The sequence below is a fragment of the Azospirillum oleiclasticum genome (genome assembly GCF_013423485.1).
In the GTDB taxonomy this organism is placed as follows: Bacteria; Pseudomonadota; Alphaproteobacteria; order Azospirillales; family Azospirillaceae; genus Azospirillum; species Azospirillum oleiclasticum.
Genome location: NZ_JABFFR010000001.1, coordinates 787,194 through 844,864, shown reverse-complemented (window position 1 = coordinate 844,864; position 57,671 = coordinate 787,194). Strand labels below are relative to the sequence as shown.

The window sequence follows — 57,671 nt, the reverse complement described above, 5'->3', positions numbered from 1 at the left end:
GCTTTTGAAAGGTGATGCGTCCGATCCGGCCTATGGCGATCGGACGGGGCGATGACCGATGCACCGGAACGGCGCACGGAATCCCCGGCCGTTCCGGAATTCGCTTTTCTGCGCAAAGTTCTGCTGGTAATTCCCTGGCAGTCACCGATATCATCGTGCATCGATATACGTTTCCAACTCCTACACCGAACGGGATCGCGAGCATGAGCGTCGTGTAGACGACTCGTGGCGTGTGATCGAGCACAAGCAATCCGGTGATGACGCAAAATTCACTGTGGCAGCCGAGCGATATAATGAACGCTGAAACCGGCAACGAACCGGAGTCTCCAAAGAAGCGCGGACGAATCCCACAGACAGCGTGGCCGCGTATTCTTGAACGCTACCGGGCGGGCGCGACCCTATCGGCGATCGCGCGCGAGTTCGAATGCACCCCGAGCGCCATTTCCTACATCGTGCGCAAGGCCGAGGCGGCCGGCATGCTGGAGGGCGAGGGCGCACCGGTTCTGGATGCAACCGATGCGAGCGAAGAGGCTGCCGCCACGACCGAGGCACAGCCGGAGCCGGCCCCGGCTCCCGCACCGGCGCCAGCCGCCGCCGCCCCCGCCCCCGCCCAGGCGGTGACGCCGCCGCCGCGTCGCCGCGAAGGTGCGGCGCCGGCCCAGGCGACGGCACAGCCACCGCAGAATGCGCCGGGTGCCGAACCGCGACGCACCTTGCGGATCGAATCGCCGGCACCGCAGCCGCCGGCCGCCGCAGCTCCGGTTGTCCCCCCGGTGTCGGCCGCTCCCCAGCCGCCGTCGTCGGCCGCAGCCCCCGCTGCCCAGCCGGCGGACCCGGCAGCCGCTGGCCGTTCGGCCGCCCGGCCGGAGCCGACGCCGCCAGTGGACGCGGTGGAAGCACGGCTGCGGGAAACCGCGCGCGGTTGCCTGTCGGCCTATCGCACCTGGCGCCAGACTCCCGGTGAATCCTCGATCCAGTCGTTGTCCGACGCGGTGCACGAGCTGCGCAAGGCATTGGCCCGCATCGAGATCGACATGTCGGCCAGCCGCCGGGAGGAGCAGGCGATCCGCCCGATTCCGATCCCGGCCCATCGCGCGGCGCGCCGGCAGTAATCGTTTCACGCTTCGCGGCGTCATCGGATGCGGAAAACCCCGCCCCAACGGGCGGGGTTTTCCGCGGCGGCAATGTTCTTGTTATGTTCGAAACACCATGCTAGCGTCCGCGCATGGTGGACGAAGTGCCGGATCGCGCGGTGAAGGGCCGGGGCGCGATCAGCAATCGCAGCGGCCGATTCGAGCGTGAGGCGCGCGTCGTCATCGACGACGGCTGGGGCTCCGCCTTCGACGAGGACGCGCCGCCGCTGCGCACGACCCTGCTGGTGGACAAGAGCCGCAGCCTGATCACCTACAACCAGTCGCCGGACATCCCCTTCGACCGCTCCATCAACCCTTACAAGGGGTGCGAGCATGGCTGCATCTATTGCTTCGCGCGTCCCACCCACGCCTATCTCGGGTTGTCGCCGGGTATCGACTTTGAAACCATGCTGTTCCACAAGCCCGATGCTCCCGATCTGCTGGTGTCGGAGTTGCGGGCGCGCGGCTACGCGCCGGCCCCGGTGGCGATCGGCGCCAACACCGACCCCTATCAGCCGGTGGAGCGCGAACTCGGCCTGACCCGCCGCATCCTGGAGGTGCTGGACGGCGCCAACCACCCCATGGCGCTGATCACCAAATCCGCGCTGGTTCTGCGCGACCTCGACATCATCGCGCGGATGGCGGCGCGCAACCTGGCCCATGTCGCGGTGTCCATCACCACGCTCGACCGCGACCTCGCCCGCCGGCTGGAGCCGCGCGCGGCAACCCCGGCCCGGCGGCTCGACGCCGTACGGAAGTTGAGCGAGGCCGGGGTGCCGGTGGCGGTGCTCGCCTCCCCCATGATCCCGGCCTTGAACGATCATGAGCTGGACGACATCCTTGCGGCGGCCAGGGACGCCGGGGCGAGCGGAGCCAACATCATCCTGTTGCGCCTGCCGCTGGAAATCGCCGGGCTGTTCGAGGAATGGCTGCGCACCCATGTCCCCGACCGCGCCGATCGCGTGCTGAACCTGATCCGCCAGTCGCGCGGCGGAAAGCTGTACAACGCATCTTTCGGCAAACGCATGACCGGCGACGGTCCCTACGCCGCCATGCTGACGGCTCGATTCCGCCGCGCCCGCGACCGGCTGGGGCTGGGCGCGCGGTGGGTGGAGCTGGACTGCTCCCGCTTCACGCCGCCGCAGGCGCCGGGGGACCAGCTCGCGCTCTTCTGATCGCGCACGCATCTGATAGGGTGCGGCGCATGAACCGCAAACGCACCGCCGCCGTTGTCTTCACGCCCGACCTGTCCCTCGAAGCCGCCGCCGGCCCAGGTGCCCGCGTGTGCGGCATCGACGAGGCCGGGCGCGGGCCGCTCGCCGGACCGGTGGTGGCCGCCGCCGTGATCCTGCCGGCGTCCCTTCCCGACGGGTTGCGGGCCGCCATCAACGACAGCAAGAAGCTGAGCCGCCAACGCCGCGAACTGCTGGAACCGGCCATCCGCAACCTCGCGACCGTGGGTGTCGGCCGCGCCGAGGCGGAGGAGATCGACCGGCTGAACATCCACCACGCGACGCTGCTCGCCATGCGCCGCGCCTTCGACGCGCTGGGTGTGGCCGCCGATCTGGCGCTGGTGGACGGCAAGTTCGCGCCGGTGCTTCCCTGCCCCGCCCAGGTGGTGGTGAAGGGCGACAGCCGCAGCCTGTCCATCGCCGCCGCGTCGATCGTGGCGAAGGAGGAACGCGACCGGGTCATGCGGGCGCTTGCCGCGGATTTTCCGGCCTATGGCTGGGACCGTAACGCCGGCTACCCGACGCCGGAGCATCTGGAGGCGCTGGCCCGAGTCGGCGCCTGCCCTCATCACCGGCGGAGTTTTGCGCCAGTTTCGCAACAGTTGGCTCTAACGCGCTGACTCCGCAGACTCTTTGTTGAAAATACCGGTTGACGCGACTCGGGACGCGATTCATGGTCGGTCTCCGATTCGCCCACACAAAGCCGAAGGCCATGCCGATTCTCAGCCCGGACCGCGTCAACCGGATTCTTGTTGGCGACTGCATCGCCGAGATGAACGCCCTTCCGGCCGAATCGGTGGACCTCGTGTTCGCCGACCCGCCCTACAACCTCCAGCTTGGTGGCGAGCTGCTGCGCCCCAACCACACCCGCGTCGACGGGGTGGAGGAGGATTGGGACAAGTTCCACGACTTCGCCACCTACGACCGCTTCACGCGCGACTGGCTGTCGGCGGCGCGCCGCATCCTGAAGCCGACCGGCAGCCTGTGGGTGATCGGCAGCTACCACAACATCTTCCGCGTCGGCGCCGCGTTGCAGGACATCGGCTTCTGGGTGCTGAACGACATCGTCTGGCGCAAGACGAACCCGATGCCCAACTTCCGCGGCACGCGCTTCACCAACGCGCACGAGACGCTGATCTGGTGCTCGCGCGAGCGCGACGCCCGCTACCGTTTCAACTACGACGCGATGAAGGCTCTGAACGAGGAGCTTCAGATGCGCAGCGACTGGCTGCTGCCCATCTGCGGTGGGCCGGAGCGCCTTCGCGACGACGACGGGCGCAAGGCCCACCCGACGCAGAAGCCGGAGGCGCTGCTGTACCGGGTGATCATGTCCTCCTCGCGGCCGGGCGACGTGGTGCTCGACCCCTTCTTCGGCACCGGCACCACCGGCGCCGTCGCCAAGCGGCTGGGGCGGAAATGGATCGGCATCGAGCGCGACGCCTCCTATGTGGCGACGGCCGAAGCGCGCATCGCCGCGACGGAGGAGGCGCCGGACCCCGATCTGCTCGATGCTCCCCCCAAGCGGCAGGCGCCGCGCATTCCCTTCGGCTGGCTGGTGGAGCGTGGGTTGCTGCGTCCCGGCACCATGCTGGTCGATCAGCGACGCCGTGTCGCAGCGCGCGTGCGTGCCGACGGGACCTTGATCGGCGAGAACGCGCTGGGCCGGCATCACGGCTCGATCCATCAGGTCGGGGCCGCCCTGACCGGGCTTCCGGCCTGCAATGGCTGGACGTTCTGGCATTACGAAGAGGCCGGCCAGTGGAAGCCGATCGACCTTCTGCGGGAGCGTGTGCGTTCCGAGATGAACTAGCGATTGCGCCCCGCACTTGTCCTACCCGTCATGGCTTGGCATACCCCGCTAGGCCATGCTAGGGCTTCGGCATGAACAAGCTCCTCGCCGCCGTGACCGCGCCCCAGGCCCGCAACGCCAGGGTCGCCGTATCGACCCGTTGCTTCGTCCGCGACCTCGTGCTCGACGCCCTGGTCGGCGTCTACGACCATGAGCGGGCGACCACCCAGCGCATCCGCATCAACCTCGACCTGGACGTCATCGTACCCGGCGTTTCGGGCGAGGATGCGGTGAACGCCGTCCGCTCCGTCGTCGCCCACGGCCACGTCACCCTGATCGAGACGCTGGCCGAGCGCATCGCCGAACGGTGCCTGTCCGACGCCCGCGTGCGCACGGCGCGGGTGCGGGTGGAGAAGCTCGACGTCTTTCCCGACGCCATCGTCGGGGTCGAGATCGAGCGCAGCCGCATCTGACTCCCGCCGGCTGCCGGAACTCGGGCCGCCCGCTCGCCTATGCCGATCGGCGGGAAGGGTCGTTGTAGAACCAACGCAAAGCCGCCGCTCACCATTGTCGGGAAGTCAGACCGGAGTACAACTTTGCCGGCACGTCCGCTCCAGTCGCCGTAGCGCCGGGACATAAGCCGAAATACTCCGCCACTACACGCATTGAAGGCTTGCTCCACCGGGATCCCCCGCTCAAAATTCCTGTGGTTCGCCGAGAACCGGTGAGCCTTGGCGGCGATCATCCAGCAGAGTCGTCTCGGTGCGGTGTTGACGGCGGACAGCCGCAACAGCTCGGGCGCACCGCTGTCTTATTGTCGGGAGAGGTTCGTCACGGACGGACCTGCGGCACGGCAGGAAGAGGAGGCGTGGAGTGCTGAAGCGACTGTTGAGCGGCGAGAGCGCAAGCCTTTCCCGGTACGTGGAGGAATCCCGGCGTTACCCGATCCTGTCTCCGGACGACGAGCGCGATCTGGCGGTCGCGTGGCGCGACCGGCGGGATCCGGTGGCGCTCGAACAGCTCGTGGGCAGCCATCTGCGTCTGGTCATCAAGATCGCGCGTGGCTTCTCGGGCTACGGGCTGCCGCTGACCGATCTGGTGGCGGAGGGCAATGTGGGGCTGATGCAGGCGGCGCAGAAGTTCGACGCCGACCGCGGCTTCCGCTTCGCCACCTACGCCACCTGGTGGATCCGCGCCGCCATCCAGGAATACATCCTGCATAGCTGGTCGCTGGTGAAGATGGGAACCACGGCCGCCCAGAAGAAGCTGTTCTTCAATCTCCGCCGGCTGAAGAGCCGGATGGAGGAGCTGGAACTCGGTGACCTGTCGCCGGAAGCGGTCGCCGCCATCGCCACCGAACTCGACGTGCCCGAGGCGGAGGTGGTGGAGATGAACCGGCGTCTGGCGAGTTCCGACAGTTCGCTGGACGCTACGTTGTCCTCCGACGGGGAAACCAACTGGCTGGAACTGCTCGCCGACGACCGGCCGAGCCAGGAGCTGGTGGTGGCCGAGGCGGACGAGCTCGCCCTGCGGCGCCGGCTGGTGGGACAGGCTCTGGAACGGCTCGACGACCGTGAACGGCGGATTCTTTACGAACGCCGACTCAAGGACAACCCGTCCACCCTCGAAGCGCTCAGCCAGCAATTCTCGGTTTCGCGTGAGCGCGTGCGTCAGATCGAGGTGCGGGCCTTCGAAAAACTGCAGAAGGCGGTCCTCGCCGCCGCCCATTCGCTTCGCCGCACCGCCCACGCGGCGGCCTGATCGGAAATCGGGAGTCGGAGCGGACACCGGAGCCAATTCACGAGTCTCGCCCACGCGGCCGACTCGGATGTTGCTTGACCCGCGGCATTTTCTCGCGTTCCAATCGTCATAATCCATCCGCATGATGCGGAATGGAGGCAAGCACCCGATCCGTGGGTACGTACGGTTCGGGGAGGCGCCCACGTGACGTGAAGGGGCCGCATTGATGAACACCAGCAACGCAAGTCAGTCGATAGTCGATCGCATCCGTTTCCTTCGCGTCGATGACGCATCAAAAAGTGCGTTGCGGGAGTTTCTTCCCTATTTGGCGCCCCACATGGATCAGATCCTGCGGGATTTCTACGACTATCTCCGGTCGGTCCCGCAGATTTCACACCTCGTGGCCGATCAGCAGGTTACCGCGCGGGCGCGCGATTTGCAGATGAAGCATTGGCTGACCAACGTCTTCACCGGCACCTTCGACGACGACTACATGGCGCAGGTGATCCGGATCGGGCAGGCGCACCAGCGGATCGGGCTCGAGCCGCGCTGGTACATGGGCGCCTATTGCTACACGCTCAACCGCCTGATCGATGTCGCCACCCAGACCTACCGCCGCAAACCGGATCGGCTGGGCCAAGTGCTCCAGGCGATCAACAAGGCCGTCTTCCTCGACATGGATCTGGCCACGTCGGTCTATGTCGATCTGAACACGGCGGCCATCATCGCTCGCGAGTTGGGCAGCACGGCCGACGATTTCGAGCGGCAGGTGCAGGGCGTGGTCCAGGCGGTGGCCGCGGCCGCCACACAGCTCCAGGGCACCGCCGGCGTGATGAGCCGCGCCGCCGACGAGACCAGCCGTGAGTCCACCGTCGTGGCGGCGGCGGCGGAGGAGGCGTCGGTCAACATCCAGACCGTCGCCGCCGCGGCGGAGGAGCTGACCGCGTCGATCGGCGAGATCGCCCATCAGGTCGGGCAGTCCGCCCGCATCGCCAACGACGCCATGGCCCAGGCCGACCGCACGAACGCCACCGTGCAGGGTCTGGCCGAGGCCGCGTCGAAGATCGGCAAGGTGGTGAAGCTCATCCACGACATCGCCAGCCAGACCAACCTGCTGGCGCTCAACGCGACGATCGAAGCGGCGCGCGCCGGGGAGGCCGGCAAGGGCTTCGCCGTGGTCGCGTCGGAGGTCAAGAGTCTCGCCAACCAGACGGCCAAGGCGACCGAGGAGATCAACAGCCAGATCGGGTCCGTCCAGGGCGCCACGCAGGAGGCGGTCACCGCCATCCGCAGCATCTCCGACACCATCTCGCGCATCAACAGCATCACCACATCCATCGCGTCGGCGATGGAGGAGCAGGGTGCGGCGACCAACGAGATCGCGCGGAACGTTCAGCAGGCGTCCATCGGCACGCGCGAGGTCAGCGAGACCATCGTCCGCGTCAACGCGTCGGCCGCTGAAACGGGAGAGGAGGCGCGCAACGTCCTGGACGCCACCAACGAACTGACCCAGCAGTCCGAGACTCTCCGGGGCGAGGTCGAACGCTTCCTGTCACGGGTCCGCGCGGGCTGACCGACATCTTATCGCCGGTGCCGACGTCGTCCAACGTCGGCACCGGGTTATGGACGGGCGCCGCATCTCAAGGACGCGGCGCCCGCGGATTCACGGCCTGGTGTTCAGCACCCGGTCGACCGCCGCCAGACGCGCCGCCGCGAGGGCCCCACGCACCTGCTCCGCGGACTCCCAGTGGCTCCGCCCACCCAGCGTCGCCAAGGTGCCGGCCTGGATCGCGACATAGACGCCGGTCCGGCCAAGATTGACGATGCGATACATTGCCCCCTCCATTATTTAAAATTTTCGCCAATCTTTGTATTCGACGGGGGCTTGTCGCCCCCTCCCGCTCCCCGTCACCGGGGGAACGCATTAGACATAGCTGCAGTAGGGGCATTCCGTCAAGACTATGCCGAAAATTTCACGACTTTCCGATTTCAATACTTATGATTTCGTTGATTTCATTCGCGACGCTTTTTATCTAGTTTTGATGACAACATTCGCAACAACGCTTGGATCGAAGATTCCCAGCCGCCCGGAGCGGCCTGTCGCACGAGCCGCATGGTCGGGTACCAGGGGCTGTCGTCGTGCCCGTGCATCCAGCGCCAGTCGGCGGCAAAGGGCAGCAGCGTCCATACCGGCGCCCCGAGTGCCCCCGCCAGATGCGCCACAACCGTATCCACCGACAGCACGAGGTCGACCGCAAGGATCATCGCCGCCGTGTCGATAAGGTCGTCGGTGCGCGGCCCGGTGTCGCGGAACGGAAGGCCGGTGCCCTGCGCAAGCGCGGGTCCGCGCTGCAGGCAGACCCAGTCGATGTCGGGCAGGTCGGCCAACCGTCGCAAATGCTCAGGTGGAAGCGAGCGGTGCCCACCGTCCCAGGCCCCCGCCGCCCACGCCAGACCAACCCGCAGCCGCCCACTCGGCGGCAACCGGGCGGTTCGTGCGGCCACCCGACGGTCATCCGCCCACAGGTAGGGCACCGCGGCGGGGATGGTGTGGAGTCGCGTGCGGAAGGCGTGGGGAAGCTCCATCAGTTCGATCGCCACGTCGTGCGGCGGCACCGCTCCAGGATCCTCCAGCGCCACCAGCGCGTCGATTCCGGGAAGCGTGCGGAGCAGGCCATGCACGGCACGCGGTGCCTGCACCGACAGGCCACGGGCCCGCCCGGCGACCAGCGGCAGGTAACGGCCGAACTGAACGATGTCACCGAGGCCGTGATAGCAGCGCACGAGCACCCGGCGGCCGTCCAACGGGCGCCCGTCCCAGACCGCGCGCCGGTGATACGGCCGGTCGGGACGGTCGAACTCCGCCACGTCCCGGCGCGCCAGAACCGCGTCGCTGACCGCCCAGGCGCGCTCGAACTGGCCGAGCAGCATGGCGGCCATCCAGACCTCCCCGCCGTTTTCCAGAGGGTCGGCACCGAGCGCCAGCGCCCGTTCGTTCAGGGCCAGACTCTCCCGCACCCGGCGCTCCGCCAGCAGCCGTCGCGCCGTCGCCACCAGCGTTTCCGGATCGCCAACGACGTCGCGCACGTCCCCGCTCCCCTGCCTGTTCACCCGATCAGGAGAACAACGCGCGGGAACCCCGGAAGGTCGGTGCCCGCGCCTACCGGAACGGATCCGCGCCGCGGCGCGTTGTGCCCGCATCACAGGGCGGGGGCGTAATGACGGACGGCGTGCTGTCGGGGCGGGAAACGATCGGAGTGCCGGTGGCGTTGCGCCTTGCGGTGGCGGAGGACCTTCCGGCGCTGGAATGGTACGGCCTCTTCACCCACCACCGGGAAGTCATCGCGTCGGCCTTCCGCATGCAGCGGCAGGGAACCGGGGCGATGTTGCTGGCCGATGTGAACGGCTTTCCGGCCGGACAGGTGTGGATCGACTTCGCCCGCAAGCGGCACGCGGGCATTGCCACCCTGTGGGCGGTGAGGGTCTTCGATCCGTTCCGGGGACTGTCGCTGGGCTCGCGGCTGATGCGCGCGGCGGAACGGCTGGTGGCCGGGCGCGGTGTGCCCGACGCCGAATTGGGTGTCGATCGCGACAACCCCGGCGTGCTGCGCTTCTACGAACGGCTCGGCTACGCGCGCGCCGGCGAGGAGACGGGGACCTTCCGCTACCGCAGGCCGGACGGCGAGACGGTCGAGGTCGCCATCGACCAGTGGCTGCTGCGCAAGCGGGTGATCGGCGCGGCCCGTATCGCGAAAGCGGCACGGGCGGGCACCGCAACGCGGACGCTCACTCCGCGGCCATGAGAACCGGCCAGCCGAAACCGGCGCCGGACCGGCCGCCCGGCAGCCAGAGACCGGCGCGCGCCAGCGCGGCGCCGAGATCGCGCGCCGCGGCGGCGGCGATGCACAGGGCCACCAGCGGCAGCCAATGCTCCAGCACGTCCATCGCCGCGTCGTCCTCACCCGCCTGCGCCGCAGCCAGGGCATCCAGCAGCCGCGCCTCGTCCATCCCGATGTCCTGGAAACCCGGCCCACGGATGTCCAACGCGCGGCTGTGGTCGGCATCCAGGACACCGAGAAGCGTGAACAACGGGAGCAGCGCGTCCGCCGGGATACCGGCCTGGATCAAGGATTGACGAACCGCAATCATCCCGCGGGCCGTCCCGCCCCGCCCCCACCGGCGGATGGCCAGCAACAGCGCACGTTCCGCTCCCGTAAGGCCGGCAAGGGACCATCCCGTCACGGACTTCCCACCGTCGATCGCCTCGCTCATCGCGTTTCCCCCTGAGTGATGGACTCAGGGTAGCCTACCCGTCGTCACTATGCGAGTCATTCTCATTTGCGGGGGATGCGGCCGGCTGCCGCAGCCGCCGGACGCCGCGGCCGTGACAAAAAGCGGGCGGCGGGTATCCGGCAACCATGCCTTAACCGGCCACGAAAAATTCTGGTGCGGTCCCGCGGTCACGGAGCAACGCGCCCATGAGCATCCGGTTCCGTCTCGCGCTGTTCGGTTTTCTCATCACCGCCGCCCTGCTTCCGCCGGGACCGGCCAACGCGCAGATCCGGCTGGTTCCGGCCTATGGCGAGACGTCCCTGCTGGGTCCGGAGCGTGCGCGGGGCGCCATCGTCTGGAGCCATGGCCGCTCCATCGAGAGCGAGGATTCCGAGGCGCCGACGCCGCTCTACATGAAGTCCCTGCGTCTGGCGGGATGGGACGTCTACCGGCTCGACCGCATGCGGGTCAGCGACACCCTGTCCAACAGCGCGCGGTCGCTGGCCGGCCATGCCGAGCGGCTGCGGGCCAAGGGCTACCGGTCGGTGGCGCTGAGCGGCCAGTCCTTCGGTGCCTTCATCTCGCTTCTCGCGGCCGGCCAGACCGACGCGGTCGATTCCGTGGTGGGTACCGCACCGGCGGCCTTCGGCAACTTCGTGGACGCCTACGACAGCTTCCGGGAGAACGCCACCCGGCTCTGGCCGATCCTGCGCGATGTCCGGTCGGCGCGGGTCATGCTGTTCTTCTTCCATGGCGACGATTTCGATCCGGGCGGGCGTGGCGAGCAGTCGCGGCTGATCCTGGCCAGCCGCGGGCTGGATCACGCCATCATCGACCAGCCGGCCAACCTTCAGGGCCACGGGGCGGCCAACACCGGCCTGTTCGTGCGCCGCTTCGCCGACTGCATCGTCCGCTTCGCCGATCGCGCCCCGCGACCGCAGGACCCGCCCTGCGACGGTTCCTGGGGGCGCACCCCGTCGGCCGACCTGATGAAGGCCGGTCTCGGCCCGGCGGAGGCCGGTGACACCGGTCTGTTGCCCTTCCGACCCTTCGTGGGGACCTGGTACGGCACCTATGTGAACGGCCGGGAGGTGGTGCTGTCCGTCGGCGGCCCTGGTTCGGCGGGCGGTCCGGCGGGCGGGCCGGCGGGCGGTCCCGCGGGCGGAACGACGCGGGGCGGCATCGTTGCCGATTATCTGCTCGGTCCCGGCGTCGAGCCAGACCAGGAGATGGAGCGCGTCCGCCGCTACGGCCGTATCGAGAACGGCGAGCTTGTGTTCGACGAGGCCGGCCGCAACGTGCTGCGCTACCGGCTGCGTCCGGACGGCAAGCTGGCCGGCCTGTGGCTGGAGAAGGCCGGCGCGGCGAAGCTGGAGACGGTCCTGCGCCGGGTCCAGTGACCGGTCAGCCGTGATCCTCCGGCGACTGCGCTTCCCCGGCAACAGGGGCGGCAAATCATGGGCGGGGCCGTTTACCATGCGGCACGCCTGTGCAATCCTCCCCTCCGTCTGAGACGACGCCGGATGCGAGGGAGGACGTGGGTACCGTGCGACGCGTGAGATCGCTGCTGGCCAGTGCCGCCCTGTGCGCCGCCCTCGCCGCCTGCGCCGGCAACACGCCGCGGTCGGTGACCGTGACGGACGCCGAACTCGACACCCACATCGCGGAGGCGTCGCGCCGCTTCGACATGCCCGAGCACTGGATCCGCGAGGTGATGCGGCAGGAAAGCGGCGGGCGCACCATGATGAACGGCAAGCCCATCGTCAGCAAGGCCGGCGCCATGGGCCTGATGCAGGTCATGCCGGGCACCTATGAGGAGATGCGGCGCAAGCACGGGCTGGGATCCGACCCCTTCGAACCACGCGACAACGTGATGGCCGGCACCGCCTATCTGCGCGAGATGTACAATCTGTTCGGCGCGCCGGGCTTCCTCGGCGCCTACAACTGCGGCCCCGGCTGCTACGGCGACTATCTGGCCGGCAACCGGTCGCTGCCCGGCGAGACCCGGCGCTACATCGCGTCGGTCGGGCCGCGGCTGAACCGCGTGCCGGGCCCGAGCGGCTCCGACATCGTGGTCGCCAGCGCGCCGCGCACGCCGCCCACCGGCGGCACCGTGGAGGTGGCGGTCCTGCCGCCCCCGACCCCCACCTACACACCGCCTCCGGTGCAGGCGCCCGTGCAGACCACGGTGGTGGCCCCGGAGCCGGCGCGCCCGATCGCGCCACCGGTGATCCGCACCGCCATGGTGGCGCCGCCGCCGACCCAGATGGCCGCGGCCGGGCTGTGGACGGTGCAGCTCGGCGCGTTCCGGTCCCCCGACGACGGGGCGAAGGTGATCGACCGCGCCCGCCGCCAGCTTCCCGGCATGCTCGACCGCACCCAGCACATCGTGCAGGCGGTGGACACCAAGGCCGGCCCGCTCTACCGCGCGCGCCTGTCCGGCCTGTCGCAGCAGAATGCGGCCAACACCTGCGCCAATCTGGTCGACCGTGGCATGGCCTGCTTCGTGGTGGCCCCGGGCGCCTGACCGGCGCCAGGGATAACCGCGTCAGGGGTATCGCACCGGGGTTGGTTCCTCGCCCGGCAGCGGAATGAATTCGTGCTCGTCGGGGACCGCGCCGAAGCGGCCGGCGCGCCAATCGGCCTTGGCCTGCTCGATGCGGTCCTTGGAGCTGGAGACGAAGTTCCACCAGATGTTCCGCGGCCCGTCCATCGGCTCGCCGCCCAGCAGCATGACCCGCGACGGTGCCGCGGCGCGCAGCACCAGCGGGTCGCTGGGGTGCAGGACCAGCAGCCTCCCCGCCTCGAAGACGGTGCCGGCCACCTCGATCCGCCCGGCGGCGATGTAGACGGCCCGTTCCTCATGGAAGGCCGGGACCTCCAGCCGCGCACCGGCGTCGAGAACGGCGTCGGCGTAGGCCATGGGCCAGGGCTGCGGCACCGGTGCGGTGGCGCCGAACAGGGAACCGACGATCAGCCGCACCCGCTTGCCCTCCCCCTCCACCACGGGAAGGCTGTCGGCGGGGTGGTGGGCGAAGGCGGGGTCCGTCTCCTCACGGTCCTTGGGCAGGGCTACCCACATCTGGATGCCGGAGAGCGGGTTGTCGGCGGCCCGCAGCTCCGGGGCGGTGCGCTCGGAATGGGCGATGCCGCGGCCGGCGGTCATCCAGTTGACCGCACCCGGCCGGATCGGCTGCACCGTGCCCAGGCTGTCGCGATGCAGGATCTCGCCCTCGAACAGGTAGGTGACGGTCGCCAGCCCGATGTGCGGGTGCGGGCGCACGTCCAGCCCGCTGCCGGCGCGCAGCACCGTCGGCCCCATCTGGTCGAGGAAGACGAAGGGGCCGACCATGCGGCGGCGGACGGTGGGCAGCGCGCGGCGCACCTCCAGCCCGCCGATATCGCTGGTGCGCGGCACGACCACGAGGTCGAGGCCGGGGGGAAGCGGTTCGTCGTCCGAGGTCTGGTCGGTCATCACCAGCTCTCCCTGCGACCCTGCCGGAACCCGTCCACGCCGTAACGGCCGCCGCCGGCCGAGACCAGGGCGAACAGCCCGCCGACGATGGCGAGGTTCTTCATGAACTGGATGGTCTGCATCTGCGCCTGCTCCGGCGCCACCGCCCAGAAGCGGTGGGCGATGAGCGTCGCGACCACTGTGAAGACGACCAACGCCAGCGCCGCAAGGCGCGTCCACGCGCCCAGGATGAGGGCGAGGCCGCCCAGGAACTCCGCAGCCGCCCCCAGAGGCGCCATCACGCCCGCCATCGGCACGCCGGCCGCCTCCATCCCGGCGGTGAAGCCGGACAGCGCCGTCAGCTTGCCGAAGCCGCTCCACAGGAAGATGGCGCCCAGCAGCAGGCGGGAAATCAGCAGCACCGCGTCCGGCGCCAGCGCGCCCTCGGATCCTGTCATGGTCGAACGGCCAATGGCCGACATGGTCCCCTCCCTGAGAGCGTCGATCCGCAGGATGTCGTGCCGCGTCGCAGCGATGCAAGGGCCCAGCAACAAGGTCAGGGCGACTTATCAGCCCCCCGGCCAGACCGGGTTTTCCGCCCAGCGCGCGGCGGCGGTGTCGTCGCTGTCCTTGGCCTCGACCCAGCGGTCGCCCTGCGGCGTCTCCTCCCGCTTCCAGAAGGGTGCCTTGGTCTTCAGCCAGTCGATGAGGAAGTGGCAGCTTTCGAAGGCCGCCTGCCGGTGCGCCGAGGCGGTCAGCACCAGCACGATGCGGTCCCCCGGCTCCAGCCGGCCATAGCGGTGGACCAGCAGCACATCGTCGAGCGGCCAGCGCCGCCGCGCCTCCGCCTCGATCGCTTCGAGCTGGCGCTCGGTCATGCCGGGATAGTGCTCCAGCGTCATGGCGGACACGGCGTCGCCGCCTGCGATCTCGCGCACCAGCCCGACGAAGGCGGTCACCCCGCCGATGGTATGGCGGTCGCGGGTGAGCGCGTCGATCTCCGCACCCACGTCGAAATCCTCCGCCTGCACCCGCACGGTCATGGCGCGCCCTCCCCGCTCAGCCGCCGGTGACCGGGGGGAACAGCGCCACCTCGTCGCCGGGACCGACGGGGTGGTCGTAGGGGACGTATTCCTGGTTGACCGCCACCTTGACCACCTTGGTGTTGGCGAGCGCCGAGGCGTAGGTGGGGCCTCGCGTCTTCAGCCACTCGACCAGCCCGCCGACGGTGGTCACCTCCGCGGGCGGCTCCACCACCTCCTGCGCCACGCCGATGCGGGTCCTGAGCCACGCGAAATAGAGAACCTTCATGACCGAACCTCGCTGAAGGGCAGTGGTCCCACCATAGCACCGGGCTCCCGCCAGGACAGCCCTTCCATCCGTCACCCGAACGATGCGGCCGTCCGCGCCGCAGGGTCAACGCCGCCGGGGTCCGTAGCGCTTGCGCGGCGCGCCGCGGAAGCCGGCGGCGGGCGGCGGCTCGCGGCGGCGGGCGCGGCTGGCGAGCTGTTCCGACAGGCGCTGGCCGATGGCGTCGCGCCGAGCGCGGACCTGCTCGCGGTCGGGCAGCAGGTCCGGCAGCTTCCGCGCCGCCCAGAAATACAGGTCGCAGGCCCGGCTCAGCCCCTCCAGCTCCGCCGCCGCCAGCCCGTCGATGCGTGCGGGCACCACCCGGCCGAGCGGCAGCGGCTCCCCCGCCTCCACCGCGTCCAGCACGGCCTTCAGGAAGCGGGCCTCGGCCTCCTCCTCCAGGTCGGCGGGGACCAGCAGCAGGTCGAGCTTGACCGGGAACGCGATGCGCCGGGCGTCCAGCAGCAGCGCCACGGCGCGCAAGGCCGACAGATCGCCGACGCGGTAGGGGGAGCCAGTGGTGCGCGCCTCGGCGAAGCGGTCGATCAGCGGCGCCACCTCGTCGCTTCCCAGATACTCGGCCAGACGCGCCAGCATGGCGCGCGACGGGCGCACGGACAGCGGCGCCTTGGGGCCGAGCCGCGGGTCGCTCTGATCGAGCAGGCGGCGCAGCGCCTGCGGGGTGCCGCGGGCGATCACCCCGAACTCCCCCGCCTCGTGCTGGCCGAAGCGGCCGGCGCGGCCGGCGATCTGCTTCACCTCGGTGGCGGTCAGCGGGCGGACGGCCCGGCCGTCGAACTTCTCCAGGGCGGTGAACAGCACGCGGCGGCAGGGCAGGTTCAGCCCCATGCCTATGGCGTCGGTCGCCACCACCACATCGGCCGCGCCGGACTGGAAGCGCTGCGCCTCCCGCCGTCGCACGGCCGGGGCCAGCGCACCATAGACGGCGGCCACGCTCAGCCCGCGGGCCAGCAGCGTGTCACGCACGCTGTGCACCTCGCGGCGGGAGAAGGCGATCAGCGCGTCGCCGGGCTCCACCTCCTCCCACTCCAGCCGGCGGTCGATCAGGGTCAGCGGGGTCTTGCGTTCCAGCTCCACCACCTCCATCGGCTCGCCGAGATGGGCGGCGATCCGCTCCACGAAGGGCCGCACCTCCGGCGCGCCGAGCACGTAAAGGGTGCGGGCGGGGGCGCCGATCAGTGCGGCGGTCCAGGCCCAGCCGCGGTCGGGATCGGCCAGCATCTGCGCCTCGTCGATCACCGCCACCTCGACCGGCCGGTCGGGGTCCAGCATCTCGATGGTGGACGCGGTGTGACGGGCGCCGGGGGTGCGGATCTCCTCCTCCCCGGTCAGCAGGGTGGTGGGCGTGCCGGCGGCGTTCAGCCGCTCCATCACCTCCAGCGCCAGAAGGCGCAGCGGCGCCAGATAGACGCCGTCGCGGGCACCGGTCAGCGCCTCAATGGCGCGGTGCGTCTTGCCGGAGTTGGTGGGACCGACCACCAGCACGATGCGCCGCCCCATGCCGCGGGCCACCGGGAACAGCCGCTCGAAACGGGCGAAGTCGAAGTGACGGTCGACATAGGCGCGACCGCGCGCCTCCGCCCGCTCCCGCCGCCACGCGTCGAACGCCCGGTCCCAGCGGGCGAGCAGGTCGTCCACGTCGGCTCGGTTGCGCGCGGCGCGCGACAGCCGCTCGGCAAGGGCCGCGAAGCTCCAACCGTCGGCGCCGTCGCCGGTGTCCTCCGCCAGCGCGCGCAGCCGGGCTGCGGTGCGCGACAGCGCGTCTTCCATGGCGGAGGACAGCGCCGGGTCGCCCTCCAGCCTTGCGGCCAGCTCGCGGTCGTCGAGGTCGGCCAGCTCCAGCGTGTCCAGCGTGCGCGACACCTGGAGACGGATGGGAGCCGGCAGCTCCGGCCATGGCAGCTCGTCGGCCAGCACGGCACGCACGCGGGTGCGGTCCTCCGCCGGGTGGAGCGACACCCGCGCGCCGGCCAGCGCGCGGCGGCCCTGCTCCAGAAGCGCGTTGCGGCGGCCGGCCCGGTCCACCGCCCCGGCGATCTCGCGCGCCACCGCCTCGCGCCGCTCGGCAGCCACCAGCAGGTCGCGCCGGCCCTTGGGCAGCGGCAGGCCGAGCGGCAGCAGCCCGCGTGACGCCGCCTGCTCCACCCGAGCGCAGCCGGTGGCGGCGAGTGGAACCACCTCGGGATGGGCGCGGGCGAGGTCGTGGACGAGTTGCGGGTCGAGAGGGTGATCGGTGTCGTCGGGATCGGTCATGGCGGGGTTCTGACCGATCCCGCGTCCGGGGTCAACGCGCAGGCACGACGCGCCGAGCTCAGCCGCCTCGCCGCTCCAGCACCACCGTCGCCAGCGGCGGCACGGTCAGCGTGACCGAGTAAGGCCGTCCATGCCAGGGGACCTCCTCGGTCTCCAAGGTCTCGACGGTGAAGCTGCCGCTGCCGCCGAAGCGGGCGTCGTCGGTGTTGACGAGACAGCGGTAGGTGCCGGGCAGGCTGACGCCGACGCGGTAGTTCTCGCGCGGGATCGGGGTGAAGCCGCCGACGACCACGACATGGTGCTCGGGGTCGGGTCCCTTGCGCAGGAAGGCCAGCACGCAATTGTCGCTGTCGTTCGCCTCGATCCACTCGAAGCCCTGCGGGTCGCAGTCGAAGGCGTGCAGCGGCGCGCAGGACCGGTAGACGCCGTTGAGCGTGCGGATCAGGTCCTGCACGCCCTTGTGCATGGGGTCGTCGGTCAGGTGCCAGTCAAGGCTGGCGTCCTCGTTCCACTCCCGCCACTGGGCGATCTCGCCGCCCATGAACAGCAGCTTCTTGCCGGGATGGGTCCACATGAAGCCGTAATAGGCACGCAGGTTGGCGAATTTCTGCCAACTGTCGCCCGGCATCTTGGTGATCAGCGAGCCCTTGCCGTGCACCACCTCGTCGTGGCTGAGCGGCAGGACGAAGTTCTCGGAGAACTGGTAGACCAGCCCGAAGGTGAGCTGGTGGTGGTGGTAGCGGCGGTGGATCGGGTCCTTCTGCATGTAGCTGAGCGTGTCGTGCATCCAGCCCATGTTCCACTTGTAGCCGAAGCCGAGACCGCCCAGCCAGGTCGGCCGCGACACGCCGGGCCAGGCGGTGGACTCCTCCGCCACCGTCACGGTGCCGGGATGGTTGCCGTAGGCCAGCTCGTTCATGCGCTTGAGGAAGGCGATGGATTCCAGGTTCTCGCGCCCGCCGAACTGGTTGGGCACCCACTGGTCGGCCTTGCGGGAATAGTCGAGGTAGAGCATGGACGCCACCGCATCCACGCGCAGCCCGTCCAGGTGATAATGGTCGAGCCAGAACAGCGCATTGCCCAGCAGATAGTTCGACACCTCCCGCCGGCCGAAATTGTAGATCAGGGTGTTCCAGTCCATGTGGTAGCCCTGGCGCGGGTCGGCGTGCTCGTACAGATGCGTGCCGTCGAACCAGCCCAGCCCGTGCGGGTCGGTCGGGAAGTGACCGGGCACCCAGTCCAGCAGCAGCCCGATGCCGGCCTCGTGGCAGGCGTCCACGAAGCGCTTGAAATCCTCCGGGGAGCCGTGGCGCTTGGTCGGCGCGTAGAGACCGATGGGCTGGTAGCCCCAGGAGCCGTCGAAGGGATGCTCCGTCACCGGCAGCATCTCGATGTGGGTGAAGCCCATGTCGCGCGCGTAGGGGACGAGGCGGTCGGCCAGTTCGGCGTAGGTGAGGAAGCGGTTCCCCTCCTCCGGCACCCGGGCCCAGGACCCCAGATGCACCTCGTAGACGCACATGGGCGCCGTGCGCTCGCCGGCGGCGGCGCGGGTGCGCATCCACTCCGCATCGCGCCAATCATAATCCCGCAGCCCGTGCACCACCGACGCGTTGGCCGGGCGCAGCTCGCCCTCGAAGGCGACGGGGTCGGCCTTCAGCGGCAGCAGGTCGCCGTTCGCCCCCCTGATCTCGAACTTGTAGCGCTGGCCGGCCTGGGCGTGCGGCACGAAGATCTCCCACACGCCGGCCTCCACCCGGCGGCGCATGGGCAGCCGGCGGCCGTCCCAGTCGCAGAAATCGCCGACCACGCTGACGCGCCGGGCGTTCGGCGCCCACACCGCGAAGGCAACGCCCTGCACACCGTCCAGTTCGCGGGGATGGGCGCCGAGCCGCTCATAGGCCTTCAGGTGCGTGCCCTCGGCCAGCAGATGGACGTCCAACTCGCCCAGCACGTTGCCGAAGCGGTAGACGTCCTCGAACTCCATGGTGGCCAGCGGGAAGTCGACGCGCAGACGGTAGCGGAAGCGGTCGCGCCGCTCGGGCAGGCGGCCGAGAAAGAAGCCGTCGGGATGGATCTTCTCCATCTCGCCGGCAACCGCACCGCCGTCGGCCTCGATCACCCACACCCGCTCGGCGCCGGGCAGGAAGGTCCGCACCTCCACCGGGCCGCCGGCCTGCAACTGGTGCATGCCCAGGATGGAAAACGGGTCGCCGTGATCGGCGCGGACGATGGCGTCGATCCCGCCCTGCAGCATGGGATCGGCCGCCGTCTCCTCCCGGATTTCGCGGCGCATGTCGTTCGGCATCACTGAACTCCCCTTCCCTCGTCGCTGACCGGTCCACGATACGGGCGCCCGGACGGCGCGCCATCCGGACCCGCATCCTTAAACCGTCGTCAGCGCCTCGCGTCCCCGTCGAGCAGGCCCAAAACCCCGCGGGTCGGGATGCACAGCCATCCCGGCCGGTTCGCGGCCTCGTAGGCGATCTCGTAGAACCCTTTTTCCAGCAGGAACAGCGCCAACAGCCGGTCGGCCGCGGATTCCTCGTCCGGCCACACCGGGCAGCCGGCGATGGTGCCACGGTAGCTGTCCAGGAACGCGCTCACCGTCCGCCGCTCCCAGTCGCGCGCGGCCTCCAGCAACCGGGACTGCGCCGCCGTCTCCGCCGCCTGGTCGTCCAGCCGGAAGACCGCCGCCCACGCCGCGTAGTTGTAGGAGCGGATCATGCCGGCGACATCCACCAGCGGCGACCGCTTGGTCCGCCGTTCCTCCAGCGACTTCGCCGGCTCACCTTCGAAATCGATGATGAACCAGTCGTTCTTGACGCTCAGAACCTGACCAAGGTGGTAGTCGCCGTGGATCCGGGTCTTGACGGCGTGGACGGGCAGGTCGGCCAGTTCGGCGATGCGGTCGAGCACCTCGCCGCGGCGACCGAGCAGGGCTTCCGCGTCGGTGCGCGTCTCGGCGCCCAGGCGGTCGAGCGCCGTTTCCAGCACCTTGTACCCGGCCTCGATCTGCTTGCGGACGTTGGCGGTCCACCGCTTCATGTCGGCGGGCTTCACCGGCTCCGGATCGAAGGCGGGATCGCCGGTCTCCTGCGCGAATGCGCGGTGCAGTTCGGCGGTCCGCTGACCGAGAGTGGCGGCCAGTTTGACCGAGAAGGCGAAGGGCTCCGGCGTTTCGGATTCCGCGCGGTCGGCGGGCGGCTCGACACCGAGGCGGATGTCGTCCAGCTCGCGGTTCAGATAGTCCAGCGTCGTGGCCCAGCCGTCGCCCTGGTTGCGAACGAAGCCCTGCACCACCGCCAACGCGGTGGGCGTGCCGTCGGCGTCCATATGCTCCACCGTGCCCAGCAGCGGCGGGGTGTTCTCGAACCCCGCGACCTCGGTCAGGAAGCGTCCGACCTCCAGCTCCGGATGCAGGCCGGGCTGGAGCCGGCGCAGCACCTTGACCACCATTGCGTCGCCGACCAGCACCGAAGTGTTGGACTGCTCCACGCCGAGGCGGCGAATCTCCGCGTCCTCCGGCACCTCGACGGCGGCCAGACGGTCGGTGGGCTGGAACCGCACCATGCCCGTGCCGGCCGACAGCTCGTCGCCTTTGCGCAAGGTGCCGATCAGGGTGCGGATGAAGCCGTCCGACGCCGACGCGTCATAGATCGCCCCGGTCCGCGGCCCCCGCCGCGCCTTGGCGATGGTGTAGGGAAGCAGCGGCGAGCCGCTGCGCGCCGCGCCATCGCTCCAGTCCAGGGCGAGCGGCAGCAGATACTGTTCCGGCTGCGCCTCCCCCGCCAGCGCAACGGCGACGCGGGTCAGCATGAAGCCGTCGCCGGGGCCGGGCAGTTTGACGCCCAGGTCGATGCTGGTGGATTCGATGCGCCGGTCCTTGGCCCCATACCAGCGCTGTTTGGGCAGGAAGCTGGCGAGCGTGTCGCGCTCCAACTCCTCCAGCGCCTTGCCGCTGGCCAAAGCCGTCCAGCCGTCGCGCATGACCACCGTCAGCAGGTCGGGCATCGGCTCCGGCACCGTCTCGTGCCAGGACGGCAGCGCCGCCTCGGCGGCCAGCGCGAACCAGTAGTAACCGTAGGCCGGCAGCGTCAGCAGATAGGGCAGCTCGCCAACGGGTGGGAAGGTGGTGCGGCCCAGCATCTCCACCGGCACCCGCCCCTTGAACTCGCGCAAATCCAGCTCCACCGCCTGGGCGGAACGGGAGAGATTGGCGACGCAGAGGATCACCTCGTCGTTGCCGTCCTCCATGGTGTGGGTGCGCAGATAGGCCAGGATCTTGCGGTTTCCCGGGGTGAGGATGCGCAAGGACCCGCGGCCGAAGGCCTTGTGCTGCTGCCGGGTGGCGATCAGCCGCTTCATCCAGTTCAGCAGCGACGACGGGCTGCGGGTCTGCGCCTCGACGTTCACGGTCTGGAAGCCGTAGACCGCGTCCTGGATGGGCGGCAGGTAGAGCCGCGCCGGATCGGTGCGGGAAAAGCCGCCGTTGCGGTCCATCGACCATTGCATCGGCGTGCGCACGCCATCGCGGTCGCCCAGGAAGATGTTGTCGCCCATGCCGATCTCGTCGCCGTAATAGATCACCGGCGTGCCGGGCATGGACATCAGGATGCTGTGCAGCAGCTCGATCTTGCGCCGGTCGTTCTCCAGCAGCGGCGCCAGGCGGCGGCGGATGCCCAGGTTGATGCGCATCCGCCGGTCGGAGGCGTAGAAGTTCCAGAGATAGTCACGCTCGTCATGGGTGACCATCTCCAGCGTCAGCTCGTCGTGGTTGCGCAGGAAGACGGCCCACTGGCAGTCGGGCGGGATCTCCGGCGTCTGCCGCATGATGTCGGCGACGGGGTGCCGGTCCTCCGTAGCCACCGCCATGTAGAGGCGCGGCATCAACGGGAAATGGAAGGCCATGTGGCACTCGTCGCCGCCCTTGGCGGGATCGCCGAAATAGGGCAGCACATCCTCCGGCCACTGGTTGGCCTCGGCCAGCAGCATGCGGTCGCCGTAGCCCTTGTCGATCTCGGCGCGGATCGCCTTGAGGACGTCGTGCGTCTCCGGCAGGTTCTCGTTGTTGGTGCCCTCGCGCTCCTTCAGGTAGGGAACGGCGTCGAGCCGCAGCCCGTCCACCCCCATGTCCAGCCAGTAGCGCATGACGTTCAACACCTCGCGCAGAACGCGGGGGTTGTCGAAATTCAGGTCGGGCTGGTGCGAGTAGAAGCGGTGCCAGAAATACGCCTGCGCCTCGGCATCCCAGGTCCAGTTGGACTTTTCCGTGTCGCAGAAGATGATGCGCGTGCCCTGGTACTTCTGGTCGGTGTCGGACCAGACGTAGAAGTCGCGGTGGTTCGACCCCGGTTTGGCGGTGCGGGCTCGCTGGAACCACGGGTGCTGGTCGGAAGTGTGGTTCACCACAAGCTCGGTGATCACGCGCAGGCCGCGGTCGTGGCATTCGCGCATGAAGCGCTTGAAGTCCTGCATCGACCCGTAGGCCGGATTGACCGCACGGTAATCCGCGATGTCGTACCCGTCGTCGCGCAGCGGCGACGGGTAGAAGGGCAGCAACCACAGCGTCGTGACGCCGAGATCCTGAATGTAATCCAGCTTCTGCGTCAGCCCCGCGAAGTCGCCGATGCCGTCGTTGTTGGCATCGAAAAACGCCTTCACATGAAGCTGATAGATCACAGCGTCCTTGTACCAGAGGCGGTCTTGCCGGTCGATCATGGGCCGTCGGGGGTCGAGGTTGGCGGGTGCATCGGAAACACGGCCGTGGCGAGAAGGTTTCACGACGGCCTGCCGATAGTGCCTCGATCAATCTTTCCAGCCAACCCGGACGTGCGGGTGACCGGACCCGGCGGCTACCACCTAATCCGTATGCCCGGCCGATATCAGGCTCTCGACAGCCCCGTCCACGGCGGCGATGGGGATGCGGTCCATGGCGGTGCCGCCGAAGCGCTGCGCGGTCAGATAGGTGCCGGCGGTGACCTTGGGGTGCACCTTGTCGCCGTCGGTCGGGCCGTAGAGGGTGACCAGCGGGATGTCGGCCACCGCGAACATCTTGCTGATGCCGCTGTCGTTCGCCACCGCCGCCGCGCAGCGGCGCGTCAGCGCGATGGTCCGCACCGGGGTGTAGCGCGGCTCCCCCACCCGCTCGTCCTGGAGCGGGAAGAGCGCGGTCGGCAACGCCTCCCGCAGCGCCGTCATCCACTCCGTCTCACCGGGGCCGAGGATGAAGACAGGCACGCGGCCACGCACCGCCTGTTCGCGGCCCAGCGCGATGTAGCGGTCGAGCGGCCAGCATTTGTGGCGCTTGCCAGCACCGGGCGCCAGCGCGACATAGGTCGCGCCATCCGGCAGCAGGGCGCGCGCCTCCGCCGCCGCATCGGGTGGCGTGGGCACGCCGTCGCGCAGCGGCTCGACCGGAGGCGGGCGGCCGGCCGCCACCTCCAACAGGCCGAACAGCCGGTCCATCAGGTGGCGCGGGCGGCGGCGGTCGGGCGGCGGCTTGCGTTCGGAGAAGCGGTAGGAGGCGCAGGGCGACACGAACAGGTCATGACGGAAACGGCGCGCGATCAGCGTGCGCCACCACAGCGTCTGCGTGTCGATAACGAGCGAGAAGCGCTGCCGCTCGGGAAGCGGCTTCAGCAGTTCCAGCGGGCTGGTGCCGATGCCGGTGTTGCTGCGGAACTCGTCGATGGTGCCGGCGATCAGTGGCGCCAACGTCGTTTCCAGATGCGTCTCCTCCGTCGTGATCCAGACGATCCGACGGTCGGGGAAGAGCGCGCGCAGGCCCCGCAGGAACGGGATCTTGACCATGGCGTCGCCGATCAGCTCGCCGTGGCTGAACACCGCGAGCGGCGCCACGGGCTCGTCCGGGCGGGCAACGGTCATGGGCGGCTCCTCCCCCTGTCCGGCGGCGGTCAGATGGCGGCGGTGACCTGGATCTCGACCTGGAAGGCGGGAGCGGCCAGCTTCGCCTCCACCGTCGCGCGGGCCGGCGTGTTGCCGGGCGACACCCAGCCGTCCCAAACCGAGTTCATTTCCGCGAAGGTGCCGATGTCGGCCAGCCAGATGGTGGCGGTCAGGACCTTGCTCTTGTCGGTGCCGGCGGCGGCCAGCAGGGCGTCGATGCGGCCCAGCACCTCGCGGGTCTGCTCGGCCACCGACTTGCCGGCGCTGTCGAGCGCCACCTGACCGGCGGTGGTGACGATGCCGTTGTAGGCGACGGCCTGGCTCATGCGCGGGCCGACTTCGAAACGCTGGATGCTCATGGTGTGATGTCCGGAATGACGTGGAACCGGCCGCGACCTTACCGAAGCGGGTGCTGCGCCGTCCAGAGCCGAGGCGGTTCCGGACGCCCTCCCAACGCCGGCGAAATCAGTAAACGTTGATATGAAGAAATTCTGAATTGGCAATGGTCATAGATGGAAAATCCCTTTACCCCACACTCATGACGAGATAAAATCGCGCAGCTCTTTAAGTTGTTTTGTATGCGATTATTAGTGTGTTTAGAACACACCCGCAACGCCTGCGGTCATTTGCAGAACACGACGGCGGCCGGCAGGTTCGCACCGGCAATATAAGGGCATACTTATTTGCAGACCGACGGTTGGCGTGGGCGTTCTATTGCCGCCAGAATTGCCGGTTGAACAGCACCAGCACCGTGAAGAACTCCAGCCGCCCCAGCAGCATCGCAAGCGACAGCACCCATTTCGCCGCCTCGGGAATCGGCTGGAAATTGCCGGCGGGGCCGATGATCTGGCCGAGCCCCGGACCGACGTTGCCGAGCGCCGTCGCCGCACCCGACACCGCGGTGATCATGTCCAGCCCGAAGGCGCCCAACGCCAGCGCGACGATGAAGATCGATGCGACATAGACGAAGCCGAAGCTCATCACCGACACCATGGCGTCGGCGTCCACCGGCTTGTCGTTGTAGCGCAGGGGCAGCACACGGTGCGGCATGTACAGACGGTGGAGTTGCACGCGCAGGACCATGAACAGCACCTCGAAGCGGAAAATCTTCAATCCGCCGGCGGTGGAGCCGGTGCAGCCACCGACCATGGTGAGGATCAGGAAGGCCACCACGGCGGGCGGGCCCCACAGGCTGTAGTCGCCGGAGGCGTAACCGGTGGTGGTGACCACCGAGACGACGTTGAAGGCGGACAGGCGGAACGACTCCAACAACGGTAGATCCAGTGCCTGGTTGACCCAGACGGCGAGCGCCGCCGACACCACCACGAGAAAGCCGACGAACCAGCGGATCTGTGTGTCGCGCCATATCGGCCCGACGTCGCCGCGTGCCAGACTGACGAAGCGCACCAGAGGCATGCCGCCGGCCATCATGAAGACGATGAGGATCCATTCGATGGACGCGCTCTTCCACCCCCCGACCGACGCGTCGCTGGTGGAGAATCCACCGGTGGACACCGCGGTCATCGCGTGGTTCACCGCATCGAACAGGTTCATCCCCGCAAGCGCCAGGGCCGCCGTGCAGGCGAGCGTCAGGATCATGTAGATCCAGGCCACAGCGACCGCGAGGTCGCTGGCCCGCGGCACCACCTTGTCGGAGCGGTCGGAAGACTCGGACCGGAAGAGCTGCATGCCGCCGACCCGCAGGAACGGCAGAATGGCGATGCCCATCGCGATGATCCCGACACCGCCCAGCCATTGCAGCAGCGACCGCCACAGCAGAAGCCCCGGCTCCAGCGTGTCGAGCCCGACGATCACGGTCGAGCCGGTCGTCGTCAGCCCGGACATCGCCTCGAAGAAGGCATCCGCCGCCGACAGGCTGAGGCGCGACAGCATGAAGGGAAGTGCGGAAAAGGCGCACACCACGACCCAGGCCACCGAGGTCAGCAGAAAGGTCTGGCGCAGGTTCAACACCACCGTGTCGGTGCGGTTCATCAGCATCATCAGGACGCCGAAGAACACCGTCAGAGCAGCCGAGGTGGCGAAGACGACCCAGTCCGGATTGCCGGCGCTGATGTCCACCGCCATCGGCGCCAACATCGCGGCGGCGATGATGGTGACCAGCGCACCGACGATGTAGAAGACGGGACGGACGTCCAGCGTCGTCATCACCATGCCGGCCGGACCTTCCCGCCCTGTCCGGTGCCGACCACCACAGTCGTCATGCAAACCCCTTGCGCCACGGAACTTTGCGGCGATTGCGCCACAATTCACCGCCGTTGCGCGTTCTTATCACCAAGCGGGCGGCTCCGGAAGGCGCTATCGGCCGCGGTTGATCAACCGCCGCGCATGACCTCCTTCACCTTGGAGGCGAGCTGTTTGAGCGAGAAGGGCTTCGGCAGGAAATGCGCGGCGAATGGTCCGTCCAGGTCGTCCTTGAAGCGGTCCTCGGCGTAGCCGGAGATGAAGATGACCTTCATGTCGGGCCGCGCCTCCCGCACCTTGCGGGCGAGCGTCGGGCCGTCCATCTGCGGCATCACCACGTCGGTGATCAACAGGTCGACGCGCGCCCCGTCGGCGCCGAGCTGGCTCATCGCCGCCTCTCCGTTCTTCGCCTCCAGCACCTGATAGCCCTTGTTGCGCAGGGCGCGGGCGGAGAAGACGCGCACGGCGTCCTCGTCCTCCACCAGCATGATGATGCCGGAACCGGTCAGGTCGCTGCGGCTGCGGTCGCGCGCCTCCGGCGGCTCGGCGGGGGGCCGCGGCGCACCCTCGTGGCGCGGCAGCAGGATGGTGAAGCGGGCCCCCTCCCCCGGTGCGGAATCGACGGAGATGAAGCCGTTGAACTGCCGCACGATGCCGTAAACCGTCGACAGCCCGAGCCCGGTGCCGGACCCCACCTCCTTGGTGGAGAAGAACGGCTCGAAGATGCGTTGAAGGTTTTCCTTGGGGATGCCGTGGCCGGTGTCGATCACCTCGATCGACACGTAGGCGCCGGGCGTTATCTCCTCGTGCTCGCGACGCTCGGGCTGGTCGATGGCGACGTTGTTGGTGACGATGGTCAGCCGGCCGCCGCCGCCCATGGCGTCGCGCGCGTTGACCACGAGGTTGATGATCACCTGCTCCAGCTGGTTCTGGTCCACCTTGACCAAACCCAGGTCGCGGCCGTGCAGCATCCGCAGCTCGATGTTCTCGCCGATCAGCCGCCGCAGCAGGTTCGCCAGCTCCGCCAGCACGTCGGTGACGGCCAGCACGCGCGGCTGCAGCGTCTGCTGGCGCGAGAAGGCCAGGAGCTGGCGCACGAGATTGGCTGCGCGGTTGGCGTTCTGCTTGATCTGCATGATGTCGCTGAAGGACTGGTCGCCCGGCTTGTGCCGCAGCAGCAGCAGGTCGCAGAAGCCGATCATCGCCGTCAGCAGATTGTTGAAGTCGTGGGCGACGCCGCCCGCCAGCTGGCCAACCGCCTGCATCTTCTGCGACTGGGCGAACTGCGCTTCCAGGTTCCTGCGCTCGGTCAGGTCGATGAAGTGCAGGATCAGCCCGGCCAGACCCGAGCGCCCGACCCCGGCCAGCCGCCGTGCGTAGAGCTGCACCACCAGATCGCGCCCGCCGGGCAGCCGCACCTCCAGCGGGGTGGCCGGATCGGCCCCCGCCAGCACCGCGGTCAGCCGCTCCTGAACCGCGACACGGTCGCGCGGTTCGATGAGCTGGTCGAACGGGCGGTCGATCACATCGGCGGAGCGCGCGCCGATCAGCGCCAGGAAGGCGCGGTTGCACTCGGCGAGCCGGCCGTCCTCGTCCACCAGCGCGATGCCGATGGGCGCGTCCTCGAAGAAGCGTTGGAAGCGCTGCTCGGACAGGCGCAGCGCCTCCTTCCACTCATGCTCCGGCGTCAGGTCCCGCACCACCGAGCGGGTGTGGACGCTGCGCCCGTCGTCCGACACCACGACCGTCTGGGTGACCGACGCGTTGAAGGTCCGGCCCCCGACACCGCGCATGGCGACCTCGCCGCGCTGCTCGGGCCCGCCGCCGTCGAACAGGTCGTAGGGGGCCGCGTTGTCGGGCGGATCCGCCAGCATCTCGTGCAGCCTGCGTCCACCGTCCACGAGGTCGCCCGGTGACGCACCGAGCCAGCGTGCCAGCGTGCCGTTGACGAACAGGAAGGCACCGTCCTGGTCCACCGAGAAGAAGCCGACCGGCGCATGGTCCATGAAATCGACCAGCTTCGCCTGTTCGCGCCGCATCACCTGCTCCAGTTCCCGCCGCGCGGTGATGTCCTCGATGCGCCAGTGCGAGGCTCCGGGCGAACCGGCGATCGGCCTGACCTCCACCCGCCGCCATTCCGGTGACCGCCCCTCGCGCGGGAGCATCAGGTCGACGGCGGCCGGCACACCACCACGCACGCGCTCGGCAAGCCGGGAGAAGGCGACCGCCCCTTCGGCGTCGGCGGAGAGCTGGCGCCGCAGTGACTCCAGCGGATCGTCGCCTGACCCGACTCCCGCCAGCGCGCGGAAGGAGGCGTCGATGTAGACCGGTTGGCCGAAGGCGTCGGCGATGAGCTGACCGCCCTGCTGCCCCTCCAGCGCGCCCAGAAGCAGCGTGCGATCACGGCGCAGCAGGCCGCGGGCACGGCCGAAGCGCACCGCAAGGACGGCCATGGTGACCGCCGCCAGCGCCAGCCCCAGCCAGGCCGGCAGCGCGTCACCGACCGCCACGCCCACCGCCGCGGCGACCAGCCCGCCGGCAAGTCCGGTGGCGAGAAGCGTGTCCATGGGATCGAAGCGCCCGCCATCCGGGCGGATGAGCACTCCGCCCTGACGCGGCGGTTCCAGGTGGCGGGTGGATGCGTCGTCCAAGGCTGCACCAGACGGTTGAACCGGGATCGCGCCCGCCGCGGGCGCCGACCGGAGGTCAGCCGCGCGGAGACCGCTTCTTGAGCTTCATCACATAGGTGATCACTTCGGCCACGGCACGATAATGCTCCGACGGGACCTCCTGGTCGATCTCCACCGTGGCATAAAGCGCACGCGCCAGTGGCGGATTCTCCACAATGGGCACCTTGTTCTCGGTGGCGACCTCGCGAATCTTGAGGGCCAGCGTGTCGGCGCCCTTCGCCACCACCATCGGCGCCCCCATGCTCATGGCGTCGTACTTCAGGGCCACCGCGAAGTGGGTGGGGTTGGTCACCACCACGTCGGCGGTCGGCACCGCGGCCATCATGCGCTTGCGCGCGCGCTCGAAGCGCAATTGCCGGATGCGGGCCTTCACCTGCGGGTCGCCGTCGGCCTGCTTGTGCTCCTCCTTGACCTCCTGCTTGGTCATCTTCATCTTCTTGTTGTACGTGTAGCGCTGCCAGATCAGGTCGGCGGCGGCAATGATCATCACTGTGACAAAGACGCCAATCAGCAGGCGGCCGACCAGATCCTCCATCTCCAACAGCATCAGCAGCAATTCGATGCCGACGAAATGCTCGATCGCCCGCACCATCGGTAGCAACGCGACGTAGGCAACGACGCCGACCACGCCGATCTTCGCCAATCCTTTTGCCAGTTCGACACTCTGCTGCGCCGGTGAGAACATCCGCTGCAAGCCGGCAATGGGATTGAGCTTGCTGAATTTCGGGGTGATCACCGCCCAGGCGACCGACCAGCCCTTCTGCAACAGCGTGCTGACGACGCCCGCCACCATCAGGAGCAGCACCGGCAGCCACAGGGCCGTCAGGATGTCCATCATCACCCGCATCAGCAGGTGCCCGATGGAGCCACGGTCCATCGGCGCGCTGTCCACCTCCTCCACATAGCGGGTGAGCCGCAGCATGAGGTCCGAGACCAGCCCCGGCAGAAGCGTCAGGAAGATGATCAGGGTGGCGCCCAGCGACAACCAGAGCTGCACCTCCTGGCTCATGGCGAACTGGCCCTGCTCGTGCGCCTTCTCGAGTTTTCGGGTTGTCGCGTCTTCTGTTTTGGAGGACTCGTCGGCGTCTTCGGACATGGCCTCCCCGCCTCAGGTCATGCGCAGGAAAGCGATCAGCCCCTGCTCGAAGTGCGAGAGCCAGAACAGCATCATCGCCGACAGGGTGAGCGCGAACATGAACAGCCCCACCGCCACCTGGAGCGAGGTGAACAGGAAGAACACCTGCACCTGCGGTGCCAGCTTGCTCAGCAGTCCGAGCGCGAAGGCGAACATGATGCCGGCGACGATGAAGGGGGCCGCCATCTGCAGGCCGATGAGGAAGCTCTGCGACACCAGCCGCCCGATGGTCGCCGCCATGTCGTTCACCGGCAGGGCGGCGCCGGGAATGAAGAAGTCGAAGCTGTCCACGACCGCCATCAGCAGCAGATGATGCAGGTCGGTCAGGAAGATCAGAAGCAGCCCCAGCCAGCCCAGCAGTGCCCCAGGCAGTGATCCCTGACCGGCCATCGCCGGGTTGAACACCTGGGCATTGGCCAGACCCGCCTGCACGGCGATGATCGAGCCCGCCGTCTCCAGCGCGCTCATCAACAGGCGCGCCACGCTGGCGACGAAGACGCCGACCGTGATCTCCCCCATCAGCAGGACCAGCAGCGCAAAGGGGTCGGCGGGCATCGGCGGGATCCGCGCCTGCACCACAGGGGCCACCAGCACGCTGACCGCGAGCCCGAGCAGCAGCCGCGCGCGCTGGGCGACGAAGGCGTCGCCGATGGTCGGCATCACCATGAAGGCGCTGCCGACACGGGCGAAGACCACCAGCCAGACATAGACCTGTTCGGCAAGAAGCTGTTGAAGGACGTTCATCGCCGCAGCCTCACGGCGAGGCACTGCCCATGGCGACGATGCGGTCGATGATCTCCTGTTCGAAATAATGGGTCATCTGGTTCAGCATGTAGGGCATCAGCAGGATCGACAGGCCGAACACCAGCAGCAGCTTCGGCACCATCGCCAGCGTCTGCTCGGAGATCTGGGTCACCGCCTGGAAGATGGAAATGGTGGTGCCCAGTATCATCATGCCGACCATCACCGGTGCCGCCACGAAGACGAGCGTCACCAGCGAGGTGCGGCAGATCTCGATGACATCCGTCTCGCTCATGGCACTGGCCGCTCAGCCACCGTCAGATCGGCATCCGCAGGATTTCCTGATAGGCGGTCACCACCTTGTCGCGCACCGCGGTGACCGTCTGCAGGGTCATCTCCGCGTTGGTGACGGCCTGCACGACATCGGTGATGTCGGCCTTGCCCACCGACGCCAGGGCCGACATGTCCTCCCCCCGGCGCATGCTGCCGATGGTGTTGCGGGCGGCGTTCTCCAGCACCTCGCCGAAGGAGGTGGCCGGGGTTTCGCGCCCGATGCCGGGGCCGGTCAGGCGGCCGGCGGTGTTGGCGTAGGCGGCGATGGCGCCGGCGATGTTGGTGGCCATGATCCTGGTCCCCTGGCGTGTCGGACGGCGCGCGTCAGCCGCGCAGAACTTCGATGGTGCGCGACAGCATGGTGCGCGCGGCCTCCACCACCGACACGTTCGCCTCGTAGGAGCGCTGCGCCTCGCGCATGTCCATCGATTCGATGATGGAATTCACGTTGGGCAGCAGCACATAGCCGTCGGCGTCGGCGCTGGGGTGGGTGGGGTCGTAGCGGCGCTGGAAGTCGCTCTTGTCCACGTCGATCTTGGCGGCCCGCACGGTGTCGGTGCCGAGCGCACGGTCCAGCTCGTTCTTGAAGATGACCACCTTGCGCCGGTACGGCAGGTCGCCCGGTGTCTCGGCGGTGGTGTTGGCGTTCGCCAGGTTCTCGGCGATCACCTTCAGCCGGACGCCCTGCGCCTTCATGCCGGAGGCGGAGATCGCCATCACGTTCTGGAGATCCATGGGTCGACTCCCGTCCTGTCAGCGCCGCTCAGCCGCCGCCGCTGCGCAGGGCCATGCGGATCATGCCGACCTGCTTGCGGTAGAGGTTGAGCATGGTGTTGTAGTCGGCCGTCGTCTGGCCGACCTTCATGATCTGCTCCTCGATCACCACGGCGTTGCCGGCGGGCGAGGTCTCGTACGGGTCGCGCTGGCGCCGTGCCTGATCCTCGCCGGACGGCCGGGTGCCCGACAAATGGGTGGCGCTGGTCGCCGCCATGTTCATCCGCCGCTGGTCGGCCAGCGCGTCGCGGAAGGTGAAGGGCTTCAGGTCCTGCGGCTTGAAGTCGGGCGTGTCGGCGTTGGCGACATTCTTCGCCAGCACCTCCTGGCGCTGGGTGAGATACCCCATGCGCTTCGACATCAGCTTGAACAGGCCGAGATCGCCGAGATCCATCCTACCGCCCTCCGGGCCCGTGATCCGCCCATGCGGCCACACCACGGGCCGACCCGCATCGTCCCGCCGTTGGGTTAACGAAGGGTGAATACCTCCATCGGTGGTCACGACGCGTGGCGGTGCCGCCACCCTCCCCGGCGGAGACGGCCGTCACTCACCGTCGGCCGCGCCCTCCTCCGGCGGCAGCTCCCGATCCTCCGCGTGCCAAGCGGCCAGCGCCCGGGCGTAGCGGGGCATGACGGTGGGCATGATCGTCGAGCCCTCCAGCGGACGTTCCACACCGAACACGTATTTCGGGAATTCCAACGGCTTCTGGACGGCCCAGATGCGGTCGTGCTCGTGCGGGGGCAGGATGGACGCGGGGTCGCCGACCGCGATCCAGCCGATCGGCACCGTGGCCCCGGCCGGCAGCACGGTGCGCAGGTGGACGACACCGTTGATCCGCACCTCCGCACCGCGCCCGATGCGGGCGCCGTTGAACACGGTGGCACCGGTCGCCAGGAACACCTCGTCCTCGATGGTGCAGCCGGTCAGGCTGGCGCGTGGCCCCACCAGCACATGGTCGCCGATGGTCAGCGGCATGCCACGCACCCCGCGCAGCACCGCGGTGTCCATGATCACGCAATGGGCGCCGACGACGATGGGCCCGCTCTCCGCCGTCAGGACCGCGCCGAACCCTATGGAGGTGCCGGGCCCGACCGTCACGTCGCCACAGAGGGTGGCGTTCGGGGCGACGCGGGCGCCCGGGTGGATCACCGGCCGTTTGCCCAGATGCTCGATCAGCATGCTCCCCTCCTCCGCCTCGCCATCCGTCGTCATGCTACCCGCCATCGGCCTGCCGAACCAGCCTTCCGGCCTAGGACGCGGCGGTGTCGTCTCCACCGCTGGTGTGCGCGGATGGGGACGTCGGCACCCCGTTCTCGGGAGCTCCTCCCCGGAAGGGCACTGCCTTATGGAAATCCGGTCGCCGGGCGGTCGGGTGCCAAGGGGGGTGTCGGGCGGGAACGGCGATACCCCCTCTCCCCGTCGTCCGATCGGAGCCGTTGCCGGCCATAGTCCGTTGCACGCACGGACCCGCCGCCAACGACACCGGATCGCATGCTGCATCGGATCGCCAGCCGCCTCACCGTACTCGTCGTCGATGACGATCCCCTGCTCCGCCACGGGTTGGAGGGAGCGCTCGCCCTGTGGGGCGTCGGCAGCGTCCTCGCCGCCGCCGACGGGGAGGAGGCGGCACGCCTGATCCTGTCCGAACCGATCGACCTCCTGCTGACGGATTGGGTGATGCCGCGCTACAGCGGCGCGGAGCTGGTGCGCTGGCTGCGCGAGGGGCCGAACACCCCCTGCCCCGGGCTGCCCACGATGGTGCTGACCGGGCGGGCCGACGTCACCACGGTGCGCGCCGCCTGGAGCCTCGGGGTGGACGCCGTGCTGGTGAAGCCGGTGACGCCGCCCGTCCTTGCCAAACGCATCGAGGCGGTGCTGGAGCGTCGGCGCGACCGTACGGCACCGGCCGCCGGCCCGGTCGGACGTCCGCCGGAGTGCGATGTGCCGGTGCCGGAGGTGCTGACCGGCACGGCCCCGGCCGCGGTGCGCCCGGCGCTTCCCGCCCCGCCGGCCGCCGACGTCCCCCGCCTGACCGGTGAGTCCAGGCCCGCCCTCCGCCTGCCGCGGACCGGCACGCTGCACGGCTCCGACCTGCCGGCCCGACGGGCCCGGCTGCTGATGCTGCTCGACCGGATGGAGGCGGCGGCGGACCACCCCGGCAGCGGCCGGCTGCACCTGTTCGTCGCCGACCTCATGCACGCCACGGCCGGCACCCCCCTGGTCGAGGAGATCGCCGCCTCGCTCGCCGTCTGCGTCGCCGACGTGCGTCCCGGCGCGCCCGGCCAGACCGACGCGGTGCAGGCCCATGTCGCCGCCCTGCGCTGGGCACTGAACGGCAACGAGGCCGCGCGGGCGTCGGCACGGACCCTGCTGCGCTGCCTGCGCGCGTCCGTCGCCATGCTCGCCCGCCGCGCCCCGGCGCGCGAACGGCCGGCACTCGCCCTCCCCGACCGCCGGACGCCGCCGGCACCACCGCCGGTGATGTGACCTCAGCGGCCGGTCAGCACGATGTCGTCGTAGATCTGGGCCTGGATGGCGGGGCGCTGGCTGTGGTTGACCCGGCGGGCGTCCTCCACCACGGCGCGGGCGGTGGAGCGCACGGCGGCGTCGAAGGTGACGCCGGGGGCCGCGATCTCCCGCAGGAAATGGCGCATGAACAGGCTGTTGGGGTTGCCGTCCGCACCGGGCAGCCGGTCCAGCGCCTTCTCCCCGGGTCCGGCGGAGAACACGATGGTGGTCTCGGCCACCGGGTCGGGCAACCGGGTGAAGCCCCGCGTGGCCCCGATCGACCGGCCGCCGGGCCGGGCCAGCGGGTTGTCCCGGCAGGCATCGACCAGCGCCAGCAGATAGCGCGGCCGGGAGGCGGCGATGTCGCCGATCAGCCGGCTCAGCTCCAGCGCCTCCGACCGCGCCAGCCGCTCGGCCACGTCGGCGGGCATGTTGGTGATGTCCGGAAAATCGGCGGGCAGCAGCAGGTTGCTGCCGGCGATCTCCACCCCGTGCCCGGCGAACAGCACGAGCGCCAGCGCCCCCCGTTCGATCCCGGCGGCGAAGGCAGCCACCGCCTGGTTCAGCGCGAAGCGGCCGGGGTTCAGCACCTCGTTCACCGCGAACCCCTGCGCCCGCAGCCGGGCCGCCAGCGCGCGGGCGTCCGCCACCGCACGGGTCAGCGGCTCCACCGCCCGGTAGGCGTCGATCCCCACCACCAGCGCCTGACGGGGACCGGTGAAGGCTGGGGACGTGGCAACGGGGGGCAAGGGCTGGGGCGTCGGCGGGCGTTCGGCGACGGGGGGCGGAACGGGAGCCGGCGCGGGAACCACGACGGCCGTCGCGGGCGTGGGGGCGCCACCGCCCGTCGGCGCATGGCGCCAACGCACCCGGTCGCTAGGACCGAAGGGCCGTGCCGTCAGGCCATCGGACAGCGAAAGATACCGTTCGACACCATCGGAACCGTTGAACCGCCCGTCCTCTCCAATCACCATCCATTCCCCGTCGCCGAAGCCGCTCAGTCGGAACCGCTCCCGCCCGGTTGCCGCGTCCCAGAGACGGGCGGTCTGGTCGTTGCTACCGGTCAGCACGGATCGACCATCGGGCGAGAAGGCCACGGCGAGAATGTCGCCCGAGTGACCTTCGAGTCGCCGCAGCTCGCGACCGGTCGCCGCTTCCCACAGCCGCGCCGTTCCATCGCCGCTTCCGGTGAGAACCCGCTTCCCATCGGCGGAAACGGCGACAGCCATCACATGGCCGCCATGACCTTCGAACCGGCGAACCTCCCGACCCGTGGACGCATCGAACAGCCGTACCATCCGATCCCGGCTTCCGGTCAGCACGGAACGGCCATCGGGCGAGAAGGCCACCGCGAGCACCGCCATGCCGTGCCCGTCGAACCGGCGGATCTCCCGCCCGGTCGCGGCATCCCACAGGCGAACTGTCTTGTCGTTGGCCCCGGTGAGCGCCCAGCGCCGATCGGGGGACAGGGCGACGCTCCGGACCCAATCGGTGTGCCCGTCGAACCGGCGAACCTCCCGACCGTTTGCGGCATCCCACAAGCGCGCCGTGTGGTCGTCGCCCCCGGTGAGCGCCCACACCCCGTCGCGGGAGAGGGCGACGCCGCGAATCCAATCGGTGTGCCCGTCGAATCGACGGATTTCCCGGCCGGTCGTGGCATCCCAGAGGCGGGCGACCTTGTCCGCGCTGCCGGTCAACAACCACCGCCCGTCGGCGGACGGTTCGACGGCGTTGACGTTGCCGGCGTGGCCGGTGAACCGGCGGACCTCCCGCCCCGTCGCGGCATCCCAATGCCGCGCGGTGTTCTCGTCGCTGCCCGTGATCAGGAATCGTCCGTCGGGCGAGAAGGACACGCTGTTCATGTTGGATTCCGCGTCCTTGAACCGACGCGTCTCCCGCCCCGTGGCGGCGTCCCACATCCGAATGTCGCGGTCGACGCTGGCGGTCAGCACGGATCGCCCATCGGCCGAGAAGGACACGCTCTTCACCTGGCCGAAATGCCCTTCGAACCGCCGCGTTTCCTGGCCGCTCGCGGAATTCCAGAGCCGGGCGGTCTTGTCGTCGGAGCCGGTGAGCACGGCCCCTCCGTCGGGCGCGAAGGCCACGCTGTTCACGGGGCCGTCGTGCCGGCCGATCACCCGGATCTCCAGCCCGCTGGCGGCGTCCCAAAGCCGGACGGTGCGGTCCTTGCCGCCGGACAGAACCCACCGCCCGTCCGCCGACATGGCGACCGCGAGGACATAATCACTGTGCCCGTTGAACCGGCGGATCTCCCCGCCGGTCGCGCTGTCCCACAACCGCAAGCTCTTGTCGTCGCTGGCGGTGACCAGCGACCGTCCATCGGGCGAAAATGCCACCGCCCGGACCCAGTCGTCATGCCCGGTGAAGCGGCGGATTTCCCGGCCGGTCGCCGGATCCCACAGGCGCGCCGTGTCGTCGTCGCCAGCCGTAAGCACGAACCGTCCGTCTGGCGACAGGCCCACCGCGCGCACGGTGTCGTCGTGGCCGGTGAAACGCCGGACTTCCTGGCCGGTCGTGATGTCCCACATCCGTGCCGTCCGATCGTCGCTGGCGGTGAGCAGACGGCGTCCATCGGCGGAAAAAGCGATACCGTTCACGTCGCTGCCGTGCCCCTCGAACCGCCGGATCTCGCGCCCGCTCGCCGCGTGCCACAAGCGCGCGGTGTTGTCCCAGCTTCCCGACAGGACGAACTGCCCGTCGGGGGAGAAGATGGCCGCCGCAACGCCGGCACCATGCCCGAGCTGGGGAACAAGCTGCTCCGCCGCATGCGCCGGGACAATGGAAGCCACGAGCAGGAACACCGACAGCGCGCCCGCCATCGCCGCGCGGATTTTGCGGACCATGCCTTCACCTCATGCCGGGAATACCGAACCGGCGCACGCTACTACGGACAGGCAATCCGGCGCATCAAGACGATGATGTTCGCGCGCAGTCCCGCGGTGCCAGTCCCGAGTCGTGGTGATCGCCCGCCCATCTCTTGTGGCCCCGCCAAACCCGCCGAACGGGAATTTCCGTAACGCCACCGCAAACCTATACTCCTTCCCCGAAGACACGCCCCGCGGACCCTTCCTTGCTTTTTGCTTGGTGGCTTCGCGGGGCGGTTGCCGGAAACGACAGCCATTGTTACCTGTCTGTCAGGCGAACAATGGGCCGGCGGGCCGGCCAACGGGTGGGGAGTGGGTCCATGGCACTGGCAACGGTGACGCTCGACGACAAGTATGTCCTCGAATCCGGCCGCGTCTACATGACGGGCACGCAGGCGCTGGTGCGGCTGCCGATGATGCAGCGGCAGCGCGATCTGGCGGCGGGGCTGAACACCGGCTGCTTCATCTCCGGCTACCGCGGCTCGCCGCTGGGCGGCTTCGACCTGAACCTGTGGACGGCCCGCAAGTTCCTGGAAAAGCACCACATCCGCTTCCAGCCCGGCGTCAACGAGGAGCTGGGGGCGACCGCCGTGTGGGGCAGCCAGCAGGTGGGCATGTTCCCCGGCGCCCGTTACGACGGCGTCTTCTCCATGTGGTACGGCAAGGGGCCGGGCGTCGACCGCTCGGGCGACGTGTTCAAGCACGCCAACGCCGCCGGCACCTCGAAGAACGGCGGCGTGCTGGTGCTGGCCGGCGACGACCACAACTGCAAATCCTCGACCTTCCCGCACCAGTCCGAACACGCCTTCATGCACGCCATGATCCCCGTGCTGAACCCGTCCGGCGTGCAGGAGATCCTGGATTACGGCCTGATCGGCTGGGCGATGAGCCGCTATTCCGGCTGCTGGATCGCCATGAAGACCATCGCGGAGACGGTGGACACCTCCGCCTCCGTCACCATCGACCCGCACCGCGTCTCCCCCATCATTCCCGCCGACTTCGTGATCCCGCCGGGGGGCTTGAACATCCGCTGGCCCGACCCGCCGCTGGAGCAGGAACACCGGCTGATGCGGCACAAGCTGTACGCCGCGCTGGCCTTCGCCCGCGCCAACCGGTTGGACCAGGTGGTCATGGCCTCCCCCCGGCCGCGCTTCGGCATCGTCACCACCGGCAAGTCCTATCTGGACGTGCGGCAGGCGCTCGACGAGTTGGGCATCTCCGAGGCGATGGTGGCCGACCTGGGCGTCACCGTCTACAAGGTCGCCATGCCCTGGCCGCTGGAGCGCGACGGCGTGCGCCACTTCGCCGAAGGGCTGGAGGAGATCGTCGTCGTCGAGGAGAAGCGCGCGGTCATCGAGAACCAGTTGAAGGAGCAGCTCTACAACTGGCACCCCGACGTGCGCCCGCGGGTGGTCGGCAAGTTCGACGAGGAGCAGGAATGGATCCTGCCCTCGGCCGGCGAGCTGTCGCCGGCGCAGGTCGCCGTGGTGATCGGCCGCCGGCTGCTGCGCTTCGCCGACATCGCCAGCATCCGCGAGCGGGTGGAGTTCCTGGACAGGCAGGAGAAGCAGAAGGCCCACAAGGCCCGGGTGCTGCGCACGCCCACCTTCTGCTCGGGCTGCCCGCACAACACCTCCACCCATGTGCCGGAGGGAAGCCGCGCCGTGGCCGGCATCGGCTGCCACTACATGGCGAGCTGGCTGGACCGCAAGACGGACACCTTCACCCAGATGGGCGGCGAGGGCGTGCCGTGGGTGGGCCAGTCGCCCTTCACCGACGAGCCGCACATCTTCGCCAACCTGGGCGACGGCACCTATTACCACTCCGGCCTGCTGGCGATCCGCCAGTCGATCGCCGCCAAGGTCAACATCACCTACAAGATCCTGTTCAACGACGCCGTCGCCATGACCGGCGGCCAGCCGGTGGACGGCACGCTGACGGTGCCGTCGCTGGCGGCCCAACTCCGCGCCGAAGGGGTCGGCCGTATCGTCGTGGTCTCCGACGAGCCGGAAAAGTACGGCATCGGCAACGGCCTGCCGGCGCACACGGGCGTCGAGCACCGCGACGAGCTCGACCGCGTGCAGAAGGAGATCCGCGAGGTCAAGGGCGTCACCGCCATCATCTACGACCAGACCTGCGCCACCGAGAAGCGCCGCCGCCGCAAGCGCGGCAAGATGGTGGACCCGGCCAAGCGCGTGGTGATCAACGAGCTGGTCTGCGAGGGCTGCGGCGACTGCTCGGTCAAGTCGAGCTGCGTGTCGGTGGTCCCGGTGGAGACGGAGTTCGGCCGCAAGCGCCAGATCGACCAGTCCTCCTGCAACAAGGACTATTCCTGCACCAAGGGCTTCTGCCCCAGCTTCGTGACCGTCGTCGGCGGCAAGCTGCGCAAGCCGCAGCCCGCGGCCCGCGGCGGGGTGGACGTCTCCGCCCTGCCCGCCCCGGTCATGCCGTCGCTCGACCGGCCATGGAGCCTGTATGTGACCGGCGTCGGCGGCACCGGGGTGGTCACCATCGGCGCGCTGATCGGCATGGCCGCGCACATCGAGGGCAAGGGTGTCGGCGTGCTGGACATGACCGGGTTGGCCCAGAAGGGCGGTGCGGTCACCAGCCACATCCGCATCGCCCGCTCGCCCGACGACATCCACGCCGTGCGCATTGCCGCCGGCGGGGCGGACGCTGTGCTCGGCTGCGACCTGATCGTGGCGGCGGCCGGCGACGGGCTGTCGAAGATGGTGGCGGGGCGCACCCGCGCCGTGCTGAACACCCACGACACCATCACCGTGGACTTCCTGAAGAAGCCCGACTTCCAGGTGCCGGTGCGCGACCTCGTCGCCGACGTGCGCAAAGCCTGCGGCGACGCCGGCGCGGTGGACGCGCTGGACGCCACCCGCATCGCCACCGCCCTGCTCGGCGACAGCATCGCCAGCAACCTGTTCATGCTGGGCTTCGCGTGGCAGCGCGGGCTGGTGCCCCTGTCGGCCGAGGCGATCCTGAAGGCGATCGAGCTGAACGGCGCCGCGGTCGCCATGAACACCCAGGCCTTCCAATGGGGCCGTCTGGCCGCCCACGACCGCGCGGCGGTGGAGGCCGCGGCCACGCCGGCCGCGACCTCCTTCGGCCCCATCGACGAGCAGCGCCGCCTGTCGGAAACGCTGGACGAGGCGATCGGCCGCCGCGCCGCCTTCCTCACCGACTATCAGGACGCCGCCTACGCCGGCCGCTTCCGCGCGCTGGTGGACCATGTCCGCCGCGTCGAGGAGCAGCGGGTGCCGGGCACCACGGCGTTCACCGAGGCGGTCGCCCGCAGCCTGTTCAAGCTGATGGCCTACAAGGACGAGTACGAGGTGGCGCGACTCCACGCCGACAGCGGCTTCGTGGAGAAGATCGGCGCCATGTTCGAGGGCGACTGGAAGCTCACCTACCACATGGCCCCGCCCGCACTCGGCGCCGCCGGGGAGAACAGCGGCGAGCCGCGCAAGAAGACCTTCGGCCCCTGGATGCTGAAGGCGCTGGGCCTGCTCGCCAAGGGCAAGCGCCTGCGCGGCACCGCACTCGACCCCTTCGGCCGCACCGCCGAACGCCGCATGGAGCGCCGCCTGATCGAGGAGTTCGAGGCGACCGTCGGCACCCTGCTGACCGGCCTGACCCGCGACAACCACGCGCTGGCGGTGGAGATCGCCACCCTGCCGATGGAGATGCGCGGCTACGGCCACGTCAAGGAACGCAACGTCGCCGCGGCCAAGGCGAAGGAGGCCAAATTGTTCGAGGCCTTCCGGGCACCTGCGGCGCCGCAGCCAATGGCGGCGGAGTGACATGGGTTTGGGCAGGCTTTCGGAACTTGGGAACGAATGCCTGCCCACCCGCGCGGGGACGACGAACCCAGGGGCGGGTGGCCGCTCGTGAGAGGGTGCCGAACGGCCTGCGACGGGCCCACCGCTTGACCATGCGTCGCGCAACCTGGAGACAATAATTTTAGCAATGGCTTCGCGCGAAAATCTTTCCTTAAGGCTGGGCATCGTAAAATGTGCGAACATGCTTCCGAACCGCGGTAAAGGCCGCGGCGCGGGGTTCGGCAAAAGGCCGGCACGAGGGGAAGGAAAGCACCATGGCATCGACGTCAGCGATCGGTGGCGGAACATCCGCCGTTGCGACCACGCAGACCCAGAGATCGGTCAGCGTCGCCAAAGCAACCCTGTCCTCGACCGAGGTTGCCGCCAAAGGGGCAGGGTCCGACGAGGTTGTGACGCTGTCGAAGTCCATGGAGAAGCTGCTGGACAGCTTCACCGGCGGCAGGCCCGCCAAGCTGGGTGCCGACGACGCGCCCAAGCCCGACAGCGGGGGTTCGAGCTCCGCCGGCCAGTACAAGAGCGCGGCGCTCGACCGTGCCCGCGAGGCCGAAGCCATCATGAGCCGCGTGCAACAGGCCGGCGCCGACTTCGCCAAGGGTCTGGGCAAGGCGCTGGACGGCATCGCCGACACGTTGGGCAAGACGCTCGGCCAGCTCGGGATGTCCAGCGACGACGTCAACAGCCTGCTCAGCGGCTTCAAGGACGATCTGGCCGGCAAGTCCAAGGAGCTGCTCGACACCCTGTCGCAAAGCCCCGACTTCGGGCAGATGGCGTTGGACTACCAGTCCACGTCGACACAGTTCTCCATCGAAACCAGCGGCATCGACCTGGTGGTCCAGGACGGTGACCGCAAGATGGTGGTGTCCTACGCCAAATCGACCCTGGATCTGAAACGTCAGGACGAATCGGTGCAGGTGCAGGCCGGCGCCAACGACAACGGATCGGTCGCGGTCAGCGCAACCTCCACCGCCGCCCAGGGCAAGGCGGAAGGCATGATCGTCAACGCGAAGGGCTTCTCGGCGGAGGAGGTGCAGCAGGTGCTGGACCGGCTGAACGAGATGCGGTCGGAAGGCGGCGCGTCGGCCAAGCTGACCCCGGAAAAACGGGCGGACGGCACGATGAAGCTGAAGCTGGACCTGTCGGCGATCCTGCCGCCCCCGGACAAGGATGCCGGCGGCGCAACCACCGCCGCTCCCGCGGCCGCGGCCTCCCCGACATCGTCCCGGCTGAACATCGCGGTGTGATGCCGGTGGCCGGACAGCCGTCCGGTGTCCGGACTTCCAGCAACCCCCCGGCCAATTGGCCGGGGGGTTTGCGTTTCTTGAGACGGCAGCGGCCGGGACCGATACGGGCAGCGGCCGGCAGGATCCGGTGCATCACGCCCGACCGTAACACCAACGTCACACATCGCGCGTAAAAACACCGCTTCCCCGGGACGGAACGGGCCGCCGCGTGGCATGAAGAGGCACGAGGCCCGCGCCCGACGACAAGGAGGCAGGAGACGATGAAGGTCACGCTCGCCACGATCGCGGCGACCGCCGCGCTGGTTCTTTCGCTGTCCACCGAGGCGGCGTCCGGCAAGCTGGTGGTCTACACCTCCCAGCTCGAGGCCGACGCCAAGCAGACGGTGGAGGCCTTCAAGGCGCAGAACCCCGGCGTCGAGGTGGACTGGATCCGCAGCGGCACGACAGAGCTGATGAACAAGCTGCGGGCGGAGTTCGCCGCCGGCGCGCCGCAGCCGGACGTGCTGCTGATCGCCGACGCCGTGACCATGGAATCGCTGAAGGCCGAAAAGCGGCTTCTGAAGCTCGACGGCCTGCCGACCGAGGGCTACCGCCCCGGCACCCACGACGCGGCCGGCTACTGGTACGGCACCAAGCTGATCACCACCGGGATCATGGTCAACACCTCGGCCAAGATGGTGCCGTCCTCCTGGCTCGACCTGCTGAAGCCGGAGGCCAAGGGCAACGTGGTGATGCCGAGCCCGCTCTACTCCGGCGCCGCCGCCATCCATGTGGCGTCGCTGAAGGAACAGCCGGGGATCGGCGCCGGCTATCTGGAGAAGCTCCAGGCCAACGGCGCCACCGCGGCCAAGGGCAACGGCGGCATCCTGAAGTCGGTCGCCGGCGGCGAGAAGCTGTATGGCGTGGTCGTGGACTATCTGCCGATCCGCGAGCAGCTCAAGGGCGCGCCGGTGACCTTCGTCTTCCCGAAGGAGGGCGTCAGCGCCGTGACCGAGCCGGCCGCCGTGCTCGCCACCGCCAGGAACCCTGAGGCCGGCAAAGCCTTCATCGGCTTCCTGCTGAGCCGCGAGGGGCAGGAGCTGGCCTCGCGCCAGGGCTTCCTGCCGGCGCTGGCGGGCGTGAAGGCCCCGGAGGGCTTTCCCGACCCGGCGACCATCACCGTCATGCCCTATGACCCGGCCAAGGCGCTGAAGGACGACGAGGCCAACAAGCGCGCCTTCGCCGACCTGTTCGGCGGCTGATCGCCTTGACCGACACCGCGCTCACCGGCGGTGGAGGCTTCACCCTCCGCCTGCCGCGTGTTTCGTTTCTGCTGGTGCTGGCCGGGGTGCTGGCCCTGCTGCCCATCCTGCGGCTGCTGTGGGAGGTGGCGGGACCGGCGCTGTCCGGCGATGCCGTGGCGGCGGCGCGGGTCCTGCAGTCGCCGATGACGTGGCGGGCCACGCTGAACAGCGTGGCTCTGGCCGCCGGGGCGACGCTGGTGTCAGGGCTGCTGGGGGCGCCCTTCGCGCTGCTGTGCGGGGTGACGGATCTGCGCGGGCGGGCGGCGCTGGCCTTCGGGCTGATGCTGCCGCTGATGATCCCGCCGCAGATCGTCGCGCTGTCCTGGATCCATCTGGCCGGAGCCGGCAGCCCGCTGCTGAAGCCGCTGGGCCTCGCCCCGCCGCCGGGCACGCCGAACCCGGTCTATTCCTCCGCCGGGATGATCCTGGTGATGGGGATCGAGCACGCGCCGCTGGTCTTCCTGGCGCTGCGCGCCGGGCTGCGCGCCGTGCCGCGCGACCTCGTGGAAGCCGCGCAGGCGGCGGGGGCCCGGCGCGGGAGGGTGCTGCGCACCATCGTGATGCCGCTGTCCCTGCCGTCGCTGGCCGCCGGTCTGGCGCTCGCCTTCGTGGCGGCGCTGGGGAATTTCGGGGTGCCGGCGCTGCTCGGCATTCCAGCCGGGATTCCGGTGCTGCCCACCCTGATCTACCGGCGGTTGGCCGGCTTCGGCCCGTCGGTGCTGCCGGACGTGGCGGTGCTGGCGGCCATCATCGGGGCCGTGGCCTGCCTGGGCATCGCGGCGCAACTGGCGCTCCAGGCGCGCAGCGACACGCGGGTGCTGGGCGGCTCCGCCCCACCGGCGGTGTTGGAACTCGGCCGCTGGCGGCTTCCGGCGGAGATCGGCTGCTGGGCCGTGCTAGCGCTGGTGCTGGCCGCCCCGCTGGCCGCCCTGGTCTCAACCAGCCTCGTGCGCGTCTACGGCCTGCCCATCGGGCCGGAGACGGCGACGCTGGCGCATTACGCGACGGTGCTGGGGCTGGATCAGGTCGGCCGCGCCTTCACCAACTCGCTGTTTCTGTCTGCCGGGGCGGCCGTGCTGCTGGGGCTGGTCGCCATCCCGCTGGCGCACGCCATGGCGGGGCGCGCCAACCGGTTGGCGCGGGCGGTGGGCGTGCTGGTGGAACTGCCCCACGCTGTGCCGGGCGTGGTGCTGGCCATCGGCTGCATCCTGGTGTTCCTGAAGCCGCTGCCGCTGGTGGGGGTCAGCCTGTACGGCACGCTGTGGCTGATCCTGGCCGCCTATCTCGCGCGCTTCCTGTCATTGGCACTGCGTCCGGCGCAGGCCGCTTGCGCGGCACTCGACCCGGCGATGGAGGAGGCGGCGCGCGCCTGCGGCGCCCGGCCGCTGCGCCGGCTGGTCACCATCGTCGGCCCGCTGGTGGCACCCGCCGCCGCGGCCGGTGGGTTGCTGGTGTTCCTGACCGCCTTCAACGAGCTGACCGTCTCCATCCTGCTATGGTCGCAGGGACGGGAGACGCTGGGCGTGGTGGTGTACGCGCTGGAAGAGGGCGGCAGCCCGACCCTGGCCGCGGCGCTCAGCGTCATCGCCATCGGGGTGGTGTTCGTGGCCATGCTGGCCGCCGGCGCCATCGGGCGGAAGCTGCCGCCGGGGATCATCCCCTGGCGGGATTGAGGGCGTCCGCCTCCGGCACCACCCAGCCGTCGCGGATGGCGAGCCGCAGGCTCTCCCCCGCCACCGGATGGGTATGGCCCGGCAGGCGCAGGACGAGGCGCGGGCCGCCGCCGGCCGGCACCGCCTCGACCAGCACGAAGCCGCCCTTGTAGGCGGCGCGCGCGATGCGGACCTCCAGCGGCCCGTCAGGGGCCGGCTCCAGATCCTCCGGCCGCAGGCAGACCAGCGCCTCCCCCGGCTCCTCCCCTGGCCGTACGCGCAGCACCGCATCGACGCCGAGCAGGCGTACGGGCGCGCGACCGTGGGTGGCCGGGCCGGTGACAGTGGCCGGGACCAGAGCCCCCTGCCCCACGAAGCCGGCCACCATCGGCGTGGCCGGTTCCCGGTAGAGGTCGCGCGGCGCCGCAAGCTGGGCAAGCCGCCCCTGATCAAGCACGGCGATGCGGGTCGCCAGCGCCATCGCCTCCGCCTGATCGTGGGTGACGTACACCATGGTGGCACCCGTACGCGCGTGGAAGGACGCGAACTCCTCCTCCATCGACGCACGCAGGTGAACGTCCAGGTTGGCCAGCGGCTCGTCGAGCAGCACCAGCTCCGGCCGCATGACGAGGCAGCGGGCGAGCGCCACCCGCTGCCGCTGCCCGCCCGACAGCTCGGCCGGGCGCCGGGTGTCGAAGCCGTCCAGCCCGACGGTGGCGAGTGCCGCGGCAACCCGCTCCGCCCGCTCCGGCTTGGCGACACCCGCCGTCTCCAGCGGGTAGGCGACGTTGCCGGCCACCGTCATGTGCGGCCACAGGGCGTAGGACTGGAAGACCAGACCGATGCGCCGCTCCTCCGGCGGCACATGCAGGCCGGGACCGGACATCGGCCGTCCGCCGACCGCGACGCGGCCGGAATCCAGCCGCTCAAAACCGGCGATCATGCGCAGCAGCGTGCTCTTGCCGCAACCGGAGGGGCCGAGCAGAGCCAGGAACTCCCCCGCCTCGACCGTGATCGACACGCCGTCCACCGCCGGCGCGCGGGTGCCGGCGTAATGGCGTGTGGCGGAGTCGATCGTCAGGGCGGGCGGGGGTGTCATCACGGTGTCATCGGCTCTCGAACGATCCGCGCACAGTGCGGAGCGCCCGGCCGATGTCAAGTGACGGAACCGTGACTCACGCCCCGCGCGCGAGCCGCAACATCCGGACTTCCTGCACCAGATCGCCGATGGCGCCCAGCGCGAAGGTGATGGCGGCCTCGTCCACCAGCACCCCGTCTTTCACCTTCTCGTGCACGGCGGGGACCACCACCTGCGGACGGGCGATCGGGCGCGCCATCGTGGCCGCCAGCGTCTCGCGGAGCTGCGCCTGGGCGCGGGCACCGCCGGTGAAGGCCATCGACGCCGACGCGATCAACGCGGGCTTGCCGACCATCGGCGACTTCATCGCCGGGCGCGACGCCCAGTCCAGCGCGTTCTTCAGCACGCCCGATATGCCGTAATTGTACTCCGGCGTGATGACGATCAGGCCGTCCGCCTCGGCGATCGCCTGCTTGAGGGCGGCGACCGCGGCCGGCGGGGTCGCCGTGTCCAGGTCCTGGTCGTAGAGCGGGACGTCGTTCAGCGGGAACAGCGTGATGGTGGCGAGCTCACCCGCGCGGTCGGCCAGCGTGCGGAGGACCGCGGTGCAGTGGGAGCCTTTTCGCAGGCTGCCGGAAATGCCGAGCAGGCGGATGGGCGCGTCGGTGCTGGTCAAGGGGAACTCCTATGACATTCGGTGAGAGTCACCACCAATGAATAGGGTGCGCCGCAGCATCGCCAACCGACCCCTTCGCATGGGTGCGATGCTGCCCCTATAGTGCGGCCCGTGTTGACCCGGGGGGCAAGGGATGAGCGAGGCGATCGTATCGGCGGAAGGGCTGCGGGCGATCACGGTGGAGGATCTGACCGTCGAACAGGCGCAGGCCGAGCTGGCCGCGCTGGCAGGCGAGATCGCGCACCACGACACCCTTTACCACCAGCAGGACCAGCCGGAGATCAGCGACGCCGCCTACGACGCGCTGGTCCGCCGCAACGGCGCCATCGAAGCGCGCTTCCCGGAGCTGGTCCGTTCCGATTCGCCCAGCGCCCACGTCGGCGCCGCCCCCGCCGGCGGATTCGGCAAGGTGCGGCACGCCGTGCCGATGCTGTCGCTCGGCAACGCCTTCGCGCCGGAGGACCTGACCGAGTTCGTCGCCCGCGTGCGCCGCTTCCTCGGGCTGGCGGAGGATGCGCCGCTGTCCTTCGTGGCGGAGCCGAAGGTGGACGGGCTGTCCTGCTCGCTTCGCTACGAGGACGGAAAGCTGGTGCTGGCCGCCACCCGTGGCGACGGCACGGAGGGGGAGGACGTGACCGCCAACGTCCGCACCATCAAGGACGTGCCGAACGAGCTGCCGGCCCCCTTCCCCGCCGTGCTGGAGGTGCGCGGCGAGGTCTATATGGACCGCCGCGACTTCCTGGCGATGAACGCCGCGCAGGCGGAGCGTGGCGAGAAGCTGTTCGCCAACCCGCGCAACGCCGCGGCCGGCAGTCTGCGCCAGCTCGATTCGACGATCACCGCGCGCCGCCCGCTGCGCTTCTTCGGCTACGCGCTGGGCGAGGTGACGGAGCGCATCGCCGACACCCAATGGGGCATCCGCGAGCGGCTGAAGGCGTGGGGATTCTCCCTCAACGAGCCGGCCCGCTGCTGCCACAGCGCCGCCGAGCTCCAGGAGCATTACGACGGCATTGGCGCGCAGCGCGCCGAGCTGCCCTTCGACATCGACGGCGTCGTCTACAAGGTCGACCGGATCGATCTTCAGGAGCGGCTGGGCTTCGTCAGCCGCGCGCCGCGCTGGGCCATCGCGCACAAGTTTCCGGCCGAGCAGGCCCAGACGAAGCTCCTGCGCATTTCCATCCAGGTCGGCCGCACCGGAGCCCTCACGCCCGTGGCGGAGCTGGAGCCCATCAACGTGGGTGGCGTGGTGGTCAGCCGCGCCACGCTCCACAACGAGGACGAAATCCGCCGCAAGGACGTGCGGGAGGGCGACCATGTCGTCGTCCAGCGCGCCGGCGACGTGATCCCGCAGATCGTGCGCGTGGTGGACGCGGATCGCCCGGATCGCGGACCCGAATACGTCTTCCCCGACCATTGCCCCGAATGCGGCAGCCTCGCCGTGCGCGAGGAGGGGGAGGTGGTGAAACGCTGCACCGGCGGGCTGATCTGCCCCGCCCAGGCGGTGGAGCGTCTGCGCCACTTCGTCAGCCGAGACGCCTTCGACATCGAGGGGCTGGGGATCGAGCGCATCCAGCTTTTCTTCGAGGAGGGGCGCGTGCGCTCCCCCGCCGACATCTTCACGCTGGAGCAGCGCGAGTCGGAGCGCATCGACCGGCTGGTGAGCAAGACCGGCTTCGGCAAGAAGTCCGTGCAGAACCTGTTCCAGGCGATCGACCGCCGCCGCACGGTTCCGCTCGACCGCTTCATCTTCGCGCTCGGCATCCGGCAGGTGGGTCAGGCGACGGCGAGGCTGCTGGCCCGCAACTACCGCTCGCTGGACGCCTGGATGGCGGCCATGGAGGAGGCGGCGAAGGACCGCGAGGGTCCGGCGTGGCAGGAACTGACCAGCATCGAGCAGATCGGCCCGTCGGTCGCCGGCGATCTCGCGGACTTCTTCGCCGAACCCCACAACATCGAGGCGCTGGCGGCGCTGCGCGCGGTGCTCACCAAGGTGGAGGATTACGAGCCGCCGAAGGTCGCCGCCGCCTCGCCCGTGATGGGCAAGACGGTGGTCTTTACCGGCACCCTGACCAGCATGACCCGCAGCGAAGCCAAGGCGCGTGCCGAGTCGCTGGGCGCCAAGGTGGCGGGATCGGTGTCGGCGAAGACCGATTACGTCGTCGCCGGGGCCGACGCTGGCAGCAAGGCCACCAAGGCGCGCGATCTCGGCGTGACGGTGCTGAGCGAGGAGGAATGGGCGGCGCTGATCGGATAACGCGCCGCCCGGCCCGTCCGGTTATGGCACCGTCAGCCGCGGATCGCCTCCGACCAGCGGCAGGTGGCCCTGGTGCCAAGGGAGACCTGGCGGTTCGCCTCCTGCCGCTGGGTGGCGTTCATCTTGCCCCAGACCTCGGCGGCTTCCTCCACGGCCTCGGCCTCGCCACCCGCGGCGGCCTGCTTCAGCCAGGCGTAGGAGACGGCGAAGTTGGTGCTGCTGCCGACGACCGCGCGCGCCAGACGGCGGGAAAGCCGCACGCCCTCGATGGTGTCGCCCATGTAGATCTGGCCCAGCTTGCGCATGGCAGGCGCGTAGCCCTGGGCGGCGGAACGGCAGAGCCAGTCGACAGCCTTCGGGGTGTTGTACAGCTCGCTCCCCTCGTTCACCGAGCAGCAATAGGCGGATCCCACCTCGAACTGCGCCACGCGGTCGCCCGCCTGGGCCGCGGCCATATGCTTGTTGATGGTGACCTCGCTGGACGTGGCACGCGCCCCTTCGACGACCGCGCTGGCGCAGCCGCCGAGTGCTGCGAGACCCAACAGCAGAACCGCACCCCGTGCCACATGCCGACGCACCCCGGCCCCAATCCCACGCGCCACCATAATCCACGCCCCTTCTGGTTCGATCGGCTTTCACGGCCACCACCGCGAACCCGCATGATCCGGTCGCAACAGGCCCCGGTCAATTCCGTATAACACTTATAGGGTGCGCCGTTTGACCCAAAGCCACAGGCCGGAGATCACGAAGGCCGCCGGCATCAGCGCCAGCACGACCCAGACGACCCGCACCGCCGTCCCCAGCGCCCCGGTCCCGGCAAAGTCGCCGATGTGCAGGCGGTAGCGGATGTCCCAGAACCACGAGGCACCGGAGACGGAGCGCCCATCCCGCCGCTCGACCACGGTCGGGGGCTCCCCGCCCACCACGACGTGGGTCGGAGTCGAGGTGTCGGCCGTGGCGAAGGCGGTAATCAGCGGCTCGCCCGGCTTCTGCGGCAACCGGAAATGCAGCAGCCGACCATCGGGAACCGACAGCCGGGCCACGGCCAGCGCCCGGTCGAGACCGGCGAGCGGCGCGAGGCCGGGATGGTCGGGTTTGGGCGGCATGCCGACGGTGCTTCCCGCCACCGCCTCCACCACCGCCCTGGTGGGCGTGATCCAGTAGAGCGACATGCCGGTGAACGCCACCAGCACCATCAGGACGGCCGTGACCAGCCCCGCGCATTGGTGCAGCCGGAACACCGCCAGCCGGGCGCCGCGGCTGAAATCCGGTGTGGCGTTGCGCCAGCGCCGGGCCGGGAGCCACCACATCCAGACGCCCAGCACCACCTGGATGATCAGCACCAGCGACGCCGCCGACACGGCGTGCCGCACCCAGGAACGCGCCGGCCCATCGACCAGCAGCCAGCGGTGCAGCGCCGTGACCACGCCGTTCACCGTGCTGTGCGGGTTGTAATGCCGCAGGACGGTTCCGGTGTAGGGGTCCACATTGACCACACCGGCACCGGCCGCCAGCCAGAGCACCCAGGCGTCGCCCGGCTCACGGCCCTGGCCGACGGACCAGACGCGGACGGACGGGACCTGCCGGTGGACATGGTCGATCACCGCATCCACGGGAAGCGGCTCGTCGCGCGGCTCGACCCGCCAGATCGCCGGCTCCAGCGCCTTGTCGAGCTCGTGGCCGAAGACGAGCACGGCACCGGACAGGCTGAGGACCAGCAGCGGCACCACCGTGACGGCGGTCAGCCAGAGATGCAGGTGGCGGAGCCAGAGGTAGAGCCGCTGCCGGAGTGGCCGGCCGCGCGCCGCGGCGATCGTCGCGTCCAAGGGGCCGCTCCATCTCAGAAGGTGTAGTCGGTGCCGACCCAGAAGACCCGGCCGAGCTTGCCCTGATCATAGACCGGCAACCCCGACACCGTGGCCCCGAAATCCCGCTCGTCGAACAGGTTCTCGACACGGGCGCGGAGGATCCAGGCCTGCGTCACCGCGTAGCTGGTGCCGATGTCGACGCGGGAGAAGCCGTCGCGCTTCGTGATCTTGCCGTTGGCGTCGACCGCCTCGTAGCCGGTGGAGTGGTAGGCCGCGGTCCACAGGTTCCATTCGTCCGTGGCGTTGAAGCTGACGCGGACGCTGAACTGGTTCTCCGGAACCGACGCCGCCTGACCGTCCCAGTAGATGTTGCTGTTGGTCTTGGTCCCGTCGGCCCGCGTGGTCTCCAACTCCAGCACCCGCATGTAGCCGGCGGACACCGACAGCCGGTTGGTGACGTCCCAGAGGGCCTCGACCTCCAGGCCGGACTGGTCGACCTCGACGCTCTCGATCGCCCCGTTGTTCTGGCGCGGCACACCGTCCTGCAGGATGTTGTAGAGCGCCACGTCGATCCAGCCGCTGCTCCAGCCCTGGTTGATGCCGACTTCGATCGTCCGCGATTCCACGATGTCGTCGCCGACGCCGCGGCTGTTCAGCGCCATGGTGCCGAAGTTTCCGTATTTCTCGAAGAAGCGGTTGTAGCCGGTGGCGAGCGAGGTGCGGACACGGGTCTTCTCGAACAGGCTGTAGGCGGCGCCGACCTCGTAGGACACGACCTTGTCGTCGCGCAGCGTGTCGGGCTGCTTCACGCCGTTGTAGCGGATGTCGTTCTCGAAATGGGTCAGTCGGAGACCGCCCGTGACCGTCAGGTTGTCGTTGAAGGTGACGGCGTTCTTGGACTTCAGCGCCGCGTCGTCGAAGTTCGCGTCCCACACCCGGTCACGCAGATAATCGGTGTGCTTGAACTCCGCCCCGACCGAGCCGCGATAGGTGACGCCCTCGGCCAGCTTTGCCGTGAGGTAATGCTCGGCGAAGGCGACCGTGTTGTTGACGCTGCGGTCGCGGCTGCGGGCGCCCCACTGCGACCGGCTGTCGGTGCGCAGGATGCCGGCGCGCAGGCTGCTGGCGTCGCTGAACCGATGGTCTACAGTGACGGATGCCACGCTCGACTTCACCTTGATTTCCTCCGACACCCCGTTGCGGAAGATGGTCGGCCGGCTGTGGTCGAAGATGCCCAGCACCTCGATCCGGGTGTCGCCACTCGGGTTGAAGCCGAACTTGCCGACCCCGCCCAGCACCGACTGGCGGTCGAGGTTGGCCGGGTCGCCGTCATACTCGGCCCGCAGTCCGGAGCCGGCGATGTAGTAGTCCCAGGCGTCCGTGCCGTGCGCGGCCTCGGCCTGCAGCAGGGCCTCGTCCGCGGTGTTGGCGTCGAAGGACAGCGCCGCGTGGTTCTTGTAGCCACGGCCCGACTTGATGGTGGTTTCGATCACACCGCCGTCGCTGCCGTCGCCATAGCCGACCGCGCGGCCGCCCTTCAGCACGCCGATCCGCTCGATGGCGATGGACGGGATCATGGTGTTCCCGTAACCGCCGCCCTCCTCGCCCGCGTATTTCACCGCCGGCAGCCCGTCGATGGACTCCGACGCCCCCCAGTCGCCGAAGGTGCGGATCTTGGTGCCGCCGCCGAACCGGTCGCCGTTCTCCGGCTGGTTGATCAGGCCGGTGGCGTTGTAGCGCAGCGCGTCGCCCTTGTTCACCGGGTTGAGATTCTGGATCACCGCCCCCGGTACATAGGAGGCGGACCGGTTGTCGGTGAAGGCCTTGTCCACGGCGTCGCGATTCTGCTGCGCGGGGTGGAGGGTCGAGGTCTCCACCAGGATGGTCTGCAGCTTGAACTCCTCCGCCATGACCGGCGTCGCGAGCAGGGCCGCCCCCATGGCGGCTCCCAGGGCGCCGCCGGTACGGGATACGGGGGAACGGGCAGGCAGCCGGGTGTCTTCCGGCCGCGCGGGCGGCGTGAACATGTCTCCAAGGACTCCGTCGGTTTTTCGTTCTGCATACGGAGCTATGCCATTGGAGCGCGTTCATTGCAAATGATTCTCACAATCATTTGCAATGAACGCGCTGATGCTGCCGCGTGGCAGGGACTCACCCGCAGCAAGGCGCTGGCGGCACGCCGCGCGGTATCCAGCAGTGTGTAGGGTTGAGAGCCGAACATTGCCGCCGCGTCCCGTCGCCAGCAACAAGGCCGAGTCCACGAGCATGACCCGTAGCCAAGCCACGGTGTCGGCGGTCGGCGTCGGCCAAGACCGATTACGTCTTCGTAATGGCCGACACCGGCGGCGAGGCCACAAGACGCGCGGAGTTGGTAGGCGTGACTACGCCCACCCGGACGGAGAGGGCTGCTCTGGCGAGGTCACGGGGGACCCACGTGCGGGAGGGTCGGGATCGGCGTCCGCCGCCATGGTTCAGGCCGGCTCACAGGGAAAGCTCAACCTCACCACTTCGTCCCCATCGCCCGGCTGCACATCGAAGTACCCGCCCAGTTCCCCCACGGCGCCCCAACACTGGAACTCGGATGTCGTGCTTCGGAATGGAGAGGCACGCCCCGTCGGCACCCAATCCGCCGTTCCTTCCGCCGGCCCACTGGTCGGCGCCAGTGATACGACCAGAAACTTCTGCTCCACGCTGGCATGCAGCCGGTAGGCATAACCCGCGTCCCTGTTCCTGAGCAGTGCAAGCAGGATCTGTCCGAGTGCCGACTGAACAATTGTCGCCGAGATACGAATCCGATCGATTTTTCCATAATCCAGCGTGATTTTCGACTCACTCAGAGTATTCACCACGTCAATCGTCTCGCCGATCATCTGATGCGGATCGCGGATCTCGAGCGGAGGCCTTTCACCAAGAGGCACCGGCAGCGAATAGATATTTTTCCCGGCGACCTGCAACGCACGAAGATGTTTGTCCAAATCGAGCAACGTAGCGTACATGGGCGGAGGGTTGTGCGCCGCCATTCGTATGCAGCTGCGCAGATTCTGGCTCATGGAAATGGTTGTTTCCACCAGTTCTTCGCGCAGGCCGCCGTGGATGGAGCGGAACGCATGCAGTTGCGCTTCGGCAGCCGCCAGAGCCGCACGCTGCTTCGCCTCGCGGGCAAGCAACGCCTCCCTTTCGTTCTTCAGCGCGCGCTCGCGGGCTTTGTGAGTGGTGATGTCATGAACCACCACGATCCGCTGACCGGTCTCGGACACCGCCTCCCGACACTCGATCCATCGCCCCTTGCCAAGGTCGAACTCCCGCACGAGTTCCGATCCGCCACGGCGCTCGGCCCGAGCGGTTTCCCCAAGATAGGTCTGCCACGACCGGAAATCCGGTTGCGGATTCAATGGGTCGAAAAACTCGGTCATCGCCTTGCTGTGGCTCGCAAGCGCACCCTGCGGCTCCCAAATCCCTATGGCAACCGGCGCATGCTCCCACGGGTCCACCCTGGTGACTTCCTGATGCCCCCCTTCCCCCTCCCGACGTTCGAGCGCCGCGACGCCGGCCTGGGTGATCGTAAAGAGCGCTTCCTTACCGGCCGAGCGCCGCTGCACCAGACCATGGCTGCCCAGCATCGCCAGCACACGCGACAGATTGGCGTTCGCCAGCCCGGTCTCGGCAGCCAGACGGGCCCGCGGAACGGGATCGCCCTCCTTGCGGAGCAACCGCAGAATTCGCACCACGTGCTTGCGATCCAGGATTTCGTCGGAGGGCTGCAATTCCACAAAGCGCGCCGACTGACCGATCAGATCACCAAGCACGCGAAGCCGCCGGGCAACCTCGTGCTCCCCCGCGTGCACCGCCAACGCCGCCGCGTGCCCGACCACGTCGAACCATCCGGCCAGATCGTCGGTGTAGGCGCGCGATGTCAGCGTGTGCCACGTCATGTCGCGCAAGGCGGCATAAACGTGCTCTCCCAAGCTGCCGGCGCCGTCGAACGCCAGGAACGCGTCCCGGACCGTTACCGCGGCATCTTGCGGAGTCGCGTCCCCCCGGGCGATCTCATCCAGTGCCTCGATCAGCGCACGTCTGTCCATCGACATCGGCTATCCGCTGCCCCGGTTCGTTTCACAACGCTTCACTTTGTTCCCACCCGCATGGAAGTCAATGGGAATTTCATCTACCCAGGATAGCTGCGCCAGCACTCCGGCTGCGGAACCGCCTTTGGCCGATGCTGCGCCTCGGTGGCGGGGGGCAGAACAAGCGCACAGCCGCCCTCTTCCACCGGCACCTGCTGGACCACGAAGCTCCGGGTCTTGCAACGGTCGAGCAGATCGTATGCGGTCCGCAAGTGCCCATCCATCGTGGCCGCGTTGCCGAACGACGGCACAAGCACGAAATCGACGTCGAGATGCGGGAAGGGCAAGGCGACGCTGCGAATGCAGAAGTCGAGGCAGATGGCTATGGTTATCAGCCCGTACCCCGTGACCAGGATCGGCAGTTCGTCACCGGGCACGATGTTTTCCGGCACCTGCTCGTGGCGGAACGCAAAGCGCTTCCGGTACGTGAACAATTCGAAGCCGTTTCCGTCCAGGACGGAGGCGACGTTGGCGAAGTGATCTCCACACGGTTGATGCCAGGTTCCGGCCACGATGAAGGCGGGCGTTCGGCCGGAACCCACGGCCGGACCTCCCCAGGGTTTGCGCATGAGCGCAACCTTCATCGCCCGGAGCGAAGCGTCGTCAATCGTGAGCTCCGGGAACACCGCCGCCAGACAGCCGTCCCGGTGGGAGCGCTCACAGGCATTCAGGATGTTCGCTTCGAAATCCGGTGCCTGTACGCCGCGGACATGGAATCGACCGTCATCCGGAGCGACGTCGAGGGTCAGTCCGGGAAACACGGCGGCACCGAAAACCGGGTCACGCGTCCGCCCGAACTCGCCGGGGAGCGGATAAAGCCGGACTCTCGCTCCGTCCACGGCCACGGGCAGAATCCTCAAGCGCGTCAGACCCCGCTGCCAGAAGGGCCGCATGTCCGCTTCGGGCCGCGGGGCACGGCGCCACGCATTGCGCGCCAAGGGAACCACATACACCTCAGCGTCCCCGTGCCGGATCAACCATTGATCCACCGGATCGGCGGGCAGGCTGCCCAGAGCACTGGTACTCATGTATAGTATCTCGAGCGCCCGCAGCAGCCCTCCAATCTTTTCCACGATGGCGTCGCATGAGTCCGTGTCCTCGACCACGAACCCCCAGGCAGGATGACCACATTGGCTTTCGAAATATTCGGCAGCCTTGCTTATTCGAGATTCCGTAATCAGCGAATAGCTGTGGATGATTGGCGCGGGGGCACGCGTCATCTGCGTCCACAACACGACGATGGCCTCACGGAACTTGCAGCCGGCCTTGCTCTTCGCGATGTCCGCCAGCACGGACGGAAGCGTGCGGGCGGTGCTCCGCCACTCTTCTTCACTACTGAAGCCGAACATGCATCCTCACTCCGGCGACCGCGCATCGAAAGGCGCGCAGCGGTTGCACGCGACGATGCCGCGGGACCGGAGCAACCGCAACAATTTCCACGTCCATGACCGGCCAAGGGCCGGCCGCCGATACCCCAACCCCTTGCACCCACCGCCCCCGCCCATTAGTGTCCGCCGCGTCACCGATCCCCGTCACCACAGGCCGGACCGACCGCAAGCCATGAAGGCCGCCGTCATCGTATTCCCCGGCTCCAACCGCGAGCGCGACGCCGTCGCGGCGTTGGAGCGGGCCTCCGGGACCAAACCGCATCTGGTCTGGCACCGCGACACCGAGCTTCCCGACGTCGACCTCGTGGTCGTGCCCGGCGGCTTCTCCTACGGCGATTACCTGCGCTCCGGCGCCATGGCGGCGCACTCGCCGATCATGCGCGCGGTGAAGGCGAAGGCCGAGCGGGGCCTGCGGGTGCTGGGCATCTGCAACGGCTTCCAGATCGTGACGGAGGCCGGGCTGCTGCCGGGCGCGCTGATGCGCAACGCGGCGCTGAAGTTCGTCTGCCGCACCGTGCATCTGCGGGTGGAGAACACCGACAGCGCCTTCACGGGCAAGTACCGGAAGGGGCAGATCGTGCGCTATCCGGTCGCCCACCACGACGGCAACTACTGGGCCGACGCGGAGACGGTGAAGCGGCTGGAGGGCGAGGGTCGCGTGGCCTTCCGCTACGTCAGCGACAGTGGCGCCGACGACCCGCTGTGGAACCCCAACGGCTCGGTCGCCGGGATCGCCGGCATCTTCAACGAGACGCGCACGGTGCTGGGCCTGATGCCGCACCCGGAGGACGCCGTGGACCCGCTGCACGGCAATCTCGACGGAAAGCCGCTGTTCGACGGTCTGGTGGAGGCCCTGTCGTGACCAAGCCCGCTGCGAAGCAACCGGACGTCACCCCG

General features: G+C 69.1%; 46 protein-coding genes. 17 read left to right on the top strand and 29 right to left on the bottom strand.

Going from position 1 to position 57,671, the window contains the following annotated elements; all coding sequences use genetic code 11:
- Positions 1 to 293 precede the first annotated feature (293 nt).
- The 7 genes from HL658_RS03960 (at position 294) to HL658_RS03930 (ending at position 7,467) form a co-directional block, all read left to right on the top strand.
- Positions 294 to 1,112, top strand: a complete 819-nt coding sequence (locus HL658_RS03960; RefSeq protein ID WP_180280560.1) for a hypothetical protein — start codon at positions 294 to 296, stop codon at positions 1,110 to 1,112.
- Between the two features lie 116 nt (positions 1,113 to 1,228).
- Positions 1,229 to 2,308, top strand: coding sequence for a PA0069 family radical SAM protein (locus tag HL658_RS03955; RefSeq protein ID WP_425485317.1), 1,080 nt, complete (start codon positions 1,229 to 1,231; stop codon positions 2,306 to 2,308).
- 29 nt (positions 2,309 to 2,337) lie between these two features.
- Entirely contained in the window at positions 2,338 to 2,985 is a 648-nt protein-coding gene (locus tag HL658_RS03950; protein WP_180280558.1) for a ribonuclease HII, read from the top strand.
- Positions 2,986 to 3,077: 92 nt separating this feature from the next.
- Positions 3,078 to 4,175: a site-specific DNA-methyltransferase gene (locus tag HL658_RS03945; protein ID WP_180280825.1), complete on the top strand. Its 1,098-nt coding sequence runs from the start codon at positions 3,078 to 3,080 to the stop codon at positions 4,173 to 4,175.
- A gap of 71 nt (positions 4,176 to 4,246) precedes the next feature.
- The gene (locus HL658_RS03940) at positions 4,247 to 4,627 is read left to right on the top strand and encodes a dihydroneopterin aldolase (protein ID WP_180280557.1); all 381 of its coding nucleotides are present in this window, start codon (positions 4,247 to 4,249) and stop codon (positions 4,625 to 4,627) included.
- 400 nt (positions 4,628 to 5,027) lie between these two features.
- A complete protein-coding gene (rpoH, locus tag HL658_RS03935) occupies positions 5,028 to 5,915 on the top strand; it encodes an RNA polymerase sigma factor RpoH (RefSeq protein ID WP_180280556.1) in 888 nt (295 codons plus the stop codon).
- 205 nt (positions 5,916 to 6,120) lie between these two features.
- The gene (locus HL658_RS03930) at positions 6,121 to 7,467 is read left to right on the top strand and encodes a globin-coupled sensor protein (protein ID WP_180280555.1); all 1,347 of its coding nucleotides are present in this window, start codon (positions 6,121 to 6,123) and stop codon (positions 7,465 to 7,467) included.
- 90 nt (positions 7,468 to 7,557) lie between these two features.
- Here the strand turns inward: HL658_RS03930 and HL658_RS03925 are convergent, their stop codons facing one another.
- Together HL658_RS03925 and HL658_RS03920 are read right to left on the bottom strand one after the other, a co-directional pair.
- Positions 7,558 to 7,728 carry a hypothetical protein gene (locus tag HL658_RS03925; protein ID WP_180280554.1) on the bottom strand — a complete coding sequence of 57 codons (171 nt, stop codon included), beginning with the start codon at positions 7,726 to 7,728 and terminating at the stop codon, positions 7,558 to 7,560.
- Positions 7,729 to 7,907: 179 nt separating this feature from the next.
- The gene (locus HL658_RS03920; protein WP_180280553.1) at positions 7,908 to 8,981 is read right to left on the bottom strand and encodes a glycosyltransferase family protein; all 1,074 of its coding nucleotides are present in this window, start codon (positions 8,979 to 8,981) and stop codon (positions 7,908 to 7,910) included.
- A 131-nt stretch (positions 8,982 to 9,112) separates the two neighbouring features.
- Here HL658_RS03920 and HL658_RS03915 point away from each other — a divergent pair, with 131 nt between their 5' ends.
- Positions 9,113 to 9,697: a GNAT family N-acetyltransferase gene (locus tag HL658_RS03915; RefSeq protein ID WP_180280552.1), complete on the top strand. Its 585-nt coding sequence runs from the start codon at positions 9,113 to 9,115 to the stop codon at positions 9,695 to 9,697.
- On the opposite strand, the gene HL658_RS03910 is transcribed toward HL658_RS03915, so the two are convergent.
- Positions 9,681 to 10,022 (bottom strand): hypothetical protein, encoded by a 342-nt coding sequence (locus tag HL658_RS03910; RefSeq protein WP_180280551.1) that lies wholly within the window; start codon positions 10,020 to 10,022, stop codon positions 9,681 to 9,683. The two genes, HL658_RS03915 and HL658_RS03910, sit on opposite strands and share 17 nt — an antisense overlap.
- A gap of 350 nt (positions 10,023 to 10,372) precedes the next feature.
- Here HL658_RS03910 and HL658_RS03905 point away from each other — a divergent pair, with 350 nt between their 5' ends.
- The gene (locus HL658_RS03905) at positions 10,373 to 11,566 is read left to right on the top strand and encodes an alpha/beta fold hydrolase (protein ID WP_180280550.1); all 1,194 of its coding nucleotides are present in this window, start codon (positions 10,373 to 10,375) and stop codon (positions 11,564 to 11,566) included.
- Positions 11,567 to 11,712: 146 nt separating this feature from the next.
- Positions 11,713 to 12,693 (top strand): transglycosylase SLT domain-containing protein, encoded by a 981-nt coding sequence (locus tag HL658_RS03900; RefSeq protein ID WP_180280549.1) that lies wholly within the window; start codon positions 11,713 to 11,715, stop codon positions 12,691 to 12,693.
- Positions 12,694 to 12,714: 21 nt separating this feature from the next.
- Here HL658_RS03900 and HL658_RS03895 read toward each other — a convergent pair whose 3' ends face one another.
- From HL658_RS03895 to HL658_RS03810, 18 genes are all read right to left on the bottom strand, one after another.
- Positions 12,715 to 13,641 (bottom strand): pirin family protein, encoded by a 927-nt coding sequence (locus HL658_RS03895; RefSeq protein WP_180280548.1) that lies wholly within the window; start codon positions 13,639 to 13,641, stop codon positions 12,715 to 12,717.
- Complete coding sequence (locus tag HL658_RS03890) at positions 13,641 to 14,102, bottom strand: DoxX family protein (protein WP_211109645.1); 462 nt, start codon at positions 14,100 to 14,102, stop codon at positions 13,641 to 13,643. The genes HL658_RS03895 and HL658_RS03890 overlap by 1 nt, the downstream gene beginning before the upstream one ends.
- A gap of 87 nt (positions 14,103 to 14,189) precedes the next feature.
- On the bottom strand, positions 14,190 to 14,663 hold the full coding sequence (moaE, locus tag HL658_RS03885; RefSeq protein ID WP_180280547.1) for a molybdopterin synthase catalytic subunit MoaE: 474 nt from the start codon (positions 14,661 to 14,663) through the stop codon (positions 14,190 to 14,192).
- 16 nt (positions 14,664 to 14,679) lie between these two features.
- Positions 14,680 to 14,931 (bottom strand): molybdopterin converting factor subunit 1, encoded by a 252-nt coding sequence (gene moaD, locus HL658_RS03880; protein ID WP_180280546.1) that lies wholly within the window; start codon positions 14,929 to 14,931, stop codon positions 14,680 to 14,682.
- 105 nt (positions 14,932 to 15,036) lie between these two features.
- Entirely contained in the window at positions 15,037 to 17,244 is a 2,208-nt protein-coding gene (locus HL658_RS03875) for a helicase-related protein (RefSeq protein WP_180280545.1), read from the bottom strand.
- A gap of 58 nt (positions 17,245 to 17,302) precedes the next feature.
- Positions 17,303 to 19,549: a 1,4-alpha-glucan branching protein GlgB gene (glgB, locus tag HL658_RS03870; protein WP_180280544.1), complete on the bottom strand. Its 2,247-nt coding sequence runs from the start codon at positions 19,547 to 19,549 to the stop codon at positions 17,303 to 17,305.
- 89 nt (positions 19,550 to 19,638) lie between these two features.
- Positions 19,639 to 22,962 carry a maltose alpha-D-glucosyltransferase gene (gene treS, locus HL658_RS03865; RefSeq protein WP_180280543.1) on the bottom strand — a complete coding sequence of 1,108 codons (3,324 nt, stop codon included), beginning with the start codon at positions 22,960 to 22,962 and terminating at the stop codon, positions 19,639 to 19,641.
- A gap of 141 nt (positions 22,963 to 23,103) precedes the next feature.
- Positions 23,104 to 24,129 carry a glycosyltransferase family 9 protein gene (locus HL658_RS03860; protein WP_180280542.1) on the bottom strand — a complete coding sequence of 342 codons (1,026 nt, stop codon included), beginning with the start codon at positions 24,127 to 24,129 and terminating at the stop codon, positions 23,104 to 23,106.
- Positions 24,130 to 24,158: 29 nt separating this feature from the next.
- Positions 24,159 to 24,509 (bottom strand): RidA family protein, encoded by a 351-nt coding sequence (locus HL658_RS03855; RefSeq protein WP_180280541.1) that lies wholly within the window; start codon positions 24,507 to 24,509, stop codon positions 24,159 to 24,161.
- 352 nt (positions 24,510 to 24,861) lie between these two features.
- Positions 24,862 to 26,322 (bottom strand): TrkH family potassium uptake protein, encoded by a 1,461-nt coding sequence (locus HL658_RS03850; protein ID WP_343054995.1) that lies wholly within the window; start codon positions 26,320 to 26,322, stop codon positions 24,862 to 24,864.
- A 161-nt stretch (positions 26,323 to 26,483) separates the two neighbouring features.
- Complete coding sequence (locus HL658_RS03845; protein ID WP_343054994.1) at positions 26,484 to 29,003, bottom strand: hybrid sensor histidine kinase/response regulator; 2,520 nt, start codon at positions 29,001 to 29,003, stop codon at positions 26,484 to 26,486.
- Positions 29,004 to 29,058: 55 nt separating this feature from the next.
- Positions 29,059 to 30,138: a flagellar biosynthesis protein FlhB gene (flhB, locus tag HL658_RS03840; RefSeq protein ID WP_180280540.1), complete on the bottom strand. Its 1,080-nt coding sequence runs from the start codon at positions 30,136 to 30,138 to the stop codon at positions 29,059 to 29,061.
- A 12-nt stretch (positions 30,139 to 30,150) separates the two neighbouring features.
- Positions 30,151 to 30,921 (bottom strand): flagellar biosynthetic protein FliR, encoded by a 771-nt coding sequence (fliR, locus tag HL658_RS03835; RefSeq protein ID WP_180280539.1) that lies wholly within the window; start codon positions 30,919 to 30,921, stop codon positions 30,151 to 30,153.
- A 10-nt stretch (positions 30,922 to 30,931) separates the two neighbouring features.
- Positions 30,932 to 31,213 carry a flagellar biosynthetic protein FliQ gene (locus HL658_RS03830; RefSeq protein WP_180280538.1) on the bottom strand — a complete coding sequence of 94 codons (282 nt, stop codon included), beginning with the start codon at positions 31,211 to 31,213 and terminating at the stop codon, positions 30,932 to 30,934.
- Positions 31,214 to 31,235: 22 nt separating this feature from the next.
- Entirely contained in the window at positions 31,236 to 31,541 is a 306-nt protein-coding gene (gene fliE, locus HL658_RS03825; RefSeq protein ID WP_180280537.1) for a flagellar hook-basal body complex protein FliE, read from the bottom strand.
- A 34-nt stretch (positions 31,542 to 31,575) separates the two neighbouring features.
- On the bottom strand, positions 31,576 to 31,986 hold the full coding sequence (gene flgC / locus HL658_RS03820) for a flagellar basal body rod protein FlgC (RefSeq protein WP_180280536.1): 411 nt from the start codon (positions 31,984 to 31,986) through the stop codon (positions 31,576 to 31,578).
- Between the two features lie 28 nt (positions 31,987 to 32,014).
- Complete coding sequence (gene flgB, locus HL658_RS03815; RefSeq protein ID WP_180280535.1) at positions 32,015 to 32,419, bottom strand: flagellar basal body rod protein FlgB; 405 nt, start codon at positions 32,417 to 32,419, stop codon at positions 32,015 to 32,017.
- Between the two features lie 150 nt (positions 32,420 to 32,569).
- A complete protein-coding gene (locus HL658_RS03810) occupies positions 32,570 to 33,238 on the bottom strand; it encodes a gamma carbonic anhydrase family protein (protein WP_211109644.1) in 669 nt (222 codons plus the stop codon).
- A 279-nt stretch (positions 33,239 to 33,517) separates the two neighbouring features.
- Here HL658_RS03810 and HL658_RS03805 point away from each other — a divergent pair, with 279 nt between their 5' ends.
- The gene (locus HL658_RS03805) at positions 33,518 to 34,513 is read left to right on the top strand and encodes a response regulator (RefSeq protein WP_180280534.1); all 996 of its coding nucleotides are present in this window, start codon (positions 33,518 to 33,520) and stop codon (positions 34,511 to 34,513) included.
- 2 nt (positions 34,514 to 34,515) lie between these two features.
- On the opposite strand, the gene HL658_RS03800 is transcribed toward HL658_RS03805, so the two are convergent.
- Entirely contained in the window at positions 34,516 to 37,398 is a 2,883-nt protein-coding gene (locus tag HL658_RS03800) for a caspase family protein (protein ID WP_180280533.1), read from the bottom strand.
- Between the two features lie 341 nt (positions 37,399 to 37,739).
- Here HL658_RS03800 and HL658_RS03795 point away from each other — a divergent pair, with 341 nt between their 5' ends.
- From HL658_RS03795 to HL658_RS03780, 4 genes are all read left to right on the top strand, one after another.
- The gene (locus HL658_RS03795; protein WP_180280532.1) at positions 37,740 to 41,231 is read left to right on the top strand and encodes an indolepyruvate ferredoxin oxidoreductase family protein; all 3,492 of its coding nucleotides are present in this window, start codon (positions 37,740 to 37,742) and stop codon (positions 41,229 to 41,231) included.
- A gap of 293 nt (positions 41,232 to 41,524) precedes the next feature.
- Positions 41,525 to 42,511, top strand: a complete 987-nt coding sequence (locus HL658_RS03790; RefSeq protein WP_180280531.1) for a hypothetical protein — start codon at positions 41,525 to 41,527, stop codon at positions 42,509 to 42,511.
- Between the two features lie 260 nt (positions 42,512 to 42,771).
- Positions 42,772 to 43,752: an ABC transporter substrate-binding protein gene (locus tag HL658_RS03785; RefSeq protein WP_180280530.1), complete on the top strand. Its 981-nt coding sequence runs from the start codon at positions 42,772 to 42,774 to the stop codon at positions 43,750 to 43,752.
- Positions 43,753 to 43,757: 5 nt separating this feature from the next.
- The gene (locus HL658_RS03780; RefSeq protein ID WP_246337258.1) at positions 43,758 to 45,467 is read left to right on the top strand and encodes an ABC transporter permease; all 1,710 of its coding nucleotides are present in this window, start codon (positions 43,758 to 43,760) and stop codon (positions 45,465 to 45,467) included.
- Here the strand turns inward: HL658_RS03780 and HL658_RS03775 are convergent.
- Together HL658_RS03775 and HL658_RS03770 are read right to left on the bottom strand one after the other, a co-directional pair.
- Positions 45,448 to 46,545: an ABC transporter ATP-binding protein gene (locus HL658_RS03775; protein WP_180280529.1), complete on the bottom strand. Its 1,098-nt coding sequence runs from the start codon at positions 46,543 to 46,545 to the stop codon at positions 45,448 to 45,450. The genes HL658_RS03780 and HL658_RS03775 overlap by 20 nt on opposite strands.
- A 76-nt stretch (positions 46,546 to 46,621) precedes the next feature.
- Positions 46,622 to 47,200 carry an NADPH-dependent FMN reductase gene (locus HL658_RS03770; RefSeq protein ID WP_180280528.1) on the bottom strand — a complete coding sequence of 193 codons (579 nt, stop codon included), beginning with the start codon at positions 47,198 to 47,200 and terminating at the stop codon, positions 46,622 to 46,624.
- A 133-nt stretch (positions 47,201 to 47,333) separates the two neighbouring features.
- On the opposite strand from HL658_RS03770, the gene ligA reads away from it, so the two are divergent.
- Entirely contained in the window at positions 47,334 to 49,454 is a 2,121-nt protein-coding gene (gene ligA, locus HL658_RS03765; RefSeq protein WP_180280527.1) for an NAD-dependent DNA ligase LigA, read from the top strand.
- A 32-nt stretch (positions 49,455 to 49,486) separates the two neighbouring features.
- On the opposite strand, the gene HL658_RS03760 is transcribed toward ligA, so the two are convergent.
- The 5 genes from HL658_RS03760 to HL658_RS03740 form a co-directional block, all read right to left on the bottom strand.
- The gene (locus HL658_RS03760) at positions 49,487 to 50,020 is read right to left on the bottom strand and encodes an SEL1-like repeat protein (RefSeq protein WP_180280526.1); all 534 of its coding nucleotides are present in this window, start codon (positions 50,018 to 50,020) and stop codon (positions 49,487 to 49,489) included.
- Positions 50,021 to 50,155: 135 nt separating this feature from the next.
- Complete coding sequence (locus tag HL658_RS03755) at positions 50,156 to 51,280, bottom strand: PepSY-associated TM helix domain-containing protein (protein ID WP_180280525.1); 1,125 nt, start codon at positions 51,278 to 51,280, stop codon at positions 50,156 to 50,158.
- Positions 51,281 to 51,294: 14 nt separating this feature from the next.
- Entirely contained in the window at positions 51,295 to 53,289 is a 1,995-nt protein-coding gene (locus tag HL658_RS03750) for a TonB-dependent receptor (protein ID WP_211109643.1), read from the bottom strand.
- 444 nt (positions 53,290 to 53,733) lie between these two features.
- Positions 53,734 to 55,350, bottom strand: a complete 1,617-nt coding sequence (locus HL658_RS03745) for a helix-turn-helix transcriptional regulator (RefSeq protein WP_180280524.1) — start codon at positions 55,348 to 55,350, stop codon at positions 53,734 to 53,736.
- A 77-nt stretch (positions 55,351 to 55,427) separates the two neighbouring features.
- A complete protein-coding gene (locus HL658_RS03740; RefSeq protein WP_180280523.1) occupies positions 55,428 to 56,735 on the bottom strand; it encodes a carbon-nitrogen hydrolase family protein in 1,308 nt (435 codons plus the stop codon).
- Between the two features lie 211 nt (positions 56,736 to 56,946).
- Between HL658_RS03740 and purQ the strand changes: the two genes are divergently transcribed.
- On the top strand, positions 56,947 to 57,636 hold the full coding sequence (gene purQ / locus HL658_RS03735; protein WP_180280522.1) for a phosphoribosylformylglycinamidine synthase subunit PurQ: 690 nt from the start codon (positions 56,947 to 56,949) through the stop codon (positions 57,634 to 57,636).
- Positions 57,637 to 57,671 lie beyond the last annotated feature (35 nt).

Bases quoted from the DNA above. Each gene is read 5' to 3' on its own strand.
- HL658_RS03960 (WP_180280560.1), top strand. From the start codon at position 294: ATGAACGCTGAAACCGGCAACGAACCGGAGTCTCCAAAGAAGCGCGGA.
- HL658_RS03950 (WP_180280558.1), top strand. From the start codon at position 2,338: ATGAACCGCAAACGCACCGCCGCCGTTGTCTTCACGCCCGACCTGTCC.
- HL658_RS03945 (WP_180280825.1), top strand. From the start codon at position 3,078: ATGCCGATTCTCAGCCCGGACCGCGTCAACCGGATTCTTGTTGGCGAC.
- HL658_RS03940 (WP_180280557.1), top strand. From the start codon at position 4,247: ATGAACAAGCTCCTCGCCGCCGTGACCGCGCCCCAGGCCCGCAACGCC.
- HL658_RS03930 (WP_180280555.1), top strand. From the start codon at position 6,121: ATGAACACCAGCAACGCAAGTCAGTCGATAGTCGATCGCATCCGTTTC.
- HL658_RS03925 (WP_180280554.1), bottom strand. From the start codon at position 7,728: ATGTATCGCATCGTCAATCTTGGCCGGACCGGCGTCTATGTCGCGATC.
- HL658_RS03915 (WP_180280552.1), top strand. From the start codon at position 9,113: ATGACGGACGGCGTGCTGTCGGGGCGGGAAACGATCGGAGTGCCGGTG.
- HL658_RS03905 (WP_180280550.1), top strand. From the start codon at position 10,373: ATGAGCATCCGGTTCCGTCTCGCGCTGTTCGGTTTTCTCATCACCGCC.
- HL658_RS03895 (WP_180280548.1), bottom strand. From the start codon at position 13,641: ATGACCGACCAGACCTCGGACGACGAACCGCTTCCCCCCGGCCTCGAC.
- HL658_RS03890 (WP_211109645.1), bottom strand. From the start codon at position 14,102: ATGTCGGCCATTGGCCGTTCGACCATGACAGGATCCGAGGGCGCGCTG.
- moaE (WP_180280547.1), bottom strand. From the start codon at position 14,663: ATGACCGTGCGGGTGCAGGCGGAGGATTTCGACGTGGGTGCGGAGATC.
- moaD (WP_180280546.1), bottom strand. From the start codon at position 14,931: ATGAAGGTTCTCTATTTCGCGTGGCTCAGGACCCGCATCGGCGTGGCG.
- HL658_RS03875 (WP_180280545.1), bottom strand. From the start codon at position 17,244: ATGACCGATCCCGACGACACCGATCACCCTCTCGACCCGCAACTCGTC.
- glgB (WP_180280544.1), bottom strand. From the start codon at position 19,549: ATGCCGAACGACATGCGCCGCGAAATCCGGGAGGAGACGGCGGCCGAT.
- treS (WP_180280543.1), bottom strand. From the start codon at position 22,962: ATGATCGACCGGCAAGACCGCCTCTGGTACAAGGACGCTGTGATCTAT.
- HL658_RS03860 (WP_180280542.1), bottom strand. From the start codon at position 24,129: ATGACCGTTGCCCGCCCGGACGAGCCCGTGGCGCCGCTCGCGGTGTTC.
- HL658_RS03855 (WP_180280541.1), bottom strand. From the start codon at position 24,509: ATGAGCATCCAGCGTTTCGAAGTCGGCCCGCGCATGAGCCAGGCCGTC.
- HL658_RS03850 (WP_343054995.1), bottom strand. From the start codon at position 26,322: ATGGTGATGACGACGCTGGACGTCCGTCCCGTCTTCTACATCGTCGGT.
- flhB (WP_180280540.1), bottom strand. From the start codon at position 30,138: ATGTCCGAAGACGCCGACGAGTCCTCCAAAACAGAAGACGCGACAACC.
- fliR (WP_180280539.1), bottom strand. From the start codon at position 30,921: ATGAACGTCCTTCAACAGCTTCTTGCCGAACAGGTCTATGTCTGGCTG.
- HL658_RS03830 (WP_180280538.1), bottom strand. From the start codon at position 31,213: ATGAGCGAGACGGATGTCATCGAGATCTGCCGCACCTCGCTGGTGACG.
- fliE (WP_180280537.1), bottom strand. From the start codon at position 31,541: ATGGCCACCAACATCGCCGGCGCCATCGCCGCCTACGCCAACACCGCC.
- flgC (WP_180280536.1), bottom strand. From the start codon at position 31,986: ATGGATCTCCAGAACGTGATGGCGATCTCCGCCTCCGGCATGAAGGCG.
- flgB (WP_180280535.1), bottom strand. From the start codon at position 32,419: ATGGATCTCGGCGATCTCGGCCTGTTCAAGCTGATGTCGAAGCGCATG.
- HL658_RS03810 (WP_211109644.1), bottom strand. From the start codon at position 33,238: ATGACGACGGATGGCGAGGCGGAGGAGGGGAGCATGCTGATCGAGCAT.
- HL658_RS03805 (WP_180280534.1), top strand. From the start codon at position 33,518: ATGCTGCATCGGATCGCCAGCCGCCTCACCGTACTCGTCGTCGATGAC.
- HL658_RS03800 (WP_180280533.1), bottom strand. From the start codon at position 37,398: ATGGTCCGCAAAATCCGCGCGGCGATGGCGGGCGCGCTGTCGGTGTTC.
- HL658_RS03795 (WP_180280532.1), top strand. From the start codon at position 37,740: ATGGCACTGGCAACGGTGACGCTCGACGACAAGTATGTCCTCGAATCC.
- HL658_RS03790 (WP_180280531.1), top strand. From the start codon at position 41,525: ATGGCATCGACGTCAGCGATCGGTGGCGGAACATCCGCCGTTGCGACC.
- HL658_RS03785 (WP_180280530.1), top strand. From the start codon at position 42,772: ATGAAGGTCACGCTCGCCACGATCGCGGCGACCGCCGCGCTGGTTCTT.
- HL658_RS03775 (WP_180280529.1), bottom strand. From the start codon at position 46,545: ATGACACCCCCGCCCGCCCTGACGATCGACTCCGCCACACGCCATTAC.
- ligA (WP_180280527.1), top strand. From the start codon at position 47,334: ATGAGCGAGGCGATCGTATCGGCGGAAGGGCTGCGGGCGATCACGGTG.
- HL658_RS03750 (WP_211109643.1), bottom strand. From the start codon at position 53,289: ATGTTCACGCCGCCCGCGCGGCCGGAAGACACCCGGCTGCCTGCCCGT.
- HL658_RS03745 (WP_180280524.1), bottom strand. From the start codon at position 55,350: ATGTCGATGGACAGACGTGCGCTGATCGAGGCACTGGATGAGATCGCC.
- HL658_RS03740 (WP_180280523.1), bottom strand. From the start codon at position 56,735: ATGTTCGGCTTCAGTAGTGAAGAAGAGTGGCGGAGCACCGCCCGCACG.
- purQ (WP_180280522.1), top strand. From the start codon at position 56,947: ATGAAGGCCGCCGTCATCGTATTCCCCGGCTCCAACCGCGAGCGCGAC.